This window comes from Labrys sp. WJW (assembly GCF_001676615.1).
In the GTDB taxonomy this organism is placed as follows: domain Bacteria; phylum Pseudomonadota; class Alphaproteobacteria; order Rhizobiales; family Labraceae; genus Labrys; species Labrys sedimenti.
Genome location: NZ_LYXZ01000014.1, coordinates 109341 through 164739, shown reverse-complemented (window position 1 = coordinate 164739; position 55399 = coordinate 109341). Strand labels below are relative to the sequence as shown.

The window sequence follows — 55399 nt, the reverse complement described above, 5'->3', positions numbered from 1 at the left end:
GATGCGGAAGGGCATCTGCAGCCGGCTCAGGCGCGAAAGATAGGCGGAATAGCCGGGGATCGTTCGGCGGCCCTGGTAGGTCTGGATGATCACTTCGTCGACGGTACCGCCGAGCGCTTCGAGCCCTTTGGGATCGCCATTGCTGCTCCAGTCCATCAGGCCGGTAATGCCGAGCCTGTATTCGGCCGGCAATTGGCGGCGCAGGCCCGCGAGGAAGGAAGCGTAGCTCTCCAGGTGGCGCGTACGGGCATCGAAATCGATCTGCAGGCCGATGACACGATTGCCCGCCGCTCGCCAGCGCCCGAGCTGGGCCAGGACCTGGGTATAGATCTCGGGCGGCCAGGCCAGGGTATCGACGCGTACCACCAGCCATAGCGGCGTATCGGGAAGACGCGGAACGGCACTTCGCCGGGACAGGAGACGAACCGGCTCCCGGGCACCGACCTCCGAGCCGAGCAAATAGAGTTCGCGCGCTCGCGCCAGGGCCGGCTGCGTCTTCACCCCCGCCCACAGCCAGAAGCTATGATAGCGGCCGATATCGACGGGAGCCTCCGCCGCGGCTACACGGCCAATGGCTGCCAGGAATACCACGAGGGCCCACGCCAAGCGCAGCATGTCTACCAGTAATATTCGAGAGACTGCGCCCAGTTCGATTGCGGATAATCGCGTTTCAATTTCTGGAACCAAGCCTTTCGCTGGGCGACGGGCACCACGCTGTCGTCGCAGCCATTCTTGCTCGTCGGCGCGAAGCACCAGATGGCACGATAGAGGGAATAAGCCTTCTGATTGGATGTCGCCCCCGCTGAGCCGGCAATGGAGCGATATGCTTCGAGCCGCGAGAATTTCCGGCCGGGAAACTGTATCCCCTTGCCGCCGAGCTCATCCTTGGCCGGCGGTGCGTCGAGGAAATCATGGTCGAGGCCGTTGAGGCGGATGAACTCGCCCAGGCACAGGCGCCCCCCGATGTTGCGCGGATTGGCAGCCAGCGTCGCAACGCTGCTCTTGAGGTCCGGGCAGGTGAAATCCGACGCCGTTTGCGGTTTGGCGAACACATCCGCGGAGGGCGGGGGGTCGCCTTCGGCATCATCGGCATCCGCTTGGACCTTGGCATCGGCGGGGACCAAAGCCAAATCCTCCGGAAAGGCCTTGTAGGCACCGCGGGTCAGGTCGCGATAGAGAAGCACGTACAGGGCGGTCGCACGCTCGGCCGGCGAGGTGGCGGTATCCTTTGCCTGGCGACGCAGCAATTCGGGGCCGGCGCTGTAGCGCAGCAAGGTTCGCCGGATGGTCTGGTTGCTGACTGGCGAGGCCGGCTCGAAGAGCCGTTCGGGCTTGCCCGCCCGCTCGTCATGCATGGCCAGGGCGAGCTCGATGACGACACGCTGGCTGGTTGGGCTCGCTCCGCCGACGAGATCGAGCCAAAAACCGCGGGCATTGCGGTCCTTCACGGCATCCAGTGCCGCACCGCGCAGCACCTGCCGGCTGAATTCGAGATTGGTGTAGCTATTCTGGCGTGCCCGGTCCGCAATCAGGTCCAACACGGCACGCGGCTGGCGGGCGACATGGAACTGATAGGAAGCCACGAGATAGTCGAACAGGTCCTTCTTGCCCGCGAAGAATTCGCGCTGCCCGTTCAGCTCATTCAGGGTCAGGGCCTTGCTGCAGCAGGCCTCGCCGCTGAGGGCGCCATCCTTGCGCATGCGGACCAAGTCCAGGATCGCCAGCAGCACGGGGGAACGCACCTGCTCCGCCCCCAGCAGGGGCAGCAGCTTGATGTCCAGTTCCTGGGCGAGATCGGCATCGGAAATGCCCCGCTCGCTCGCCTTCTGCCCCAAGAGCCGCTCATAGTCGGCGAGCAGCTTGGCATTGGCCCCGCTGATCCAATAGACGCGGCGCAGCAGTCCGCGCGCAGAAGCGGCATAGCGCCCGTTCGGATAGGCGGCCAGATAGTCCTGCAGGGCCTTTTCCGCTTCGGTTGCCTTGCCGGCATCCCGCTGCGGGACATCCTTGAGGTTGCCATATTCGTCAAAGGCACCGGCCTGCAGATGGTTCACCTCGACGCGGCCCAGGAGATAGCGCCCGCTCTCCCGCAGCCAAGGCTGGGCAGAGCCGCTCAAGGCTGAAAAATGCTGGGTGGCGGCGCTGAAGTCGCCGGCATAGAAGGCCGCTGCCCCCATGAGATAGGCGGCAAAGTCCTTGGCCAAAGGCGACTGCGCATGCTCGGCTGCGGCCACAACGGCCTGCTGGCCGGCATTGGCTCCGGTGCAATCCGGCCGCAGGCCCTGCCGGGCGGCGATGAGTTCGTCCTTTTCACCCGCCGTCACGCCCTGCTCTGCCTTGAGGGCCTCCACGAAATCGGCTGCACCGGCATCGTTGCTGCGGCAGCGCGAACCCTCGCCCGCGGCATAGAGCCCATTGCCGCCGATCGAAGCGGACGGGTACAGCGTGCTTCGGAAGGTCGCCCAATCACTTGGCGCCGCCAGTGCCTTGCTGGCGCCATCCCCATTCGGCCGGGTTGGTGCGAGCGGCGCATCGCCCTGCTCGCCCAGCAGGAGCAGCAGATTGGCCCGCGTATCGTTGCCGGGCTGCAGGACGGCGAGATTGCTGCAACCATTCGATTCGGTTCCCGCGATCGCCCAGCTCGGCTCGCAGCCCCCATCGGAACTGGCTCGAACCGCCCCCGAGCTCAAAACGGCGAAGATCAGAACGATCAACCAGATGCCTCGCCGAGCCATATGGCTGTACTCCTCTTCCCATGCCGCTTGCAGCACCAGTCAATCACAGCCTCCCGCTCGGGGGCAAGCAACCGGTACCGGACACCGGCAATTCCGGGCGTGGAGGCTACGCAAAACAAGAGGCGCCGCAGTTACCCACGGCACCTCAGCGGCCGTCTTCGGCGCCATGTATCGTCCCGCTATGCTTGTTGATCTCGCTGCGCTCGCGCGTCCTGGCATTGAACGGCAGGGCCTGACGAAATGCGAGGAGCAGGAAGGCCAGCAAGGCCACGATGTTCAACAGCCCCAGCAACATATCTCCCATGAAGCACGCCCTCCTGGCGACTTCTCGAGCATACCATAACCCGAAATGAAAACGGCGCCCCGGTTTCCCGGAGCGCCGTCTTCAATTCAATTCGAGCGTATGGCTCAGATCAGGCTGGCGAAATGCACCGCCGTGTCGGCCATGCGGTTCGAGAAGCCCCACTCATTGTCGTACCAGGTCAGGATGCGCACGAACTTCTCGTCGATGACCTTGGTCTGGTCGAGCGCGAAGATCGAGGAAGCCGGGTTGTGGTTGAAGTCGCGGCTCACCAGCGGTTCGTCGGTATAGGCCAGCACGCCCTTGAGCGGGCCGCGCTTGGAAGCCTTGATGATGGCCTCGTTGACCTTCTCGACGCTGGTCTTCTTCTTGGTGTTGATCTTGAGATCGACCACCGAGACGTTCGGCGTGGGCACGCGGACCGAGGTGCCGTCGAGACGGCCCTTGAGCTCGGGCATCACTAGGCCGACGGCCTTGGCAGCACCGGTCGAGGTCGGGATCATCGACAGCGCCGCGGCGCGGGCGCGGTAGAGATCCTTGTGCATCTGGTCCAGCGAAGGCTGGTCGTTGGTGTAGGAATGGATCGTGGTCATGAAACCGCGCTCGATGCCGAAGGCATCGTGCAGCACCTTGGCCACCGGCGTCAGGCAGTTGGTGGTGCAGGAGGCGTTGGAGATGACCAGGTGATCCCTAGTCAGGTCCTGGTGATTGACGCCATAGACCACGGTGAGGTCGGCGCCGTCGCAGGGCGCGGAGACGATCACGCGCTTGGCGCCGGCCTTGAGATGGGCGGCCGCCTTGTCGCGGGACGTGAAGATGCCGGTGCATTCCATCGCGATGTCGATGTTCAGCTCCTTGTGGGGAAGCTGGGCCGGATCCTTGATGGCCGTGACCTTGATCTTCTTGCCCTGCACGACGATGGAATCGCCCTCGACCTTCACCTCGGCGGGGAAGATGCCATGGATCGAATCGTAGCGAAGCAGATGGGCGTTGGTCTCCACCGGCCCGAGGTCGTTGATGGCGACGATCTCGATATCCTTGCGCTTGCCTTCGACGATGGCGCGCAGGATGTTGCGGCCGATGCGGCCGAAGCCGTTGATGGCGACACGAACTGTCATCCGATATTTCCTTTCTCTGCCTTCAGCTAGAGCATTTTCCGGAAAAGCCGATCGACTTCTCGATTAGGAAAACGCGTCAAAACAAAGAGTTAGAGCAGAACGCACTTGTGCGCGCCCCGCCCGTTTACAGCTCATGCTCAGCCGTTGTGGCGGCGCAGGGCGGTTTCGGCCACGGCTTCCGCCGTGATGCCGAAATGGTTGTACAGGTCCTTGATCGGCCCGGAAGCACCGAAGCCGGTCATGCCGACGAAGCCGCCATCGGGACCGATCACGGCATCCCAGCCGAAACGGACGGCCGCTTCCACCGCGACCTTCACCGGCGTGTCGCCGATGATCTTGGCCTTGACCTCTTCCGGCTGCGCCAGCAGCAATTCCAGCGAAGGCACCGAGACCACCCGGGTCGGCACGCCGCGCTGGTTGAGGATGGCGCGGGCGTTCATGGCGATCTCGACCTCGGAACCCGAAGCGAACAGCGTCACCGCGGCCTTGCCGCCGCCTGAGCCGGCCAGTTCATAAGCACCCTGGGCGCACAGATTGGCGGTGGTGGCTTCCCGCAGCAGCGGCAGGTTCTGGCGGGTCAGCGCCAGGATGGTCGGGCCATTGGTACGCTCGAGGGCGAGCTGCCAGCATTCGGCGGTCTCGATCGCATCGCAGGGGCGGAACACGCGCATGTTCGGAATCGCGCGGCACGCCGCCAGATGCTCGACCGGCTGGTGGGTCGGGCCATCCTCGCCGAGGCCGATCGAGTCATGGGTCATGACATAGACCGGGCAGGTGCCCATCAGCGCCGCCAGGCGGATGGCTGGGCGGGCATAGTCGGTGAAGACGAAGAAGGTGCCGCCGGCCGGCACGAAGCCGCCATGCAGATAGATGCCGTTCATCGCGGCGGCCATGCCGTGCTCGCGGATGCCCCAATGGATGTAGCGGCCCTTGAAGTCCTTCGGCGTGATCTCGACCAGGCCCTTGGCCTTGGTGTTGTTGGAGGGCGTCAGGTCGGCCGAGCCGAGCACCAGTTCCGGCATGACCTCGACGATGACGTTGAGGGCGGCTTCGGACGACTTACGGGTCGCCATCGCGGTGGGGTTGGCGGCAAGCGCCTTCTTGTGGGCAAGGATGGCCTTGCCGAGCTTGGCGGGGCGCACGTGATCCATGCGGCGAGTGAACTCGGCCTGCTTGCGCTCGGACAGGGTCGCGAAGCGTTCCTCCCAGCCCTTGCGGTCTGCGGCGCCACGCGAGCCGGCCTCGCGCCAGGCCTTGAGCACGTCGGCGGGCACCTCGAAAGGCGCACCGGTGATGCCGAGATTTTCCTTGGAGAGCTTGGCTTCTTCCGGCCCCAGCGGTTCGCCATGGGCCTTGGAGGTGCCGGCGCGGTGGGGCGAACCGAAGCCGATGGTGGTCTTGCAGGCGATCAGCGTCGGCTTGTTCGACTTCTGGGCGGCAGCGATGGCGGCAGCGATGGCATCCTGGTCATGGCCGTCGACATTCACGGCGCGCCAGCCGGCGGACTGGAAGCGCTTGATCTGGTCGACCGAGTCCGAAAGCGTCAGCGGGCCGTCGATGGAGATACCGTTGTGGTCCCACAAGACGATCATCTTGTTGAGCTTGTAGTGGCCGGCGAGCGCGATCGCCTCCTGGCTGACGCCTTCCATCAGATCGCCGTCGGAGGCAATCACATAGGTGTAGTGGTCGACCACCTTCTTGCCGAACTGGGCGGCCAGCATCTTCTCGGCGAAGGCGAAGCCGACGGCGGTGGAGATGCCCTGGCCGAGCGGGCCGGTGGTGGTCTCGACGCCGACGGTGTGGAAGTTTTCCGGATGGCCAGGGGTCTTGTGGCCGAGCTGGCGGAAATGCTTGAGCTCCTCGACCGTCATGCCGGGGACGCCGGTCAGATAGAGCAGCGAGTAGAGCAGCATCGAGCCGTGGCCAGCCGACAGGATGAAGCGATCGCGGTCGGCCCAATGGGGATTGGCGGCATCGAACTTCAGGAAACGCGTGAACAGGACGGTGGCGACATCGGCCATGCCCATGGGCATGCCGGGATGGCCGGACTTGGCGGCCTCAACCCCATCAATCGCCAAGCCACGGATGGCGTTGGCCAGGCGGTTCTGCATTTCGGTGAGTGCCATGGAGTGTTTCCTGATGAAATTCGCCGGAATTTGGCAAAAAGAGCGGTGGGTTCTTAGCACCTCATCCCCGACTGTCAATGATCCCAGGGCTTGTGCCCGAAATTCGCGCAACCAATAGTGGGGCGATCGAAAGCAGGAGGTATCATCAGGGGAAGGCCAGCGGCTTTCACTTGGCCATGGGGCGAAACCGCGATACTTTGATATTTAAGCAAAAACGCGGAGCGGCCCTGTCATGATTCGATGGAATGCCGCCATAGGGAAAGAGTGAGTAAGCCCTTGTCTGTGGATGCAGCCTTGCAACGATTGAATATGGCCCTGGCCCAGCTCGAGGAGGCCGCCGACCATCGCGCGGAACTCGACCGCACCATCGGCGGACATCGCATCGAAGTGCAGGCACTCTCGGAGGATCGCAACCGGCTGGCCCTGGAACTCGACGCAAGCTATGCACGGTTCGCTGCTATGGAAACCGCCAATCGCGACGTATCGCGACGCCTCGACCAGGCGATGGATTCCATCCGCTACGTGCTTGAGCCCCAGGACAGCTAGCATGGCGCATGTATCCGTCACCATCGCGGGCCGCGCCTATCGCATGGCGTGTGACGAGGGTCAGGAGGAACACCTCCTCGGCCTCGGTCGTCAGCTCGATGCCAAGATCGACGCCCTGCGTTCCTCTTTCGGCGAGATCGGCGACATGCGCCTTGCCGTGATGGCGGGCATCATGGTCGCAGACGAACTGTCGGAAATGCAGCGACGAGCGGCCTCCCTGCAGCATGATCTCGACGAATTGCGCCAGACCCGCGACAATGCGCTGCAGCGCGAGCAGCAGACCCAGATGCGGGTGACGCAGGCACTGACCGACGCCGCCAGCCGGGTCGAGAAGCTGATCGATTCCCTGTCGAAGACCGGCGTCTAGCGCTTCCCGTATTTTCCGGATCCGCAGGAGTCTGAATCGCAGGAGAATGCCTGCGATTCCGGCAGGTCCGCGCTCCCAGCAATATTTTCATCGACCTCTGGCGCTCGCACCGTCTCGCCCTTATTATCTCTTTGCGGTGCTGCCTGGTTCGTCAGGACAACTGTATCCCCGGGGCCATACGACTCCCAAGGGAGCTGTCACTGTTCTCGCTCGAGGGCTTGGACATTACGGCGCCCACCTACATCAGTAGGCGCCCGGGATCGAACCGTCCAACGGCCGAGGTGGCCCGCTCCCTCCTCTTTTCAAGCGTGTAATGGCCTCCACCGATCACAAGACCCAGTTGCGCCACAAGGCAATGGCGGCGCGCTCAGAGATCCGCGGTCATCAGCGCCAGGCCGCAACGGCGAGAGCCGCCCATCACGCCTTCAGTCGCCTGAAATACACCAGCGGCATCGTCGGCCTCTACCAGGCTTTTCGCGACGAGATCCATCCGGACGAGATCGCCGAACGCCTGCACCATACGGGCCGCAGGCTCGCCCTGCCGACCACACCTCGCTATGGCCACCCCCTCACCTTCCGGGCCTGGGCGCCAGGCGACCCCCTGGTGGTCGGTCGCCACAACATTCCCGAGCCTGCGCCCGAGGCAGAAGAAGTCCACCCCCAGGTGCTGCTGGTGCCCCCGGTCGCCTTCGACCGTCGCGGCTACCGCATCGGCTATGGCGCGGGCTTCTACGACCGCACCATTCCGCAATTGCGGGCGATTCACCCCGTCTTCACCCTCGGCTATGCCTTCGCCTGCCAGGAAGTCGCGTTCCTGCCGTCCGAGCACCATGACGTGCCGCTCGATGCCATCGCCACCGAAAACGAAATCATCACTGTGACGGGGCGTTAGCATGCGCATCCTTTTTCTCGGCGACATCGTCGGCCGCACCGGCCGCAATGCGGTGATCGAACGCCTGCCGGGCCTGCGCGAAGCCTGGAAGCTCGATGCGGTCATCATCAATGGCGAGAACGCCGCGGGCGGCTTCGGCCTGACCGAGGCGATCTTCGACGAAGTGGTCTCTGCGGGCGCCGACGTGGTGACACTCGGCAACCATTCCTTCGACCAGCGCGAAGCCCTCGTCTTCATCGAGCGGGCGCCGCGGCTGATCCGTCCGGCCAATTATCCCAAGGGTACGCCGGGGCGCGGCGCCACGCTGGTGGACCTAAAGAACGGCACCCGCCTGCTGGTCATCCAGGTGATGGGCCGGGTCTATATGGATGCGCTCGACGATCCCTTCGCAGCCCTCGAGCGCGAGCTCGCGGCCTGCCCCCTCGGTCTCGGCGCCGACGCCGTGGTGGTGGACGTGCACGCCGAAGCCACCAGCGAGAAGCAGGCGCTCGGGCATTTCGCCGACGGCCGCGCCAGCCTGGTAATCGGCACCCATACCCATGTGCCGACGGCGGATCATCAGATCCTCAGCCACGGCACGGCCTATATGTCGGATGCCGGCATGTGCGGCGACTATGACAGCGTGCTCGGCATGGACAAGGAAGAGCCGGTGCGCCGCTTCATCCAGAAGACGCCGGGCCTGCGCTTCGAGCCGGCGACCGGCGAGGCGACCCTGTCGGGCCTGGCGGTGGAAACCGACGACCGTACGGGCCTGGCTGTGAAGATCGCCCCGGTGAGAATCGGCGGGAAGCTGTCGCAGGCCGAGCCGGCGTTTTGGGACGTCTAGCACTCCGGGAACCACGAGTGTCTCGCCTGCCGTCTCGGGATTTGCCTCTCGGTATGGATTTTTCTCGCCGCCGCTTCTATAAGCCGCGCCACAATTCATTGAGCTCGCGCTTCGCTGAGCCCCAGATCGACACAAGGCAGGACACATGGCCGGTCATTCCCAGTTCGCCAACATCATGCACCGCAAGGGCAAGCAGGATGCCAAGCGTTCCAAGCTCTTCTCCAAGCTCGCCCGTGAAATCACGGTGGCGGCCAAGCTCGGCCTGCCCGATCCCAACATGAATGCGCGCCTGCGCGCAGCCATTCTCGCCGCCCGCGCCGAGAACATGCCCAAGGACAATATCGACCGCGCCATCAAGAAGGCCGCCGGCGCCGATGGCGAGAACTATGACGAGATCCGCTACGAAGGCTATGGCCCAGGCGGGGTCGCCCTAATCGTCGAGGCGCTCACCGACAATCGCAACCGTACCGCCTCCGACGTGCGCTCCTATTTCGCCAAGGCCGGCGGCAATCTGGCCGAGACGGGCGCGGTGTCCTTCATGTTCGACCGTGTCGGCGTGGTCGAGTATGACGCGGACAAGGGCTCGCCGGATGCCATGCTGGAAGCGGCGCTGGAGGCCGGCGCCGATGACTGCGCCTCCTCCGAGGATGGTCATGAATTCATCTGCGCCGCCGAGAACCTTGCCGAAGTCACCAAGGCTCTGGAGACCCAGCTCGGCGAAGCCCGCAAATCCAGCCTGGTCTGGCGCCCGCAGAACACGATCGCCGTCGACGACGAAACCGGCGAGAAGCTGATGCGTCTGGTCGACAATCTCGACGACCATGACGACGTTCAGCACGTCTATGCCAATTTCGAGCTGTCCGACGCGCTGATGGCGAAGCTGGCGGAGTAAATCGGAGCGCGGACATCTCAGCGACATGCTCGCATGTCGCGATGTCCGCTCTTGGAAGCCCGACCTTTTTTCGAAGAAAGAGCGGACAGGATGTCCGCGCTCCGATCATGTCACAGACCCCCATCCGCATCCTCGGCGTCGATCCAGGCCTGCGCCGCACCGGCTGGGGCGTGATCGAGGTGCTGGCCAACCGGCTCTCCTTCGTCGCCTGCGGCACGGTGTTTTCCGACGACAATGAGGAACTCGCCCACCGCCTGCTCGAGCTGCATACGGGCCTCACCGAGGTGGTGACTCGTTTCGAGCCGGACGAGGCGGCGGTGGAGAAGACCTTCGTCAACAAGGATGCCACGGCAACCCTCAAGCTCGGCCAAGCCCGCGGCATCGCCATGCTGGTGCCGGCCCAGGCCGGCCTCGCCGTCAACGAATATGCGCCGAACCTGGTGAAGAAGACCGTGGTGGGCTCCGGCCATGCCGACAAGAAGCAGATCCGCCTGATGATCAAGGTGCTACTGCCCAAGGCCGACCCGAAGTCGGATGACGCGGCCGACGCCCTCGCCGTCGCCATCACCCATGCCCATCACCGCACCAGCCACAATCTGGCAGCGATCCTGAAGCGGTCCTCCTGAGACGCTGGCTCTCGCAGATGCCCGTGCTCCCAGTAAATAGCGCTTGCCACCCGGGTTTACCGCCCCTAGAACAAACCGTGAATTTATCCGAGGATTCGCCATGACCCAGGCTCGCCGTGCCGCCGCCTTCTCCGAACTGCACCAGCGCTCCGAACTTTTCCTCATCCCCAACGCCTGGGATGCCGGGTCCGCCAAGCTTCTGGATTCGCTTGGCTTTTCTGCCATCGCCACCACCAGTGCCGGCCTTGCCTTCACGGTGGGGCGCAAGGATGGCCAGATGTCGCGCGAGGAAACTCTCGCCAATGCCAGGGCCATCGTGGAAGCCACCAGCCTGCCTGCGAGCGCCGATCTCGAAAATGGTTTCGGCGACGCTCCCGAGGACTGCCAACGCACCATTCTCGCCGGCATCGAGGTGGGGCTTGCCGGCGGCTCGATCGAGGACGCGACCGGCCGGCCCGACCAGCCGATCTATGAATTCGGCCATGCCGTCGACCGCGTACGCGCCGCGGCAGAGACGGCACGCGCCGGGGGTTTCGTGCTCACCGCCCGTGCCGAGAACTTCCTGCACGGCATCGCCGACCTCGACGATACCATCCGCCGCCTGCAGGCCTTCCAGGAAGCGGGAGCGGAGGTGCTCTATGCGCCGGCCCTGACCCGTCTCGACCAGATTTCCAGCGTACTGAGCTCGATCGACAGGCCGCTCAACGTCCTGTTCACCGTGGGCGGGCAGGATTTCACTGTCGCCGATCTCGCCAAGCTCGGCGTGCGCCGCGTCAGTGTCGGCGGCTCCTTCACCCGCGCAGCCTTCGGCGCCCTGAAGCGGGCTGCCCTCGAACTGCGCGACCAGGGCACCTTCGGCTTTGCCAAGGACGCCATGTCCTATGCAGAACTCAGCGCCCTGTTCGGCAAGGGCGCCTGAGACACGTGAAGCGGGCGCACGAATCAATCGAAACCGCTAGATATGGCCCGATGAGGGTCCCATGATCGGCAAATTGCGCGGCATCGTTGACAGCTATGGCGAGGATTGGGTGATCCTCGACGTGCAGGGCGTGGGCTACATCGTTTATTGTTCCAGCCGCACGCTCGGCACCCTGCCCTCTCCGGGCGAGGCGACCATGCTCGCCATCGAAACCCATGTGCGCGAGGACCAGATCCGCCTGTTCGGTTTCTCCAGCGACAACGAGCGTGACTGGTTCCGCCTGCTGCAGACCGTGCAGGGCATCGGCACCAAAGTGGCGCTCGCCATCCTGTCGACACTCAAGCCCGCCGATCTCGCCTCCGCCATCGCCCTGGGCGACAAGGGGGCGGTGGCACGCTCGCCCGGCGTCGGCCCGAAGGTCGCCCAGCGCATCGTCACCGAGCTCAAGGACAAGGTGCCGAGCTTCGGCCATGTTCCTGCCGACGTCATCAGCCTGCAGGCCGATATCGGCGAGCAGCGCGCCGCCGGTCCTGTCAGCGATGCGGTGTCGGCCCTGGTCAATCTCGGCTATGCCCAGACCCAGGCCTCGGCGGCCGTCGCCGCCGCTCTGCGGGACGCGGGTGAAGGCGCCGAGACGGCCAAGCTCATCCGCCTTGGCCTGAAGGAATTGTCGCGATGAAGCCCACGCGCAAGAGCGCCGGCGGCGAGGCGCCCAAATCCGCCCGCCTCCTGAGCGGCGATTCGCGTGACGAGGATGCGACCGATTCCAAGCTGCGCCCGCAGGACCTCGGCGAATTCGTCGGCCAGGCCAAGGCCCGCGAGAATCTGTCGATCTTCATCGAGGCCGCCCGCAAGCGCGGCGATGCCCTCGACCATGTGCTGTTCGTCGGGCCGCCGGGCCTCGGCAAGACCACCTTGGCCCAGATCGTCTCGCGCGAACTCGGCGTCAATTTCCGCGCAACTTCCGGGCCGGTAATTGCCAAGGCCGGCGATCTTGCCGCTTTGCTTACCAATCTGGAAGAGCGAGACGTCCTGTTCATCGACGAGATCCATCGCCTCAATCCGGCCGTGGAGGAAATCCTCTACCCAGCCATGGAGGATTTCCAGCTCGATCTCATCATCGGCGAGGGACCGGCGGCGCGATCGGTGCGTATCGATCTCGCCAAATTCACGCTGGTGGGCGCCACCACCAGGGCCGGCCTGCTAACCACGCCGCTGCGCGACCGCTTCGGAATTCCCATCCGCCTGCAGTTCTACACGGTGGAGGAGCTTGAGCTGATCGTGAAGCGCGGCGGCCGGGTGATGGGCACGCCGATCGCCGAGGACGGCGCCAACGAGATCGCCCGCCGGGCCCGCGGCACGCCGCGCATTGCCGGGCGCCTGCTGCGACGCGTGCGCGACTTCGCTTCGGTGCTCGGCGCCGAAACCATCACCAGAGCCATCGCCGACAAGGCCTTGAGTGCATTGGAAGTCGACCAGGCCGGGCTCGACGCCATGGATAATCGCTATCTCAACCTGGTGGCGTTGAGCTTCGGCGGCGGCCCGGTGGGTATCGAGACGATCGCCGCCGCACTGTCGGAGCCGCGCGATGCCATCGAGGACATCATCGAGCCCTATCTGATCCAGCAGGGCTTCCTGCAGCGCACCCCGCGCGGCCGGGTGATGACGCCGCACGCCTATCGCCATCTCGGCCTGGCAGTGCCAAGCTCGACACCGCCGCAGATGCCGCTGTTCGGCGACGAGGATTGACGCAGCTCTTGGAAAACAAGAGGCGGACGAGACGTCCGCGGTCCCAGCATGGACGTTGCCGTTGCAAACCTCGCAAGGTTCGTGTGACCAACGCCTCGGCTGGGACCGCGGACATCCTGTCCGCCTCAAAACACGCAGGATCAGGCGGGCCGGAAGGCCCGCCCTCGACTCAGGAATTGCCGCCGTTCAGCACGGTGACGGCGCGGCGGTTCTGCGACCAGCAGGAGATGTCGTTGCAGGTCGCCACCGGGCGCTCCTTGCCGTAGGAGATGGTGCGCATGCGGCCACCCGAAATGCCCTGCGCCATCAGATAGTCGCGCACCGACTGGGCGCGGCGCTGGCCGAGGGCGAAGTTGTAGTCACGCGTGCCGCGCTCGTCGGCATGGCCTTCGATGGTGACGGAGTAACGCGGATAGGCCTTCAGCCACTGGGCCTGCTTGTTCAGCGTCTGCTGCCCTTCGGGGGTGATGTCGGACTGGTCGACGAGGAACAGCACGCGATCGCCGACATTCACGACGAAGTCCTGCTGGCTGCCGGGCGATGCAGCACCGCCCGCGCCATAGCCACCACCACCGGCGCCGCCGGGACCACCGAGGCCGTCGCCAGCACCAGACTTACTCTTACAGGCCGCCAGTGCGAGCACACAGGTCAGTGCAGCGGCAAAGCGCAGTGCAGGGACCGCGCGCAGGGACGTCATCATTCCGGTTACTCCTCCGGTCGTCAGAATTGGTAAATCAGCCATAGCGAAAGCTGGTTAATCGAACGTTCTGGAAACACGGCCCGCGGCGATTTCTTGGCGGTCGCGCAGCCATCGCGCCCTACCGCAAGAGCCAAACTGCCACTATGGTTAACCAAGTGCTGATCAATTCCGGCACAATGGTGGCCCCGGCTGGGCTCAAGCGAGGCGCACCGTCATTCCCGGCGACTGTCGCATTCATGTCACACATCCTCGACATGTGAATTGCGACATAATACTTTTACTCTATGCATTTTATAGATTGACAAGGTTGATTGATTTAGTGGAGATTTGGTCAAGCTTCTCTCGACTGGAAACCGAACCCATGACGATCAAAACGCTTCGCCTGGCGCGACTGAGGGACACGCTCGGCGTCCTCCTGGTCCTCGGCCTCGTGCTCTGGCTGATTTTCGGCGCGCTCGCAGGGGCTCGCGCCGCCGAATTGCTGAATGTCTCCTACGACCCGACGCGCGAGCTCTACAAGGAGGTCAACGCCGCCTTCATCGCCGACTGGAAGGCCAAGGCCGGCGAAGACCTCACCATCAAGCAATCGCATGGCGGTTCGGGCAAGCAGGCGCGCTCGGTGATCGACGGCCTCGAGGCCGATGTGGTGACCCTCGCACTGTCCGGCGACATCGACGCCATCGCCACGGCAACCAAGAAGCTGCCCGACAATTGGCAGTCGCGCCTGCCGCACAATTCCTCGCCCTACACCTCGACCATCGTCTTCGTGGTGCGCAAGGGCAATCCCAAGGGCGTCAAGGACTGGGACGACCTGGTCAAGCCCGGCATCGCCGTGATCACGCCCAATCCCAAGACCAGCGGCGGCGCGCGCTGGAACTATCTGGCCGCCTGGAGCTATGCCTTCGACAAGAATGGCGGCGACGAGGCCAAGGCCCGCGACTTCGTGGCCGCCCTCTATCGCAACGTGCCCGTGCTCGACTCGGGCGCCCGCGGCTCCACCGTCACCTTCGCCCAGCGCGACACCGGTGACGTGCTGATCGCCTGGGAGAACGAAGCCTTCCTGACGCTGCAGGAGTTCGGCGCCGACAAATACGAGATCGTCTCGCCCTCCTCCTCCATCCTGGCTGAACCGCCGGTCGCCATCGTCGATGCCAATGTCGACGCCAAGGGCACCCGCAAGCAGGCCGAGGCCTATCTCAACTTCCTCTACACCCCGGCTGCCCAGAAGATCATCGCCCACAACTTCTATCGGCCGATCGATGAAAAGGCCGCCGATCCGGCTGATCTCGCCCGCTTTCCCAAGCTCAAGCTGGTGACGATCGATGACGCCCGCTTCGGGGGCTGGAAGACCGCCCAGCCCAAGCATTTCGGCGATGGCGGGGTCTTCGACCAGATCTACAAGCCGCAATGAGGCGACCGACCGAAAAAGCGAAACGGGCCTGCGGGCCCGTTTCTTTTTGGGAAAGCCCCGCAGAACGATCCCTGTCCTGCTCAGCCGTTCAGTCGGTGTTCTCAGCCAGCACAGTTCGCATATAACACATTATTATTGTGGATTTTATCACATTTAACACATTGACAATGTCGATTGATTTAGTGGATATATAAAGAAGTTGTAAATTCTCCTTTCCCACTTCCAGGTTGTGAAATGACCGGCATGACGAGCCTCACCCGCCTTCGCGACACCCTTACCGTGCTGCTGGCCCTCGGCTTCGTGCTGTGGATGACCTTCGGCGCACCTTCGCGCGCCCACGCTACCGAGCTCCTCAATGTCTCCTATGACGCCACGCGCGAGCTCTACAAGGAGATCAACAAGGCGTTCGCAGCGGATTGGAAGGCCAAGACAGGCGAGGACCTCACCATCAAACAGTCCCATGCCGGTTCCGGCAAGCAGGCGCGCGCCGTCATCGACGGGCTCGACGCCGACGTGGTGACGCTCGCGCTGTCCAACGACATCGACTCCATCGCCAAGGCGACCAAGAAGATCCCGGAGAACTGGCAGTCCCGCCTGCCGCGCAATTCCACGCCCTATGCCTCCACCATCGTCTTCGTGGTGCGCAAGGGCAATCCCAAGGGCATCAAGGACTGGGGCGACCTCGTGCGCCCCGACGTTGCCGTGATCACCGGCAACCCCAAGACCGGCGGCGGCACGCGCTGGAACTATCTGGCCGCCTGGGGCTACGCCTGGGACAAGACGGGCGGCGACGAGGACAAGACGCGCGACTTCGTGGCGGCCCTCTATCGCAATGTGCCGGTGCTCGACTCGGCCGCCCGCGGCGCCACCATCACCTTCGCGCAGCGCGAGGTCGGCGATGTGATGATCGCCTGGGAGAACGAAGCCTTCCTCACGCTGAAGGAATTCGGCGAGGACAAGCTCGAGGTCGTGGTGCCCTCGATCTCGATCCTGGCCGAGCCGCCCGTGAGCATCGTCGATGCCAATGTCGACGCCAAGGGCACCCGCAAGCAGGCCGAAGCCTATCTCAACTTCCTCTACACCCCGGCCGCCCAGAAGATCATCGCCCACAATGGCTATCGCGCGAGCGACGAGGCAGCCGCCGATCCAGTCGATCTCGCCCGTTTCGCCAAGTTGAAGCTGTTCACCATTTCCGAGCCGCAATTCGGCGGCTGGGCCAAGGTCCAGGCCAAGCATTTCGCCGATGGCGGCATCTTCGACCAGATCTACAAGCCGAAGGGGTAAAGGCACGTCATCCCGGACGCGATGCGGCACGCAGTGACGCTTCGCGGAGCCGGGACCGAGCTCCGAATAGAGCGCCTTTCTCGTTTTACGGTCCCGTGTCTGCGACGCAGCATCTCATGCTGCATCGCGCACGGGATGACATTCCACCCAGGAACCGCCCATGGCTCTTGCCGCCACCTTGCGAGCCCCCTTCGTCAAACCGACCGCCCTGCCGGGCTTCGGACTGACGCTCGGCTACACGATCTTCTATCTCAGCCTGATCGTGCTGATCCCCCTCGCCGCGCTGTTGCAGAAGGCGGCCGTGCTCGGCCCTTCCGGCATCCTGGCGATCGCGGCTGAGGGACAGGTTGCCGCGGCCCTGAGGGTCACCTTCGGCATTTCTCTCGTTGCCGCCCTGGTCAATGTCGTCTTCGGCGTCATCGTCGCCTGGGTGCTGGTGCGATATGACTTCCCAGGCAAGCGCCTGGTCGACGCCGCCGTGGACCTGCCTTTTGCCCTGCCGACAGCCGTGGCGGGCCTGGCCCTGTCGAGCCTTTATGCCACCAATGGCTGGATCGGCCAGTTCTTCGCCCTTGCCGGCATCAAGGTCGCCTTCACCACCAAGGGTATCTTCGTCGCCCTGGTCTTCATCGGCCTGCCCTTCGTGGTGCGTACGCTTCAGCCCGTGCTGGCCGAGATCGACAAGGAGATTGAGGAAGCCTCCGCAACGCTCGGCGCCACGCGCTTCCAGACTGTGACGCGCGTGCTGCTGCCCCCGCTCCTGCCCGCCGTGCTGACCGGCTTTGCCCTCGCTTTCGCCCGTGCGGTCGGCGAATACGGTTCGGTGATCTTCATCGCCGGCAACATTCCCTATGTTTCCGAGATCGTGCCGAGCCTGATCTTCCAGAAGCTCGAGCAGAACAAATATGCCGATGCCGCCGCCATCGCCATCATCATGCTGGCAATCTCCTTCGCCATGCTGCTGGCGATCAACCTGATCCAGGCCTGGAGCCGCAGGAGGATGGGCGATGCCTAATTCGACCTCCGAACTGGCGATCGAGCTCTATCGCGAACCGCCCGTCAGCCGCGAGCATGCGGTCACCACCGAGACATCCTGGGTTCGCCGCATCCTGATCGGCATCGCCCTGGTCTTCCTCGCCGCCTTCCTGGTGCTGCCGCTGATCGAGGTGTTCTACCAGGCCTTCCGGAGCGGGGCTGCCGCCTATTTCGAGTCCTTCGAGGATCCGGATACCCAGACCGCCGTCTGGATGACCCTGATCGTCGCCCTGATCGCGGTGCCGCTCAACATCGTCTTCGGCGTGATCGCGGCCTGGGCCGTGGCCAAGTTCGACTTCAAGGGCAAGAGCCTGCTCATCACCCTGATCGACCTGCCCTTCTCGGTCTCTCCCGTGGTGGCGGGCCTCGTCTTCGTGCTGCTATTTGGCGCCCAGGGCCTGCTCGGCCCCTGGCTCAGCGCCCATCGCATCCACATCATCTTCGCCCTGCCCGGTATCGTGCTCGCCACCATCTTCGTGACCTTCCCCTTCGTGGCCCGCGAGCTCATTCCGCTGATGCAGGCCCAGGGCAAGGCGGACGAGGAAGCGGCGCTGACGCTGGGCGCCTCGCCGCTCAAAATGTTCTGGACCGTGACCGTGCCCAACATCCGCTGGGGCCTGCTCTATGGCGTGCTCCTGTGCAATGCCAGGGCCATGGGCGAGTTCGGCGCAGTCTCGGTGGTGTCGGGCCACGTCATCGGCGGCACCAACACCATGCCGCTGCACATCCAGATCCTGTATGAAGGCGGAGGCTCGGCCGCGATCGCCGCCTTTGCCGTCGCCTCGCTGCTGGCGATGCTCGCATTGGTGACCCTGGTGGCCAAGACGCTGCTCGAATGGCGCTATGGCGACGAACTCGCCCACGGCGCCAAACATTGAGGCCGGGATGACCAAGATCACTCCCTCTCCTTTGTCATTGCCGGGTTTGGCTCGGCAATCCAGCCGCTGGCGCGGACGCCGTGCAAACTGGATGCCTCGCCCAAGCCCTGGCATGACGAAACCGCCACTGTTTCTCCCCGAACTAACCCCGCCTTGAGGATAGATCCATGGACATCCGCGTTACGGGCCTGACCAAGAGCTACGGCGTCTCGCCGGCCCTGCACGGCATTGATCTCAATATCAAGTCGGGCGAGCTCCTCGGCCTGCTCGGTCCTTCCGGATCGGGCAAGACCACGCTGCTGCGCATCATCGCCGGGCTGGAGCGCCCGACCACCGGCACCGTCTTTTTCGGCGCCGACGACACCGCCGGCCTGACGGTGCAGGAACGCCGGGTCGGCTTCGTGTTCCAGCACTACGCGCTGTTCCGCCACATGACGGTGGCCGACAATGTCGCCTACGGCTTGAGGGTGCGTCCGCGTGCCAAGCGGCCCGCCGAAGCGGAAATCGTCAGGCGCGTGGCCGAACTCCTCGATCTGGTGCAGCTCGGCGCCTTCGGCCAGCGTTACCCGTCCCAGCTTTCCGGCGGCCAGCGCCAGCGCGTCGCCCTCGCCCGCGCCCTCGCCGTCGAGCCCAAGGTGCTGTTGCTGGACGAGCCCTTCGGCGCCCTCGATGCCAAGGTCCGCAAGGATCTGCGCAGCTGGCTGCGCACCATCCATGACAAGACCGGCCACACCACCATCTTCGTCACCCATGACCAGGACGAGGCATTGGAACTGTCGGACCGCATCGCCGTGCTCGAGAAGGGCCGCATCGACCAGCTCGGCGTGCCCGACGAGATCTACGACCATCCGGCCACACCCTTCATCTTCGGCTTCATCGGCGAGTCCAGCCGCGTGCCGGTGGCAATCTCACAGGGACGCATCCTGCTCGACGGCACCGCCCTGCCCTTCAATGCCGACGGCCTGCCGGACGGGCCGGCCAGCCTGTTCGTACGCCCGCACGACGTCACGCCGGTCGACCCGGGCGCTTCGGCGCTCAACGGGCTGATCGTGGCGCAGCGCCGCGTCGGCGCCACCCGCCGCCTTGAGGTCGCCCTGGGTACGCAGGGCACGGTGGTGGAAGTCGACACGCCGAGCCTGCGCAGCAGCGAGAACAACAAGCCGGTCGGCCTCAAACTGCTCAACGCCGCCGTTTTCGCCGCCAATGGCGAGGCCCGCTATTTCCGCGGCGCCGCCACCGAGCCGGTGGTCGTCCGACCGAGTGCCTTCCAGCGCGTCTGATCCTGCCGATGCAGCGGAACCGCTGCCTCTCCAGGACCCTCGGCCCTACGGCGCGTGCATAGCAGGTCTGCACCGGCCCGCGTAGCCGTGGGGGAGGCTTCCGCCCCTCGCAAGGATGCGTTAACGCTGTGCGGCGTTTCAAGGCAGCGGTCCCGGCGCCGGTCCATGAGGCAACGCCGTCTTTCCTGGTCAGGTGGTCATCAACTTGCTTTCGCGCTTCCGCCCCGACAATTTCATGCTGATGCTCCTGGGCGTCGTGGCGTTGGCGAGCTTCCTGCCCATCTCAGGACGGCCGGCCGAGATATTCGCAGCCCTGGCCAATGGTGCGATTGCCCTGCTCTTTTTCCTGCACGGCGCCAGGCTTTCGCGCGACACGGTGATCGCGGGCCTGTCGCATTGGCGTTTGCACCTGATCATCCTGCTCGCGACCTATGCCCTCTTTCCGGTGCTGGCGCTCGTCCTCGATTATGGCCTGGTGTCGATGCTGACGCCGACGCTCGCCAGCGGCATTCTCTTTCTCGCCATCCTGCCCTCGACGGTGCAGTCCTCGATCGCCTTCACCTCGATAGCGGGCGGCAATGTCCCGGCCGCCGTGTGCGCAGCGTCGGGCTCCAACATTCTCGGCATCTTCATCACGCCGCTGCTGGCCGGCCTGCTCTTCGCCTCGCGCGGCGTGGGCTTTTCGGGCTCGGTGCTGATCACCATCGTCACCCAGCTCCTGCTGCCCTTCGTGCTCGGCCAGGTGCTGCAGCCCTGGATCGGCGGCTTCGTGCGCCGGCACCGCTTCGTGCTTGGATTCGTCGACCGCGGCTCGATCCTGATGGTGGTGTATCTGGCCTTTTCCGAGGCCGTCACGGGTGGGTTGTGGCGGCAATTCTCGGCCACGGCCCTGCTCACCATGGTGTTCGTCGATGCTGCCCTGCTCGCTTTGGTACTCCTGATCACCACCTATGGCAGCCGCCGCCTGGGCTTTTCCAAGGAGGACGAGATCACCATCGTGTTCTGCGGCTCCAAGAAGAGCCTGGCCACCGGCGTGCCGATGGCCACCGTGATCTTCGCCGGCCAGAATATCGGGGCGATCGTGCTGCCGCTGATGCTGTTCCACCAGATCCAGCTGATGACCTGCGCCATCCTGGCCCAGCGCTATGCGCGCCGCCTGAAGGCCCTCGCGGCGAGCAAGGAAGAAGACCCGACCGAGGATTGGCCCGAAATCGAGCCTGGCGCTCAGGAAGCGTCATCCCGGGCCAAATAAAAACCCCTCCCCGGCATTGAAACCGGAGAGGGGAACTTTCGCTTGCACGGGCCGGGTTGCCCGCGCCTCGGGAGCCTGCCTCTTGCGTCAGGCCTGTTTGGACAGGGAAGCGGACCAAGCCGGGTCGGAGGCAAAGCCCTGCGTCGGCACGCGCTGCTCGGGCGTGCCGAAGATCGAGGCCTGCCAGAGCTGCGGCCCCTGGCCGAGATCGCGGAACCACATCAGATAGAGGCCGTTCGGCGCCCAGGTCGGGCCTTCATTGTGGAAGCCCTCGGTGATCATGCGCTCGCCCGAACCGTCGGGATTCATGATGCCGATGCCGAACTGCCCCCCCTTCTGGCGGGTGAAGGCGATCAGGTCGGAGCGGGGCGACCAGACCGGCGTGGAGTAGCGGGCACCGCCCTCGCCGGAGGTGATGCGCTGCTGGTTTGAGCCGTCGGCACCCATGATGTAGATCTGCTGGGTGCCGCCGCGATCGGACTCGAACACGATACGGCCGCCATCCGGCGAATAGGAAGGCGAGGTATCGATCGCGCTGCCATTGGTGAGCTGCGTCGCCTGTTTCGTCTGCAGGTTCAGCAGCTGGATGGTCGAGGAACCGTTTTTCTCCAGGCTCATGATGACCTTGCGCCCGTCCGGCGAAAAGCGCGGCGAGAAGGTCATGCCGGGGAAGTTGCCGACAACCTGGCGCTGGCCGGTCTGGACATTGGTCAGGAAGACGCGCGGATCGGCATCAGCGAAGGAAAGATAGGTCAGTTCCTGCGTGGTCGGCGAGAAGCGGGGCGTCAACACCAGATCGGTGCCGCGGCTGAGATAGACGGTGTTGGCACCGTCCTGGTCCATCACAGCGAGGCGCTTCACCCGCTTGTCCTTGGACCCGGATTCGGAGATGAAGGCAATGCGCGTGTCGAAGGGACCGGGTTCGCCTGTTACCGCCTTGAACACGGCGTCGGCAGCGACATGGCCCAGTCTCCGCCAGCTGTTGGCCGGTGCGGAGAACTGCTGGCCGGCAATCTGCTTACCCTGCGCGACATCCCAGACCCGAACCTGGATGCCGAGGCCGCCGCCTGCGGGCACCACTTGGCCTGCGACGACCACCTGTGCGTTGAGCGTCTGCCAGCTACCGAAATTCGGCGTGGCATTGGGGCCGACCTGTTCGACGAAGGCCTTGGAATCGATCGGCTGGAACAGGCCGGAGCGGCTGAGATCGTTGCTGATGATGCCGGAAAGATCGCGCCCACTGCCGCTGATGCCCATGACGGCAACCGAGACGGGCTGGATACCGCCCTGACCTCGGCCCCTAAGTTCCAGGATGGGAGCAGCCGACTGCGCCCAGGCCGGCACGGTCGCGAGGCCTGCGAGCGCAGAAATCGCCCCAGCGCTGGCCTGCATAAATCCGCGTCGATTCAGATTCATTCGCATGTGTCTCTCGTCACGTTCGGCCATGTTGCCCGGAAGATCAGAAGCCGCCGGGTTCATGGGTGTAGTTGAATTCTTTCCATGCCGCGTAGGTCTGCGGATTGAACGGCAGGGGGTTATCGGCGGTGATACAGCGCTTGATCGCCCGGATCAGGGCATTGCCGGTCGCGGCATCACTCGAATTAACCAAGCTCGGGGCAGCAGCGAGGGTACCGTCGGAGTTCATCGACAGCTTGACCTTGGCAAAGGCCGAGCCTGCATTCACGCCGAAGTTCGGCGGCATGCAACGCGTTACCTGCTTCTCGACCATCCGCCCCATCGCAGCCTGTTCGCTCAGGCTGAGCCTGGGCGCATTGGCATCCTGTCTGCCGGTCGTCCCAGTCTGGTTGACATTGTCGCGGGTGTTGCCAGCCCGTCCGGAGGGCTTGCTCGGTGTCGTGGCGGGACCATTGCTTGCCACCTGCTGGCCTTCCTTGGCCTTGCGCTTGGCCAGGATGCCATCGATACCGTCGAGCTGCTTGGCATTCTTGGCCGCTGCCGCCTGCTTGGCCGCTTCGGCCTTCTTGTCGGCAATGGCTTTGTCGATGGCAGCCTGGCGCTCGGCGTCAGCCTTGGCCTTGGCGTCCGCCAGTTGCTTCTGCTTCTCGGCCTCGGCCTTCTTCGCAGCCTCGGCTTCGGCGAGCTTGCGCTGCTTGTCGGCTTCCGCCTTCTTGGCTGCCTCGGCCTCGGCAATCTTGCGCTGCTTGTCGGCTTCGGCCTTCTTCGCAGCCTCAGCCTCGGCAACCTTGCGCTGCTTGTCGGCTTCCGCCTTTTTGGCCGCCTCAGCCGCCTCGGCGAGCTTCTGCTGGCGCTCGGCCTCCGCCGCTTCCTTGGCCGCAGCCTCGGCCTTGGCGGCAAGCTCGGCACGAGCCTCGGCCTGCGCCTTGGCAGCGGCATCGGCGGCAGCCTTGGCTTGGGCCGCCTTCGCAACGGCGTCCGCCTTGGCCTGCGCGGCCTTCGCTGCGGCAGCGGCCTTGGCCTGCTCCTGCGCCTTGGCAGCCGCCTCGGCAGCGGCAGCAGCCTGCGCCAGCTTGGCGAGGGCCTGCGTGTCCGGTTTCGGATCGGGCTTGGGCGTCGGCGAGGGCGGCGGGGCGTCGTCGGAAGTGTCGGCGACTTCGGCATCCGGCACGTCACGCGAAGGCGGCGTCGGCGGAGCCTGCACCTGCTGCGGCGCTTCCTGCCCGCCGCCACCACTGGCCGACGGTGTCGGATCGCCCTTCATGATCTGGTCGTATTGTTCCGGCGTGACCATGTCCACCGGGACGGCCGGGGCCGAGTCGAGCGGCTTGGCGGCCGGAAACGCGAACAGCAACGCTCCCAGCAAAACTACATGCACCGCCGCCGAAACGGGAAGTCCATAATCACGCATCGTACTCAAACCGGCCTTTCAAACCCCAATCCCGACGTCATCGCCTGCTCGATATTCCGCGACGTCGCCAAGTTACCCCGTCTGCGTGCCGCCCGCCTGTCAGCGCGAGCATCAGCCGAAACGAGGGAAGTGCGAGCATTCCCGTTTCTAGCTCTGCGGCTGGGTCACCAGCGCTGCCTTCTTGAACCCGGCGCCGGTGATGTCGCTCATCACCTTGGCGATCTGATCCCAGCTCGCCTTGCCGTCGCCCTTGACGAAGATACGCTCTTCCGCACCAGCCCCGTTCTCCGTCATCGCCTTGAGGCGACCGAGCAGATCAGGCTCCGGCTTGTCGCTGTCGTTCAGATAGGACTGGCCGTCAGCCTTGATGGAGACGGTGATCGGGCGCTTGTCCACCGAGATGGCCTTCGCCTGGGTCTGCGGCAGATCGATATCGACGCCCTGGGTCAGCAGCGGTGCGGCGACCATGAAGATGATGAGCAGCACCAGCATGACGTCGATGAACGGCGTCATGTTGATATCGGCGATCGGCGCCTTGTGACGGCGCCGGCGGCGCGTCCCGCCGCCCGAGCCGCCGGATCCTGTCGCAACACTTCCACCCATGATGCTTTCCTTGAATGAAGGACCGGAACGAGGCGGCCGCTCAGGCGGCCAGGCGCTCGTCGATCTGGCGCGACAGGATGGCGGAGAATTCGTCGGCAAAGCCTTCCAGGCGAGCCTGCTGCTTGGCGACTTCCGCGTTGAACTTGTTGTAGGCGATCACCGCGGGAATGGCGGCGACCAGGCCCATCGCCGTAGCGAACAGCGCCTCGGAAATGCCGGGCGCCACCGCTGCCAGCGAGGTGTTCTTGGTGGCCGCGATCGACTGGAAGGCGGTCATGATGCCGACGACCGTGCCGAACAGGCCGATGAACGGGCTGGAGGAGCCGACAGTGGCGAGCACCAGGAGCTTGGATTCAAGACGCTCCACCTCGCGCTGAACGGTGACATCCATCACCTTCTCGATGCGGGCCTGCAGGCCGAGGAAGGAGCGGCCGGGCGATTCGAGCGAGCGCTTCCACTCGCGCATAGCCGAGACGAACAAGCCGGCCATGCCGTAGTTCTGACGCTGCGACAAGGAGCGATAGAGCTCTTCCAGGCTCTGGCCCGACCAGAACACCTGCTCGAAGCGGTTCATCGCGGCACGCGACCGGGAGAACAGGATGGCCTTGTCGATGATGATGGCCCAGCACCATACCGAGGCTGCCATCAGACCCAGCATGACGATCTGGACGACCAGACCGGCATTCATGATCAATCCGAGCAAGCTCACATCGGTTACCGGAGCCAGGGCCGTCTGGGCCATATCGGCGGTCGCTTCCATTCCTTCAATTCCTCGTCCTGAGGCCGGCGGGCCAAAGCCGATCCCGAGGATCGGCGTCTTCTCAGTCTATCCGGTCCACAGGGGATCGGCACATTCGTAGCTAGGCAGATCCGCGCAAGATCGGCATATTCGCAGCAATACTCGGCGAGCCCGATCTCGATCCTGAGCTTCAAACCAAGATCAAGCCTGCCTCAGGCGCCGCCCCGGCACACACCAAACACTACTCGGGAAATCCACGCGCCTGATTGTGCAGAGCAACAACTCCAGGCGTCACGGGCTCCTTTTGACGTTTGAATGTGACCGCAGTACGGCACCCCTTCCCAACCGCGATACGCGGCGGATTCCAGGCCTATTGATCATCGGTACCGTTAATGTCGGGTTACGGCCGGCCTCGATTCGCGAATTCTTATTTACGATGCACCGCAACATTGATGGCCGCGACTTCAACGTCGGGCGATTACTGATACCGACTGAAACGTTCTGCGATTTGAGGACAACGACCCAGATCGCCAAGAAGTGTCGAAACAAAATGTTGGAGCCAAAAAGCGTTCACGCTGCGAGGCACTATGCCTTGGACAGCACAATGCGCAGACTCTCCGGCAAGCGCTGCGGCCTGCCGTTACGGATACAGACCACCAGCACCTTGGCGGTGGTCAGGACTTCCTCGCCCCGCCGGATGATCTGTTCGAGATGCAGCGACGGCCCGCGTACCTCGCCGGCCTTGGTTTCCACCTCGATGATGTCGTCCATCAAGGCAGGACGCAGGAATCCGACCTCAATCGAACGTACGGCAAAAGCGATGCCCTCCTCGCGATGAAGGGCGAGCTGGTCGACCCCGAGCGCGCGGATGAACTCGGTCCGCCCGCGTTCGAAGAAGCGCAGATAATTGGCATGATAGACGATGCCGGAGAAATCGGTGTCTTCGTAATAGACCCGAAGAGGCAGCCTGTGGCAGATATCGTTAAGCACGCCACCGAAATTTGGCGGGGTTTGCGCCTTTTCTATCATGGGGAAAGCCGTTTGTTCAAAGTTTCGCCTGACTTGACCTGTGTGGTATCGACGTGACCGGAGCATGATGCGTTGTGATGAGAACACGCCTTGCTCGAATGCCGAGTTTCGACCCATCCTTGCGATTTACGGCGATTCCGCCAGATCGCAGAACGCTTTGGATTGATTGCAACCGAATGAGCCGCCCTATGCTCCGCCCCGCTTCCGCCGCGCTTTTGCTGGCCGTGACCCTGGCCCTGCCCTCGGGCCTGGTGCGCGCAGCGTCCTATGACGAGGGACTGATGCCGCCCGGCAGCGTCGGGCAGGACCAGTCCGCGCAGGATAATGGCTACACGCCCGACCAGCCCTATCCCCAGCCACCAGCCCAAGCCACCTACCCTGCCCAAACCGAGTATGACGGCAACGTCACCGGCTCGACCTATGAGCAGCCCACGGCGGCCACAGCCGCGGCGCCCAGCGCGTCACAAGGCGGCTATGTCGTGGCCCAGGAATCCACCATGGGCGATCTCCTCGTGCGCGTACAGCGGCTGGAGGGCGAGAACCGCCGGCTGCTTGGCACCGTCGAGGATCTGCAATCCCAGGTGCGCCGCCTCCAAGATGACATGAAGCGCCAGCAGGAGGATACCGAATATCGCCTGCAGGCTCTCGAAGGCGGCGGCAAGGCGTCCGCTCCGAAGCCGGCCCCCAACGCGCCCTCGCGCCAGAAGAGCGGGCAGAACGCTCCTCCCGCCACGCAGCCCAATTCCCTGGGCAGCCTTCCCGCCGGCGGCGGCAACGACGTCGCCATGCAGGACTCCACCGGCGACGTTCCCGATCAGGCTCCGCCGCCCTCGACGCCGCGCCCACGCAATTCCACCGTCTCCCCCGGCCTGCCGGGCATTGCCGTCGACACGTCGCGGCCGATGGCGAGCAATGAACCCAATGCCGGCGCCGAGCCGGCCCCCGCAGCCCCGGCAACCCCGGAAGCCGAATATGCAGCCGACTATCGCCTGATCGAGACCCAGCGCTACGATCAGGCCGAGGCTGCCTTTCGCAACTTCATCGCCAGCCACCCCAAGGACAAGCGCGTGCCCGACGCCGTGCATTGGATCGGCGAGAGCCTCTATCAGCGCAAGCAATATACCGACGCAGCCGAGCAGTTCCTGAAGGTCACCAAGAGCTACGCCAATTCCAGGCGCGCCCCGGCGAGCATGCTCAAGCTCGGCATCACATTGGCGGCCATGGGCGAGAAGGATGCGGCCTGCGCCGCGCTCCAGGCCGTCGGCAGCAAATATCCCAAGGCCGGCCCGACCATTCTCAGCGGTGCCGATCGCGAGATCAAGAAGAACGCCTGCAAGGTCGGGTGATCCCGGCCTTCGGCGCCCGGGACACCGCCATGGCGGATGCCGGTCATGCATCCGGGAGCCGCGCCTTGTCCGCACCCATTGCCCTGGGAGAGCTTCGCACCCTCCTTGCCGATTTCGGCAATCGCACGCATGTCATCCTCGCGGTCTCGGGGGGCGCCGATTCCACCGCCCTGATGTTGCTGGCCGCACGCTGGCGCGAGCAAAACCCGCAAACTTGCCTCACCGTCGCAAGCATCGATCACGCCCTGCGTCCCGAAAGCGCTGGGGAATGCCGTATCGTTGCCACGAAGGCCGCGGAACTCGGCCTGCCCTGCATCGTCAGGCGCTGGGAGGGCAGCAAGCCGGCCGCACGCCTGCAGGAAGCTGCCCGCAACGCCCGCTATGCCCTGCTGTCCGAAACCGCGGCCGAAATCGGAGCGGATGCGATCGCCACGGCCCATACGCTCGACGACCAGGCCGAAACCGTGTTGATGCGCCTGATGCACGGCTCTGCCGTCGACGGCCTGGCCGCGATGCGCCCCGTCGTGCCTCTGGCTGGTCTCAGCCTCATCCGCCCCCTGCTCGGCACGACCCGAGCCCGGCTGGTGGCGACCCTCCAGGCCGCCGGCATGGCCTGGCTCGAGGACCCGTCCAATCGCAATGCCCGATTTGAGCGCGTACGCCTGCGCGCCCTTCTCGCCCAACTTGCCCCGCTCGGCCTCGATCCGGAGCGCCTGGGCCTGCTCGCCCGCCGGGCCGCACGCAGCGGTGACGCGCTGGAAGCCATCGCAGCCGAGCGTTTCGAGGTACTCGTTCATCGGGAGCAAGACTGCCTGCGGCTCGACGGCCACGGCCTTGCGGCCTGTCCTGCCGATATCAGACTGCGCATCCTGGAGCGGGCCGTGCTCGATATGCGGGACAAGAACCGGGGGTCGGCCTATGGCCTGCGCCTCGAGCGCCTGGAGGCGCTGGCGGCGGCGCTCGACCAGGCTCTCGACGCGAGAGACGGTCAGGGTGGCCCCTGGCAGCGCAGCCTCGGCGGCACGCTGCTGCGGCTGGACAAGTCCGGCAATCTCCAGGTTACCCGCGAGCCCGAACGCCGGCGCGGCATCACGAAAACCAAGATGTAGAAATTGTCATTTTCCGCCAGCCTTGCCCTAGAAGCGGCAAAATAATGGCCTATTTCAAGAAATTAGTGGCGCATGCGCCACTCGAATCTTCACCGTGACAAGCCCTCGGCACTTCTATAAGGGAGCGCAGGGCTATCTATCCCACCGGCTTGCCTTGGCATTTGGCTCGCCTGTGCCTATTTTAGCCGCGATATGCTGTGGCGTCTCCTGCAGAAGGCAGGCCGTCCGCCGCGAAAGGCGAGAGATGAACGCGAACTTCCGAAATTTTGCGCTTTGGGTGATTGTCGTGCTGCTGCTGCTGGCACTCTTCACCCTGTTCCGGCAGACGGGCAGCCAGAGCGCCGCCGCCGACGGCTCGATCTCCTATTCGGAATTGGTGAAGTCCGCCAAGGAAGGTAAAATCAAGGATGTCACCATCCAGGGCAGCGAGCTCAAGGGCACCTACGTCAATGGTGGCACAGGCTTCACCACCCAGTTGCCCAATGATCCGAATCTGGCCAAGACGCTGAACGACCTCAACGTGCAGGTCAGCGCCGCCCCGCCCGCCGAAACACCGTGGCTCCTGCAGTTGCTGCTGCAGGCTCTGCCGATCCTGGCGCTGATCGGCGTGTGGATCTTCCTGTCCCGCCAGATGCAGGGCGCCGGCGGCAAGGCCATGGGCTTCGGCAAGTCCAAGGCCAAGCTGCTGACCGAGGCCCATGGCCGCGTCACCTTTGATGACGTCGCCGGCATCGACGAGGCCAAGGAGGACCTGCAGGAGATCGTCGAGTTCCTGCGCGATCCCCAGAAGTTCCAGCGCCTGGGCGGCCGCATTCCGCGCGGCGTGCTGCTGGTCGGCCCCCCTGGCACCGGCAAGACGCTGACGGCGCGTGCCGTCGCCGGCGAAGCCAATGTGCCCTTCTTCACCATTTCCGGTTCCGACTTCGTCGAGATGTTCGTGGGCGTCGGCGCCAGCCGCGTGCGCGACATGTTCGAGCAGGCCAAGAAGAATGCGCCCTGCATCATCTTCATCGACGAAATCGACGCGGTCGGCCGCCATCGCGGCGCGGGCCTCGGCGGCGGCAATGACGAGCGCGAGCAGACGCTGAACCAGTTGCTGGTCGAGATGGACGGCTTCGAGACCAATGAGGGCATCATCATCATCGCGGCGACCAACCGTCCCGACGTGCTCGATCCTGCCTTGCTGCGTCCCGGCCGCTTCGACCGTCAGATCGTGGTGTCGAACCCCGACCTCTCGGGCCGCGAGAAGATCCTGCGCGTGCATGTGCGCAAGGTTCCGCTCGCCCCCGACGTTGACCTCAAGATCATCGCCCGCGGCACGCCCGGCTTCTCCGGTGCGGACCTGATGAACCTGGTCAACGAAGCCGCCCTGCTCGCGGCGCGCCGCAACAAGCGCATGGTCACCCATCTCGAGTTCGAGGACGCCAAGGACAAGATCCTGATGGGTGCCGAGCGCAAGACCATGGCGATGTCGGAAGAGGAAAAGCGCCTCACCGCCTACCACGAGGCGGGCCATGCCATCGTCGGCCTCAACGTGCCCAAGGGCATCCCGGTGCACAAGGCCACGATCATCCCGCGCGGCCGCGCACTCGGGATGGTGAAGTTCCTGCCCGAGGGCGATCGCTACTCGATGAAATATATCGAGTTCACCTCCCAGCTCGCCGTCGCCATGGGTGGTCGCGTGGCCGAGGAGATGATCTTCGGCAAGGAGAACATCACCTCAGGCGCCGCTGGCGACATCGAGCAGGCCACGCGCATGGCAAAAGCCATGGTCACCCGCTACGGCTATTCGGACGAGCTCGGTACCGTGATGTATGGCGAGAACCAGGACGAGGTCTTCCTCGGCATGTCCATGGGCCGCACGCAGAGTGTGTCCGAGGCGACGTCCCAGAAGATCGACGCCGAAGTGCGCCGCCTGATCAACCAGGGCTGGGACGATGCCAAGCACATCCTCACCGAGAAGCGGGATGACCTCGAAGCCCTGGCCCAGGCGCTGCTCGAATATGAGACGCTGACCGGCGACGAGATCCGCGACCTCCTCAACGGCAAGCCGCCGTCACGCGATCCGCTGGAGGAGCCCCAGACGACGCGGGGCTCGGCCATCTCTGCCGGCAAGCCGCGCCGTCCGCCGCAGCCGGAAGGCGGCATGGAGCCTGCCCCCTCGGCCTGATGGGCCGTGACATCCAATCCGAAAAAGGCCGGTCTCTCGACCGGCCTTTTTCACGTCGCGGGTGGTTCCGCCAAGAAATGCTCCGTATCGCCCTGGCGGACGATCGCGATGGCGCCAACCGCAGAGGTCGCCAACCGGAACCATTTCGATAGTGTCACCGGCGAAACACCATCTTTTCTCACCTTGAATTGCCCCTGTTCAGCTCGCGAACGGTGAACTATGCAGCAATCGTCGCAGTGCCTCTGCAGGCGTAGCGGCGACCTCCTCCAGCCCAGCCGCCCCGGGCGGCAGACAGAGACAGTCCCATGCTGAAATATCTCGCCGGTGCCGCCGCGCTCGCACTCCTCGCTGCATCGCCTGCTGTAGCCCAGAGCTGCGCGCAGAACCTCAAGACCTCCGGCGTTCCCCTGCTCACCGGCCTGACTTACTCGACCTGGGCCGTCTTTCCCAAGGTCGCCCCCGCCAAGGCCCTCGACAATGTCGGGCGCGCCTTGTCTGCCGAAGGCATCGACGTCGTCAGCGTCGACAAGCGGGCCGGCGTGCTGATCGCCGACCAGGACAGCGCCAACAACGGCCGTCTCCAGACCATCCGCGTCACCGCCCGCAAGACCGGCAACGGCACCCGCATCGATCTGCAATTCCATGTGCAGGCCGGCCAGATCGCCACGCAGGACGCCCTGCGCTCCCACATCTGCCGCGTCGTAAACGCTGCGGGACGATAACAGCGCAGCTGGTGTGCCGATCTTCAGATCGGCGTCCGCGGAAACACCGCGTACATCGATAGGTGAAATGCCGGTCGGAAGACCGGCACACCGCTTGTCTCAGGCTGCATCCCTGAACTGCAGCTGCGCCAGCCGGGCATAGAGGCCACCGCGTGCCACCAGGGCCTCGTGCGTGCCCTCTTCGACGATGCGACCATCATCGAGCACGATGATGCGATCGGCGGCCTGTACCGTGGCCAGGCGATGGGCGATCACCAGCGTGGTACGCTCGGTCATCAGGCCATCGAGGGCCGCCTGGACCGCCTTCTCGCTTTCGGAATCGAGCGCCGAGGTCGCCTCGTCGAGCAGCAGCACGGGGGCATCCTTGAGGATGGCGCGGGCGATGGCGATGCGTTGGCGCTGGCCGCCTGACAGCGTCACGCCGCGCTCGCCGATCGGCGTGTCATAGCCCTGCGGCATGGCACGGATGAAGCCGTCGGCCGCAGCCAGGCGGGCCGCTTCCTCCACCTCGGCATCGCTGGCATCGGGACGGCCGAAACGGATATTGTCGCGGGCGGTCGCCGCGAAGACCACCGGGTCCTGCGCCACCACGGCGATGCGCTGGCGCACGCGCTTGGGGTCGGCCTGCGGCAGTGCCACCCCGTCCAGCCTCACGTGCCCGAACTGGGGATCGTAGTAGCGCAGCAGGAGCTGGAACAGCGTGCTCTTGCCCGCGCCGGACGGTCCGACGATGGCAACCGTCTCGCCCGCCTTCACGGCAAGATCGACATCATGCAGCACCGGCTTGTCCGGCTGAGTGGGATAGGCGAAGGTCACGCCCTCGAAGGCGACGGCGCCGCGCGCCGGCTCGGGGAGGGCAAGCGGCCGGGCGGGCGCCGAGATCGCCGGCCTTTCGCCGAGAAGCTCACCCAGGCGCTCTGCGGCGCCGGCCGCCTGCACGATTTCCGCCCAGACCTGGCCGAGTTCCGAAAGGGCGCCGGCGCCGAACACCGCATAAAGCACGAATTGCGACAAGGTGCCGGCCGTCATGGTGCCGGCGACCACGTCATGGGCGCCGAGCCAGAGCACGCCGACCACCGAGGCGAACACCAGGAACAGCGCGATCGCCGTCAGCACCGCGCGCGAGCGGGTCGAGGTCGCGGCAGCCTGGTAGGCATTTTCCACTTCACCCGAGAAACGCCCGATGGCGAGCCGTTCGGCCGTGAAGGCCTGCACCACGCGCATCGCGCCGATGACCTCGCTGGCATAGGCGGAGGCGTTGGCCAGTGTGTCCTGCGCCTTGCGCGAGCGCGTGCGCACGGACCGGCCAAAGGCGACCAGCGGCAGCACGATCAGCGGAATGGCGATCAGCACCAGCGCCGAAAGCTTGGGGCTGGTCCACACCATCATCACCACGGCCCCGGCAAACAGGAAGAGGTTGCGCAGCGCAACGGAAGCGGAGGAGCCGAAGGCGGCCTTGATCTGCGTGGTGTCCGCCGTGAGGCGCGAGAGCACTTCACCGGTCTTGACCGTGTCGAAGAACAGAGGCGAAAGCTGGGTGAGATGGGCAAAGACGGCAGTACGGATGTCTGCGACCACGCGCTCGCCGAGGGTCATCACCAGATAGTAACGGGCCGCACTGGCCAAGGCGAGAATAAGCACCACGCCTGTCATGGCCAGGAAGTAGGAATCGATGGCGGCGGCATGTCCCACCGAGAAGCCGAAATCGATCATGCGGCGCATGGCGACCGGCACCACCAGCGTTGCCGCCGCCGCCACCGTCAAAGCCAGGAAAGCCAGCAGGATGCGGCCGCGATAGGCCAGGGCATAAGGTGCCAGCGCCGTCAAAGGGCGCAAAGACCGGCTGTTCCTGGCGGTTTCCGCGGTATTCTCTCGGATTTTCGGGTCAGTTTCCGTGGCCACGTACTATTCTTCCTTTCGAGCGCGCGGGACAATGCCCCGCTGTGGGCGCGGCTGCAATCGCACCGGCCCAAACCGCTTCAGTTTGCCGCGCTCTCCATATTATCGCGCAGTGCAAAAAAGCGCTTGACTGCGACGGCGCAGAGGCGCAAGTCGCGATTGTTCCGGCCTTTGGATTTATTCCAAAGGAATCGTCCCTGGCCGGGCCCCACGAGATCAACGAGATCATGCCAAGCGACAGTAGCAGTCGAATGTTCGCGCCGTTGACGGCTTGTAAGGACTGACCGTTCGCGGGCTCCTCCTTCCGGCCGGCAACGGCCGAGAGGAAGGAAGAGCCATGGAAGACCTGGCTGAAAAGACGGTTGACGTCGCTGACCGCGACATTCTCGAGGTGTGCCTTGGCCTCGAGCACGTAGCCGACATCGTCGAGTTGCTCAACGAGCAGGAGATCGAGGAGCAGGCTCGCGTCCTCGTGCACCTGCCCGACGAGCGCGCGATCGAAGTGCTCGACCAGCCCGGCTTGGATGATCCCGCCGCACTGATCGAGGCCCTGCCCGCCGAACGGGCGCTCAAGCTGATGGCCGGCATGTCCTCGGACCGTGTGGCGGATGTCTTCCGCTACATGGACGATCCGCCGCGCACCGATCTGCTCAACCGGCTCGATCCCGAGACCCGCGCCTCGCTCGACAGGCTGCTGTCCTACCCCGAGGACACCGCCGGCGCGCTGATGACCACCGAGTTCGTCTCCGTGCCCTCGTCCTGGACGGTGGAGCAGACGCTCGACCACATCCGCCGGGTCGAGCGCACGCGCGAGACGATCTATTCGGTCTATGTCCTCGATCCCAAGACCCGCCAGCTCCTGAAGGCCGTGGCACTGCGCCGGCTGATCACAGCCGACCCCAAAGCCTCGGTGCTGACGGCCGCCCGTTTTGACAAGCCGATCACCGTCGCTCCCACGGCCGACCGCGAGGAAGTGGCAAGGCTGATCGCCAAATACGACCTTCTGGCCGTGCCAGTGGTCGACGATGCCATGCATGTCATCGGCATCTGCACTTTCGACGACATCATCGACGCCATCGTGGCCGAAGGCACCGAGGACGCCCAGAAGTTCGGCGGCATGGAAGCCCTCGACGACCCCTATGACCAGATCGGCTTCTGGTCGATGATCAAGAAGCGGGCCGGCTGGCTGTCGGTGCTGCTGCTCGGCGAGATGCTCACGGCGAGCGCCATGCAATTTTTCGAGGGCGAACTCGAGAAGGCGGTGGTGCTCACCCTGTTCATCCCGCTCATCATGTCTTCAGGCGGCAATTCCGGCTCGCAGGCGACCTCCCTGCTCATCCGCGCGCTGGCGCTGAGCGAGGTGAAACTGAAGGATTGGTGGCGTGTGGCCCTGCGCGAGCTGCCCACCGGCATCGTGCTCGGCGCCATCCTCGGGTTGATCGGCATCGTGCGCATCGTGGTCTGGCAGAAGGCCGGCTTCTACGATTACGGGCCGCATTGGGCGTTGCTGGCCCTGACCATCGGCTGCGCCCTCACGGCGATCGTCACTTTCGGCTCGCTGACCGGTTCCATGCTGCCTTTCCTTCTCAAGAAGGTCGGCTTCGACCCCGCCAGCGCCTCGGCCCCGCTGGTGGCGACCCTGGTCGATGTGACCGGTCTCGTCATCTACTTCACCGTTGCCCTGGTCATTCTGAGGGGAACGTTGCTGTAGCTCGCGCAGAAAGGCGGTTTCCGCATGTGAGAAATGCGGGGCCAGTGCTTGTATCCGGACCGAAATTGCGCTATCGAGCCGCCCACTCATTCGAATTTGACTTGTCCGACCGGGGTAGCGCTCCGGCACAGAGCAGGATTTGACCCCATGAAGGCCGACATTCATCCCGACTACCACAAGATCAAGGTTGTCTTCGTCGACGGCACCGAGTTCTACACCCATTCGACCTGGGGCAAGGAAGGCGACACCCTTCAGCTCGACATCGACCCCAAGACCCATCCGGCTTGGACCGGCGGTTCGCAGCAGCTCCTCGACCGCGCTGGCCGCGTGTCGAAGTTCAACCAGCGTTTCGCTGGCATCAGCTTCAAGCGCTAAGAACAAACATTCGGATATCGACGCAAGCGGGCCTTCGGGCCCGCTTTTGTTTTGGACATGTGCCTGCGACGGGACATCGGTACAAAAAGAAGCCGCGATAAGATATCGCGGCTTGTCCAAGTCGAAACAGGGAGGCGTCAAACAGAGTGAACAGGAGCCACTCGAACATCCAGCAAGCTGGAATGGCAGCGAGGCTATCGCAGAAGTCTTGATATTCGGTTAACGCCCGATTCTGATCAGGCAGCGGCCGCGCAGAGCCCGTCCTCCTTCGATACCGGCGTCAACCGGCACGAACCCAGCAGCGCAGCCGTCAGCGCAACGATGCCGGCCGCAAGCGAGATCCAGAAGCCGTCTGCGGCGCCAAAACGGTCGATGACCCAGCCTGAGGCGAAGGACCCGGTCGCCATGCCGATGCCGATGCCGGTCATCGCCCAGGTGATCCCCTCCGTGAGCTTGGCCGCCGGGACATGCCGCTCGATCAGGCCCATCGCGGTGATCAGCGTCGGCGAGATCGACACACCGGACAGGAAGAGCAACAGCGCCAGCATCCCCACATTGGAGACGAACAGCAGCGGCACGGTGGTGGCCGCGGCGACCGCAATGGCGATCACGAACTGACGCTCGAGCGCCATCCTCAGCTTCAACGCCCCGAATATCAGGCCGACGACGAGCGAGCCTGCGGCATAGCCGGCGAGCACGAAGCTGGCTGCACCGGCCTGCCCCAATTGCCTGGTGAAAGCGATCACGGTGACCTCGGCCGTTCCGAAGATGGTGCCGATGGCAACCAAGACGAAGGTCAGGATCTGCACCGACGGCAGGCGGATGGCCGAGGAACCGCCGCCTTCGGCGAGCCGGACGGGCGGCTCGGTGGATTTCTGCACCACGAACAGCGCCGTGCCGACGGCAAGAAACACAGTCGAGACCAGGGGACCGGCTTCCGGGAACCACGCCACGCTCAGGCCGACCGAAAGGATCGATCCAGCCATGTAGACGACCTCGTCGGCTACCGATTCGAAGGCGAAGGCCGTGTGCAGTTGGGGCGTGTCGCGATAAAGCTCCGACCAGCGAGCCCTGACCATGGCCGGCATGCTGGGCATGGTGGTGGCGAACAGCGCCGCGGCGAACAGGATCCAGGCCGGCCAGTGGAAATGTGCGGCCAGCAGCAGAATAGAAAAGGCGGCAACCGACAGGCTGGCGGCGGGAACGAGGACCCGGCTCTGGCCGTAGCGATCCACCAGCCGGGAGATCTGCGGGGACATGAAGGCATTGCCGAGGGCGAAAGTGGCCGATACGGCGCCGGCCAGCCAATATTCACCATGGGTCTGGGAGATCATGGCGACGATCCCCATGGTCACCATCGCGAGCGGCAGTCGCGCCAGGAAGCCGGCGGCCGCGAAGGCCTTTGCCCCCGGCGCTCGAAAGATCTGGCTGTAAGGATTGGACATCGGGCACTCCAAAGGGGAAGAGAATGCATTGACATACGCAACGTATGTATTCGACATAGTTGCATACGCATCGTATGTCAAATAACATACGTAGCGTATATGAGAGAGATGACATGATCCGTAGGCCGCGAGCCCAGATGATCGTCGAGACGCGTGCCAAGCTGGTCGCCGCAGGGCGCGCGGCCTTCGGCACTTTCGGTTATGCGCAGGCGTCGATGGACGATTTCACCGCAGCGGCCGGCCTGACGCGCGGCGCGCTCTATCATCATTTCGGCGACAAGAAGGGCCTGTTCGCGGCGGTGATCACGGAACTCGACGCCGAAATATCCAAGCGGCTCTCCGCGATTTCAGGCCAGGCCGAAGATCCCTGGCAGGGTTTCGTCGCCGAATGCTCGGCCTATATCGAAATGGCATTGGAGCCGGAGATCCAGCGCATCCTGTTTCGCGACGGTCCGGCCGTCCTCGGTGATCCATCGCAATGGCCGAGCCAGGATGGCTGCATCGCCTCGATGAGCGCGACATTGGCCGCGCTGAAGCGGAACAGTGTTCTCGACGATGTCGACCCGGAGGCTGCGGCCCGGCTCGTCAATGGCGCCACCTGGCATGCCTCGCAATGGATCGCCAATGCCGCCGATCCCAGGGCAGCGTCAAAGCAGGCGGTGAAGGCCTTTCATGCGTTATTGAACGGCCTTCTGCGTCATCCCGCTGAACGGCAGAGCTCTCCTGAAAGGTTCAAGTCTTGAAAAAAGCGCTTGCCGCCGAAAGCGAGGCTGCCTTGCTGGCCCTGGCTTCCTCCAGGCGCACGATCTCCTGTTTCAGGGCCGCGATGCGTTCCTCGAGTTCATGCAGCGACAGGGTCGAGAGGTCCTGCCCGATCTGATGTGCCACCGTTACCTTTCGCGGCTCGTCATCGAATACAGCCATGTCGCCTCCTCACTTCCCATCAGATCCGGCGCTGCTCGACGAGCTCGGCCGCGGTAGCCACTCTAAACCCATTCGCCTCGATTACGAAAAGCTCATCGGTGAGCGGATGTGAGCGCGACTTGGAATCTTCGCTCACCTTCGCGGCAAAATCGGCCCGCGCCGAGAAGTCGGGGGTCCAGGCCACCAGGAAGTCCCGATTGGGGATGCCGGCGATGGCGAGGTCACTGCCCAACGCCTGCAGCAGTTTTTGCCGGACCGAGGGCAGCAGCAGACGGGCAGCGTCATAGCCATCATTGGTCAAGATGGTGGCGTAGGCACCGCGGCCTTTCGCCGATTTCTCGGCCTCGACCACCAGCTTGCCGGAGACTGCCTCCAGCCCGGCCAGGGCTGCTTCATGGACGGCATCGGCATCGACGCCCCATGTCTTCAGATCATCCGTCGTGACGAGCGCATAGCGCTCACCCTGATCGAGCGCATAGGCAATCAGCACCTTAGCCGCCAGGTCTCGTGAGACCAGCTCCTTGGCCTGCTGGCGATATTCGATCGGCACAAGCTGCAGGCGCAGTTTGGCGCGCGCGTCCTGCCAGCGCCTGCGTTCCTCGTCATCGGCTGGCCTGGCGGTACGGATGCGATCGAAAAAAGCGAGGATCTGGCTCTCCCGATCCGCCCCCTGTACCGTCCCGAGTTCGCGCTGCAGATTGCCGAGATAGACCTGCATCGTATCTTCGCCGACCTTGACATGAATACTCTCGGGATCATCACCGGGCAGCGTGAATTTCAAGCCGGGCCGGCGCCGGCGCAGCAAGGCGACCACTTCTTCGCGAAACCTTTCGGCAGCGCCCGCCGCCGTGGGACCGGCGACAGCCAGTCCGAGCATTGCTTGCAGCACCCGGCGACGTCCGATGCCGCCCTGGCTCCGCCCTGCCATCACACCCTCGTGCATTTGCCCCCCATCGAGGCAATTACCATAGCCAGGGCACCTCCCTGTCGACAATCCCGGCGGGAAAGCGGCGGAACAGGCTTTCCTTTCGGGCCGACGACGACTATATGAAGTGTTGAATCCCGACAATCAGCTCGCGTCGGGCTTCGTTCCAGGAGGCTGGAGCGAGGCGGCAGCGAGCCCATGCTTTCCGAGGAGATGCAAATGTCGACCGCCCCGCTGATGCCGAAGGCCACTGCTGTCTGGCTGGTTGAGAACACCGCCCTCACCTTCGACCAGATCGCCGAGTTCTGCAAACTGCATCCGTTGGAGGTCAAGGGCATCGCCGACGGTGAAGTCGCGGCCGGTATCAAGGGCCAGGATCCCGTGATCTCCAACCAGCTCACCCGCGAGGAGATTGCCCGCGGCGAGCGCGATTCTCATCATCGTCTCCGGCTGGCAGAGCCGAAGGTCAAGATCGCCGTCGCCAAGGTCAAGAAGGGTCCGCGTTATACGCCGGTCTCGCGGCGCCAGGACCGTCCCAATGCCATTCTCTGGCTGGTCAAGAACCATCCCGAACTCAAGGACGCCCAGATCATGCGTCTGGTCGGCACCACCAAGACGACGATCGCGGCCATCCGCGACCGCACCCATTGGAACACGGCGCAGTTGACCCCGGCCGATCCGGTCATGCTGGGCCTGTGCACGCAGATCGACCTCGACTTCGAAGTCGCCCGAGCCTCCAAGGACCGGCCGCCCGAGGCCGAGAGCGCCACGCTGCTGCCCGCCGAGATCACCACGGGACCGGCGACCGACCGCAGCCAGAGGCAGGACGACCCCTTCGCCTCGCTCGGCAACAAGCCGCGCCAGACGGAAGACGAGGACGAGCTCGACGTCGCCAACGTGTTCGCCAAGCTCAAGGGCATCAAGCAGAAGGAAGACTGACGCCCTCGGCGACCCGTCCGCATCAATCATTCGAAATGGGCTTTTCCGCCGACGCGGAAGGGCCCTTTTTCTTGCGAAAGCCATCCGCCGGCCGTGCCGCGATCCCGGGCGCTGCACCTTAAACCCAGGCTCTCCTGCGCGGGATCCCGGCCACGCAAAAGGGCGCGATCGATGATCACGCCCTCTCATCCGACAGAATTGCGGGTGTCTGTCCTTATGGAAGCGCGCGCCCGAACTCGTCACGCACACCCTCGTAACGGACATAGCCGACAGGCAGCACGTCGTTGTCGCCATAAAGGTCGCGCTGGTATCCCGCCATAGCCGCGGCCTGCCGCTGTTCTCCAAGCTGCGCCAAGCCGCCGGAGATCGCCTCGACGAAGGAGGCAACGGCACCGACCACAGCGGCGGCGATCGAATAATGCAGGCGCACCTGCGTCCCGTGCAGGGCGGGGGCATAGCTCCAGTGCCGGCCCCATTCATCTTCGTGGAATTCGACGCTCGACATACTCGTACCCTCAACAAAAAGTAAATGCGCCCTCGCGATATGTTTCCTATTTTCAATGCTTTATGGTAGATTATCAACGGAGATGACCTTTCTTCACCGTCAATAAAAACTTGATGATCATAGGGTGGGCATGAGCAAATCGGGAGCCGGTCTGGGGGCACTGTGGACCTTTGCCGTCGCCGCTCGCCATCTGAGCTTCGCCAAGGCCGCGATCGAGCTCGACGTGACCCCCGCTGCGGTCAGCAGCCAGATCCGCGCTTTCGAAGACCGCCTCGGCACCCGGCTGTTCTTTCGCACCAGCCGCAGCATGAAGCTCACCCATGCCGGGGAAGAGCTGCTCGAATCGACCAGCGGCGCGCTGCGCACCATCGACGAGGCCCTGCGCCGCGCCGCCAACACCACCCAGCGCATGAGTTTCACCGTTTCTTCCGGTTCATCCTTCGCCGCCAAATGGCTGGTGCCGCGCCTACCGCGTTTCCGCCAGCAATTTCCGGACATCGACATGCGCATCGACATTTCCGATACGCTCGCCGATTTCAGCCGCCAGGAAATCGACGTCGCCATCCGCTTCGGCCGCGGCGCCTATGCCGGCCTGCGCTCAGATCGCCTCTTCGTCGAGGACGTCTTTCCGATCTGCAGCCCGCAGCTTCTGCACGGACCCGTCCCCCTGAGGGAACCCGACGACCTGCAATATTTCACCCTGATCCATCTCGACTGGCACAGCCAGGATTCGATGTGGCCGGACTGGCGCATGTGGCTGATGGCCGCCAAGGCGGACAAGCCCGATCCCACGCGCGGCCTGCATTTCAGCCAGTCGATCATGACCCTGCAGGCGGCCGTGGACGGCCAGGGCGTGGCGCTCGGCAATACCAGCCTGGTGGGCGACGACCTGGCCGCAGGCCGGCTGGTACGCCCCTTCGACCTGTCCTTGAAGATCGCGCCGGAATTCGCCTATCACCTCGTGGCGCCGAGGGCCAAGGCGGACAAGCCGATGATCAAGGCGTTCCGGGACTGGATGCTCGCCGACATCGCCAGCGGCAAGGCAGTTTGACCGCTCGGATCGCCTACATCCCTGTCGAAACCACGCCGACGCTATGCCCCGGCGGCCCCAAGCGTCAGGCGATGATGTCCGGCGTCAGCAGGTCCTCGAGCAAGGACATGCGATCCTTGAGATGGAGCTTGCGCTTCTTCAGGCGCTGAAGCTGCAGACGATCGGGAGTTCCCACCTGTTCCAGAGCGGCAATCGCGGCATCGAGATCGCGGTGTTCCTGGCGAAGCTGTCCCAGCTCCGCAACCATCGCGGCTTCCTCCTCCTCGGTGAGCGGATTTGACAAGCCCATACCCTTCCATTCCGAATGGCAGCTTCGGTATTTCGACCATTCTGCCGCTCCATGCCCATCCGGGCACGGTGCCAAACTATGCCGAGCCGATTCCTCGCCCGCAAGCGCTGCGGCAAGATATCGCCATCTATTTACACCCGTTTGGCGAAGCTTGCCGGACAACTTTCAAAAGCCCTTCCTAGGCCTTTGATCTCGCATTCTTTTTGGCCCCTCCACACAGCATTACCGTGCGGTAAGCTATTGTTCCGACTAAATTTATTGTTGCTTTGCACAATCGATTCAACGCCGGAATCCGCGATTTTCCTTCGACATGTGCGCCTTTTCGTGAGAACGTTAAATGTCGGAACTGTGACACAAGGAGCCGTTAATGCCTGTGCAGTCGCATTTGGTTGAACTGGAGCGCAAACATCACGCTCTTGAAACGGAACTCACCATCGCACTGGCTCATCCCTCCTCGGATGACCTCAAAATCGCAGAGCTGAAGCGTAAGAAACTCCTTCTCAAAGACGAAATCGCAAGATTGAAGAGCGCCGAGAGGCTGCACTGAACCAGTTACCGCTGGTGTATGTTGACCGCCGGACCGGAGCATAATCCGGTACCGGCGGTTTCATTTTGTGGCCGGATCTCAATTGATCCACGTGCCAATTGATACGGACAACTTCCCCAGACAGGCCCAGGATCGGCTGCGATCGAAGCAATGACCCATGGAGGGGTTTGCTATGGCCAGCACGATACGGCGTTGGGGGACTAGCCTCGTTTCTTCCTTCCTGCTGGCTTGCGCCATCCTGCCCGCTCCCGGTGCCGTTGCCGACCGGGCCCAGGCCGCGCCGGCCGCCGCCATCCAGGCACAGGCGCCCAGTCTCGACGAATTCAAGGCCGTGTTGTCGGGCTATGGCCAATACATCTATTCCGAGCGCTACGGCGACGTCTGGAAACCTTCGGTGGTGCCGGCCGGCTGGCATCCCTATCCAGCCTGCCGCTGGGTCTATGACCGTACTTACGGCTGGACCTATGACGATCCCACCGTGTGGGGCAGGATCATCCATCACTATGGCCGCTGGGCCTCGGACGGCAGCAATGGCTGGGTCTGGATACCCGGCACGCAATGGAGCCCAGCCTGGGTGATCTGGCGCGGCGGTGGCGACTGGACCGGCTGGGCACCGACACCGCCCGCGACCGACCAGCAGGAGATCAGCCTCGCCAATTTCAACGTCGACCGGCAATGGACCTTCATCGAGACGGCCAAGCTCGGCAATCGCTGCGACAGCGGGCCGTCTGCTGCGCCGGCCGGCACCTTCGCCAGCACTACGCCGGTGACCCGCATCAAGATCGTGCGCGGCATCGCCGTGTTCGTGCTGCCGCAACCTGCCAGCATGATCGACTACGACACCGGCCCGGTGGCGCCCTGGTCGAACGAATTCCTGGGCGAGTGGCTGCTCTGGCTGAACACCGCCGCCTCCGCCGCCTCGCTCAGCGTCGGCGACAGCCTTGCCGCCTGCGCCCCTCCCCCGCCCCCAGCGGCACCCGCGGCCACGCCCGTCGCTTTGCCCGCCCCCGCGACGCCGCGCATGAAATCCTGGAGCCCGCCGCCGCCCCGCTCCACCCGACGGCGGGAATTGCGGCCAGTCGCGACGCCGGAAATCCCACCTACCCGACGTCGGGTCTATGGCGAGCCCGGGCCCTATTATGGCGACGAGCCGCCGATCTACAGCCCGCCGCGTCGTCGCCGCCCACCTGTCTGGGTCGAGGGGCCGGTTGTTCAGAGGCCACCGCGTTATCTTAGGCCTGGTCCGGTAGCCACCCCGGCAGACAATCCAACCACGCCGAATTCGGGCCAACGCTATCGCCGGCGGCCACGGCCCACCCCCGACAGCGCCCCGTCATCCGGGTGGTGATCCGATGATCCCAGCAGGCAGGGCGTTGAAATAGTGCCTCGCAGCGCTATGGTTCAGGCAGTTCCCGTCCTGGATTCGATCATGCCCATCACCGCTTCCCTGCCCCGCCGCCATTGGTTCGAGATGACGACGGAAGATTTCCGCACCGGCGATACCGCCAGCTGGATCGCCGTGCTGCCGATCGCCGCCGTCGAACAGCATGGGCCCCATCTGCCTGTCGGCGTCGACAGTATGATCATGCAGGGCTATCTCGAGCGCGCCATCCCGCTGATCCCCGCCGATATCCCGGCGACCTTCCTGCCGATCCAGACCATCGGCAAGTCCAACGAGCATCTGGAATTCCCCGGCACGCTCAGCCTGTCGGCCGAAACCGTGATCCGGGCCTGGACCGAGATCGGCGAGAGCGTGCATCGTGCCGGCATCAAGAAGCTCCTGATCGTCAATTCCCATGGCGGCAACATGTCGGCGATGGACATCGTCGCCCGCGATCTGCGCGTGCGCCACGGCATGCTGGTGGCCTTCACCTCCTGGCACATGTTCGGCTATCCCAAGGGCGCCTATTCCGACGACGAGACGCGGCTCGGCATCCATGCCGGCGAGATCGAGACGGCGCTGATGCTCGCCTTCCGCCCCGACCTCGTGCGCATGGACAAGGCGAGGGATTTCCGGCCCGTCACCTATGAGATGGAAGAGACCTTCAAATATCTGCGTACCGGCCGTCCCGGCGGCTTCGGCTGGATGGCCCAGGACATTCGCCCCGAGGGCGCTGCGGGCGACGCCAGCAAGGCGACGCCCGAAAATGGCCAGCTCTCGGCAGAGTTTGGCGCACAGGCTTTGGTCGACCTGCTCAGGGATATCCGCGACTTCGACCTTTCGCGGCTGAGGAACGGGCCGCTGAAAGATTGAGCGCGGTGGCGCCAAGCGCCGGATGAGGGGTTGATGAAACCTCTCTTTATTGGCGGCTCCCCGGAAGGTGATCAGGAAGGGTCGCAAGACCCTTCATCCCCTTGCCGGGACCTTCTCCCACAAGGGGAGAAGGGAGCTCTATTCTCAAGCCGCGACCTTCTCGGCCTCTTCCAGCAATTGCAAGTCGCCGCGGCCGAAGGAGACGGTGACGTCCTCGCCCATTTGCGGCGGCGGGGCGCCCGGATTGTTGAAGGTGTCGAGCGAGACCACATTCTGGTCGAAGCGCACGCGGATACGCACGATCGATCCGAGGAAGCTGACGAGCTCGATCCGCCCCGTGAGACTGTTGCGGCTCTCGCCGCCTGCACCCAGCACCACGGCTTCCGGGCGCAGGGCCAGCGTGCGCGTCTCGCCGTTGCTGGCGCCCTGCAGGCCGCGGCTGGTCACGACCTCCTGCCCATCGACAGAGAAGCGACCGGCAGCGGCATCGACGACCTTGCCGGTGAGGAAATTGAGCGTGCCGACGAAAGAGGAGACGAAGCGGGTCTTGGGGAAATTGTAGATCTCGAAGGGGGTGCCGACCTGCTCCATCTGCCCGGCGCTCATCACCACGATGCGGTCGGACATCGACAGCGCCTCTTCCTGGTCGTGGGTGACGAACAGCGTGGTGATGCCGAGTTCCTGTTGCAGCACCCGGATCTCGTCGCGCAGGGACACGCGGATCTTGGCGTCGAGGGCCGAGAGCGGCTCGTCCAGCAGCAGGATCTTCGGACGAACCGCGATCGCTCGCGCCAGGGCCACGCGCTGCTGCTGGCCGCCGGAGAGCTGGAAGGGATAGCGGTCGGCGATCTGCGGCAGCTTGATCATCTCCAGCATCTGCTTGACGCGGGCGTCGATCTCCGACTGCGACTTCTTGGCGATCTTCAGGCCGAAGCCGATATTCTCGGCCACCGTCATGTTGGGAAACAGGGCATAGGCCTGGAACACCATGCCGACATTGCGCTGGTTTGGCGCCAAGCCCGAAATCTCCTTGCCGTCCATGCGAATCGAGCCGGCCGACGGCGTCTCGAAGCCTGCAACCATGCGCAGGACCGTGGTCTTGCCGCAACCGGAGGGGCCGAGCAGGGTAATGAATTCACCCTTCTGGACCGACAGATCGAAGCGCTTCACCACCTGGTTGGCGCCGAAGCTCTTCTGCAGCCCGGTGATCTCGAGAAAGGACATGCTGGCCTCCCAGTGCCGGTTCAACGTGCCGCCCGTGCGCCGCGAGAGCGGCCGACGAGTTGCAGCAGGCCCATGCAGGCCCAGGTGATGACGAAAGCGACGATGGCGAGCGCCGACGGCTCATAGGCCCGGTTCGCGCCGATCAATTGCAGATAGGTACCGAAGACCGGCCGGTTGAGCAGGCTGGCAAAGGTGAATTCGCCGATGACGATGGCAAAAGCGATGAAGGAGCCGCTGAGCACGCCCGAGCGAATGTTCGGCAGGATGACCTGCCAGAGGATGGTGAAGCTGCTGGCTCCCAGGCTCTGGGCCGCCTCGGTCAGGGTCTTGACATCGATGGCGCGCAAGCCCGCATCGACGGAACGATACATATAGGGCAGCGCCAGCACGACATAGCCGAAGGTCAGCAGGAGGTCCGTGGTCCACTCGCTGTCCGTCAGCGGCAGCCAGGACGAGGAGTTGAACATGCGGATATAGCCGAAGACGATGATGATCGCCGGAATCACCAGCGGCAGCAGCGTGACGAACTCGACCGGCGAGCGCCAGCTCGGCAGGCGCAGGCGCACCAGATAGGCTGCCGGCACCACCAGCACGATGCTCAGTACGATGGTGGCGAGCGCCAGCAGGATCGAGCGGATGAAGGCGTTCTGGAACTCCGCCTGGGCGAACACCACGCGATAGGCTTCGAAACTGTACTGCCCGCGCAGCATGCGTAGCGAGAACTCGAAGGTGGAGAGCAGCGGGATGATGAAATAACTGATCGCCAGGAGGATGATCAGCCAGGACAGTACGGAGGATTTCTTCATCGCACCCACCGCTCGCTATAGCTGCGCAGCCAGATATAGGCGCCGCTGGAAATGCTGGTGATCACCACCATGCCGAAGGCGATGGCGTAGCCCAGATTGGGATTGCTGAGCACGTCGCCGCGGATCTGGGCGAAGAGCTGGATTGGGATGATCGGCAGGCTGGATCCGGTCAGCGCATAGGCGGTCGCCACCGCGCCGAAGGCATTGGCGAACAAGAGCAGCGTCGCGCCCAAGATGCTCGGCAGCAGGATCGGCAGGGCGATATGCCGCCAATAGTGGAAATTACTGCCGCCCAGCACGGCATTGGCCTCGCGCCATTCACGTTTCAGCCCATCCAGAGCCGGCGCGATTACCAGCACCATCAGGGGAATCTGGAAATAGAGATAGACCAGGGTCAGGCCGGTGAAGCTGAGGATGTTGAAGCCGGTCGAGTAGAGGTTGAAGCCGAGCCAGTCCCGCAACAGGACGGTGACGAGGCCGACCCGGCCCAGCGTCGCCAGGAAGGCGAAGGCCAGCGGCACGCCGGCGAAGTTCGAGGCGACGCCCGAAAATGTCATCACGGCCCCACGCATCCATTCCGGCAGGCCGCCGAGAATGACCGCATAGGCCACGAAGAAACCGATGAAGGCACCGCCGAGAGCCGAAGCGAAGCTGATCTTGATACTGAGCCAGAAGGAGGAAACGATCGCCGGATTGGTGAAGAGCTCGGCGATGTTGCCGAAGGTGAAATGCCCTTCCCGGTCGAAGAAGGCCCCGACCAGCAGCAAGGCCGTCGGAACCACCAGGAAGAGCAAGGCGAAGAGCACGAAGGGCGCCATGCCCAGCACGGCCAGCCCTCCACTGGCTCTGGCCGAGCCTGGAGCTGCAGCTGGGGCAGTGTTTGCGGTGGTATTCATCGCGGCGACCACAATAGCATGCGTCCCGCCCGGAGAAACCGGGCAGGACGCGCAGGAGATGACAAACGATCTTACTTGACGGCGGCGCCGACCACGCTGTCCCAATCCTTGGTGATCTCGGCCTTGGCGGCGCTCTGCTCATCAAGCGTCGGGAACACGGCCTTGGCATAGGCTTCGGCCGGCGGGAGCTTGGCCAGCAGGTCGGCCGGGATCTTCTTGTTGGCGACGAGGTCGTTGAAGCGGATCGGGTGGCAATAGCCCTTCAGATAACCGATCTGGCCCTCGTCGGAGTAGAGATATTCCATCCACAGCTTGGCGGCGTTGGGATGGGGCGCATAGGCGCTGATGGCCTGGACATAGACGCCGGCAACCACGCCGCTGGCGGGAATCACCACGTCGACGTCAGGATTGCCCTTGAGCGTGTCGCGATCGGTGAGGGCGTTGTAGTCCCAGCGCAGCACGATGGGGGTCGCACCCTGGGCAAGCGAGGCGGCCTTGCCGATGGTGGGCACGAAATTGCCCTTCTTGTTCAGCTCGGCGAAGAATTTCAGCCCCTCGGCCGCAGCCTTGCCGGCATCGCCCTTGGCGGCCGACAGGCCGGCGGCATAGACGCCCTGGATCGCCTGGTTGGCCGTGCGGGGATCGCCGGCCAGCGCCACGGCATTGGCGTAGTCGGAGCTCAGCAGGTCGGACCAGTCCTTCGGCGAGGTCTTGACGATGTCCTTGTTCACTTCGAAGGCCAGCACGCCGTAATAGTCGCCATACCAATAGCCGTCGGCATCCTTGGCATTGTCGGGAATGGAAGCCCAGGTCGCCACCTTGTAGGGTTGGATCAGGCCGTCCTTCTTGGAGGTCGGACCGAAGGAAAGGCCGACGTCGATCACGTCGGGAGCCTGCGGGCCGGTATTGCCCTTGTTGGCCTTGATGGCCTCGACTTCGTCGCCCGAACCGGCATCCGGATTGAGCTCGTTGACCTTGAGGCCATACTTGGCCTTGAAGCCCTCGATGATGGCGCCATAACCACACCAATCATGCGGCAACGCGATCGTGGTGAGCTGGCCTTCCTTCTTGGCGGCGTCGATCAGCTCCTGGCTCTGGGCAAACGCGCTGCCCATCGAAGCCGCCAAGGCCAGCACGGATACCGATGCGATACCCAGCCACGTTTTCCTGCTCATTGTCCAACTCCTTGATGGTGCCGCAAGGCCCATTTTCTCCGTAAGGGTTTTTACAGCGGCGCTGGTATCAATGACGGTTGACACTTTTGTGTCAATAGCGGCCGTCATATATGACAGCCCGTAAATTCACTGTTTGCAGCTATTTTTACGGGTTTACGACGCCCGCCCGATCCGTTAGGAAGTGAAAAAGCCCGGCCATCGGATGAGCCGGGCTTTTGCGTGTCCGGGTTTTGGAATTCCGCACGAAAGCATTTCGCGATTTTGGTGGATCCACCGAGAATCGCAAAACGCGTCGAAGCGAACGAACGGGGCAAGACGGCGTTTCCACCTGAACGCGTTTTGCTCTCGGGAATTTCGGGGCCGAGGGCCAGAGAGAGAAGGGAGATCACCATGGCCAATGTCGTCGTGGTCGGGTCGCAATGGGGCGACGAAGGCAAGGGTAAGATCGTCGACTGGCTGTCGGAACAGGCCGACGTCGTCGTACGTTTCCAGGGCGGCCACAATGCCGGCCACACTCTCGTCATCGGCGACAATGTCTACAAGCTGTCGCTGCTGCCCTCGGGTATCGTGCGCGGCAAGCTCTCGGTGATCGGCAATGGTGTGGTGCTCGACCCGCGCGCCTTCATCGCCGAGGTGAAGAAGCTGAAGGAACAGGGCGTGTCCGTGACGCCCGAAGCCCTGCGCATCGCCGAAAACACCCCGCTCATCCTCTCCCTGCATCAGGACCTCGACCGCCTGCGCGAGTCGGCGACCGACGGCACCAAGATCGGCACGACCGGGCGCGGCATCGGCCCTGCCTATGAAGACAAGGTGGGCCGGCGCGCCATCCGCCTGATGGACCTGGCCGATCTCGGCGCCCTGCGCCCGAAGATCGCTCGCCTGCTCAACCACCACAATGCGCTGCGCCGCGGCACCGGCCAGAGCGAAATCGATCCGGAAGCGCTCTATCAGGAACTGGCGGACGTCGCGCCGCAGGTGCTGCCCTTCATGGACGATGTCGGCGCTTTGCTCGACAAGGAGCGCAAGGCCGGCAGCCGTATCCTGTTCGAGGGCGCCCAAGGCGCCTTGCTCGACATCGATCACGGCACCTATCCCTATGTGACCTCCTCCAACACGGTCGCGGGGCAGGCTGCCGTCGGCTCCGGCCTCGGGCCGGGCGCGCTCGATTACGTGCTGGGCATCACCAAGGCCTACACCACGCGCGTGGGCGAAGGGCCCTTCCCGACCGAACTCACCGACGAGACCGGCCGCCTGATCGGCGAGCGCGGCCGCGAATTCGGCACGGTCACCGGCCGAGCCCGCCGCTGCGGCTGGTTCGATGCCGCTTTGGTGCGCCAGACCATCCGCACCTCCGGCATCACCGGCATCGCCCTCACCAAGCTCGACATCCTCGATGGCTTCGAGACCATCAAGGTGTGCGTACGCTACGAGCTGGACGGTCGCGAAATCGACTATCTGCCGGCCAGCCAGGCAGCCCAGGCCCGCGTGAAACCCATCTATGAAGAGATCGAAGGCTGGCAGGAAACCACGGCCAAGGCCCGCTCCTGGGCGGACCTGCCGGCGCAGGCGATCAAATATGTCCGCCGCATCGAGGAACTGATCGGAGCGCCGGTGGCCGTGCTCTCCACCAGCCCCGACCGTGACGACACGATCCTTGTGCAAAATCCCTTTCAAGTCTAAGAGCAGACCTAATCCCGTCAGATTCGGGCATTAGTGCGTGATCTGCTGCGATGGCACTGCGCGGGTTGCGATCCGCGCGGCGCTTGCATTGTCCGGCGGCGATCTTGTTCTCCGGGGCAGGATCAGGCGTGGTTTCTGCCATGTCTTGGCGGCCGGACTTGTCTGCAGCGGATCATGGGCCCCGTGAAGAGATCGAGCCAGAACGCGTGTCGACGGACTATTTTCCTCCCATTCAGCGAGCCGTGCAGGGTCTTTCCCCCAATACGCAGGAAACCCGCCAGGCGCTCTATGAGAAAGCCCGCTCCGCCCTTCTCCGCCAGCTCAATGCTGCCGATCCCGCGCTGACCGAAGGACAGATCGCCAGGGAACGCAACCTGCTCGAAGAGGCGATCCGACGCGTCGAGCACCATTATGACGAGGCCGAGTTCACGCCTGAACCGGTGGTCTCCGAGCGTCCGGCCGCCCCCCTTTCCCAATCCGACGGCGAGCCGGCCGATGACGACGTCTCGGACCGGGAGGCACCGCCCTCCGTCCCGTCGCGGCCGGACGGCTTGCCGGCTTTTGCCGAGCGCAAGGCCGAGAAACGGCGGCCTCAGGCGCCCCGCCGCAGCAGGTCCAACGGCAATCTCAGGCGGTATGCCATCATGGCCGCGACGGCAGCCGTCATCATCGGCGGGGGCGCTGCTACCGCGCTCTATTTGCGCGGAAGCGACGACAGCCCGGTGCTGGTGCCTCAGCAGGCGACCGCACCGCAGACGGCGCCCAAGCCGGCGGCCGAGCCCGGCAAGCTGAACGACCGGCTCGGCGGCGAACCGGCCGCGCCCCCGGCCGACATTGCCACCGGTAATCCTCCGCCCCCGACACCCGCGCCCGCCGCCCCGCAGCCTGCCGAGCCGACACCGGCCCCGCAGGTGCCCTCTGCGCCCGCGCCGCTACTGCCCTCGACCCAATCCGAGGCGCCGGAGGGGCAGCGCGCGCGCCTGATGGAAGAAGATCCGAGCGCCCCGATGAAGGGCCGCCTCTTCGAGGGCACCGTTAACTGGCGCACGGAATCGCAGGCCAGCGGTACCAACGGCCCGCTCGACACCGTCGTCGTCGGCGAGATCAACGTCCCCGACCGGAAGATGAAGGTGCTGCTCACCCTCAGGCACAATTCCGATCGCTCCCTGCCGGCGAACTACCTGCTGAACATCCAGATGAGCGTGCCGGCCGACTATCCGAGCGGCGCCGTCGGCGACGTCAAGAGCGTCAATGTCAAGTCCGACCCGCAGGTCCCCGGCTTGCAGCTTGACGGTGCCTTGATGAAGGTCACGACGGGCGTGTTCCTAATGGGCCTGCTCGACCCGCCCGACGAGAAGGGCCGCAACGCCAAGATGTTGCAGGCCAACCAGTGGTTTGACCTGGTGTTCACCTTCGCCAATGGCCGCAACGCCGTGTTCACCTTCGAGAAGGGACCGACGGGCGAGAAGGTCTTCAACGACGCCATGGCCGCCTGGAACGCCGACGCCGCCGCGGCACAATAGGTCGCTGGCGCCCTTTCAGGACGCCTTCACGGCCGTGACACGCAATTCGTGTTCGCGGCCATCACGAGCCTTCCAGCTGATCGACTGCCCCGGCGACAGGCCGAGCAAGGCCGTGCCGATCGGCGTGAGGATCGAGACCTTGCCCTCGGCGATGTCGGCCTCGCCCGGATAGACCAGCTTCACTTCGCGCACGATGCCGCCTTCGGTCTCGAAGGTGACGATGGAGCCGATCTGCACCACATTGTTCCCGACCTGTAGTGCGGGGACGATCTCCGCCCGGTCGAGTTCGCCGAGCAACGCCTCGGCCACTTCCGGGAACCGATCGAGGGCGGAGGTCGCGAGCTGGGTCAGGCGCTCGAAGTCGACATCGTTCACAATGATGCTGGGCTTGGCCTGATTCTTCAGGGGCTGATTCATGATTGGATACCTCAAAGTTGGGCGCGACGCGGCACGCCCGCCTGCCCGCGGCTATCGCTGGGCATGGCGACAAGAAGGGATGCCGCCGACCCTCGCGCTTGGCGCGAGCCTGCCGGCTGAAGCATTGCGATTTGAAAAGATTGAGAATGCGCCGATGACAAGCCGCGCCCAATGAGGAGCGGCACGCCCCGCAGCTCGGGGCGCAAACGGCCGAGCCCGGGGCTACGCTTCCGCGATCGGGAAGAGACGAAGGGTGATTTTGACCACGGTGCTCATGGCTCCACCATGTTGGTCGACGCCGATCCTGTCAAGCCGGCTCGGACGACGCCCGTCCATCGGCTTGGAATGCCGGGGCCGGAGGTGTTTTCTGGTGCGGTAGCTGGGTTACCTGGCCCAGAAAATGCGCCGAGGCAAAAAAGTCGGGCCGAAAAGCGAATTTCTCGAACCGCATTCTGCCCAAGGAAAAGCCGCCCGAAGGCGGCTTCCCATTCGGCTATCGAAGCGAAATCAAGCCGGTGCGTGCGCCGCCTCGAGACGGGCAACGCCGGAGCGCACAGCCGCCTGTACCTTTTCGAAGGCTCTCACCTCGATCTGGCGCACCCGCTCGCGCGAGACGCCGAACTCGTCGGAGAGCTCCTCGAGCGTGATCGGATCATCGGCAAGGCGGCGTGCCTCGAAGATGCGGCGCTCACGATCGTTCAGCACGTTCAGGGCCTGGCGCAGCGCGGTGGAGCGGTTCTCGCTTTGCTCCGTCTCGGCCAGCCGGGTCTCCTGGTTGGCGACATCATCCACCAGCCAGTCCTGCCACTCGCCGTCGCCTTCCTCGCGTACGGGAGCATTCAGCGAAGCGTCGCCGCCGAGACGGCGGTTCATCTCCACCACTTCATGCTCCTGCACGCCCAGCGACTTGGCGATCGACTTGACCTGGTCGGGACGCAGATCCCCTTCATCCAGCGCCGAAATCTGGCTCTTGGCCTTGCGCAGGTTGAAGAAGAGCTTTTTCTGGTTGGCGGTAGTGCCCATCTTCACCAGCGACCACGAGCGCAGGATATATTCCTGGATCGAGGCCCGGATCCACCACATCGCATAGGTGGCGAGCCGAAAACCTTTCTCCGGCTCGAAGCGCTTGACTGCCTGCATCAGGCCGATATTGCCTTCCGAGACCACTTCGCCCAGCGGCAAGCCATAGCCACGATAACCCATGGCGATCTTGGCCACGAGCCGCAGATGCGAGGTCACCAGTTGATGAGCGGCTTCACGATCGCCATGCTCGCGCCAACGCTTGGCAAGCATGTACTCCTGCTCCGGCTGGAGCATCGGGAAGCGACGAATTTCTTCAAGATAACGCGACAGGCCACTCTCGGTGGCCAAGACGGGAAGCGCGGCAGAAGCCATATGTTCCTCTCCTCTGAACCCCCATCGAGGGCGGTTCAAATCGCCATCCCTCCTTCAGAGCAGACGGCGCCTACGTGATATGGGGACGACACCGGCCTTTGTGAAGACCCTCGCGGACCTTCCAAAGCGCGATATCTAGCGGCCCCGCATGTGCCACCCCGGCAAATCTATTGACCTGCTTCCACCGAGGATCTCGCCAGCCATGGGACACTCGTCACCCAGGCTGCCGAGGCACGGACCAATCCCGATCACCCAAACTATCATGCGCCCGATTGCGGCGATTTCGCGTTGCAATCTTTTGCGGACGGCCATGCATTAATGTGACAGCTCGGTAACATTGTCAAATTAAGGGATGTTAATCGATTTCCGGCGAAGGGAACCGCCGCCCATGCCGCCGCGTTTACCGTAACACTTTGTTTACCTTGCACCAGCGGCCAGCCGGCCTAACTCTTCCAGGAATGCCTTCCGCATCGCAGCCCGCGATGGGAAACCGGCGCGGCCCTTCACTGTTGACCAGACAGGAGACACCAGTATGGACGGCGACAAGCGCACCGCTCAGGCCAAGGCCGATCTTTCCGAGAGCCTCGGCAAGGACCTCGACGCGTTGAGGGCCGAAGTTGCCCGCCTGACCGAACAGCTCAGCGCCTATGTCGATGCGGAGAAGAGCTCCTGGTCGAAATTCCTGTCCAAGGAAGCCAAGCATGCCAGGCAGGTCCTCGACGACAAGGTGAACGAGGCAGGCGCCAAGGCCAGTGAACTTCGCGGCGCCGCCCAGGAACAGGCATCCGATTTGCAGAAGGCGACACTCGACTACATTACCCGCAAGCCGCTGCAATCGGTGGCATTGGCCGCCGGCATCGGCTTGATCCTCGGCCTGTGGAGCAAGGGGCGTTCGTGACCCGTCTCCTTGCCCTGGGCGCCCTCGCCAAGGAGGAATTGAGCGCCGTCCTGCGTCAGTACGGCACCGTCATCCTCTGGCGCCTCGTGGCCGGCTGCTGCCTTGTCGCGATGGCGATCGTCGGGCTGATCAGCCTGCACCGCTTCCTGGCTGAGACCTATGGCCCCTATTGGGCCGACGCGGCCCTCGGCGGCGGATTTGCCGTGCTTGCCGTGCTGGCCCTGGTGGTGGCCCAGGCCGCCGAGAAGAAAGCCAAGCGCCGCCGGCTCCTGGCTGCAACCCTGGTGACGGCTGCCGGCGTGGTCGAGGAGAGCCTGCCCGACAAGAAGACGGTCAGCGGCGCCCTGGCGCTCGCGGCCCTGGCCGGCGGCTTCTGGCTCGGCCGCAAACGTTGAATAGCTCTTAACCGCTGCGCAGGGCCTCGGCCAAGGCGGCGAGATCGGCAGGCAACGGGCTTTCGAACACGAGATGCCTGCCATCGACCGGATGCTCGAAACCGAGCAGCCGGGCATGCAGCGCCTGCCGCCCAAGGCCGGCGAGCACAGCGCGTGGAACCTCCGGCAGCAGGGCAGCCTTGGTCTTGAAGCCGCTGCCATAGACCGCATCGCCGAGCAGCGGATGGCCGAGATGGGCCATATGGACGCGGATCTGGTGTGTCCTGCCGGTCTCCAGCCGGCATTCCACCAGGCTGACCAGCGGCTGGCCACCATGGTTGCCCGAGGCCTGACTGCCCAGGGCTTCCACCAGCGAATAATGGGTAATGGCTTCCCGCCCGCGCCCGAGCGCCACCACGGCCATCTTCTCGCGATTGCGGGTCGAGCGGTCGATACCGGTCTCGATGGTGCCGTGCGGGCGCGTGGCGCCCCAGACGAAGGCGAGATAGGCCCGCTCCAGCGGTCCCGTGCGGCCGTGATCGGCAAACTGGGCCGCCAGGCCCTGATGGGCCCTGTCGTTCTTGGCAACCACCAGCAGGCCCGACGTGTCCTTGTCGAGGCGATGCACGATGCCGGGCCGTCTCACACCGCCCACGCCTGACAGC

The 55399-nt window shown here is 64.3% G+C and carries 56 protein-coding genes and 1 other RNA gene (2 of these 57 only partly in view); 32 read left to right on the top strand and 25 right to left on the bottom strand.

What is annotated here, in order from left to right; all coding sequences use genetic code 11:
* From BA190_RS09900 to tkt, 5 genes are all read right to left on the bottom strand, one after another.
* Positions 1–615: the 5' portion of a DUF3142 domain-containing protein gene (locus BA190_RS09900; protein WP_068285700.1), read on the bottom strand. The gene continues 102 nt to the left of window position 1, outside the view; only the first 615 of its 717 coding nucleotides appear in the window; the start codon lies at positions 613–615; the stop codon falls past the left edge of the window.
* A gap of 2 nt (positions 616–617) precedes the next feature.
* Positions 618–2735: a tol-pal system YbgF family protein gene (locus BA190_RS09895; RefSeq protein ID WP_068285699.1), complete on the bottom strand. Its 2118-nt coding sequence runs from the start codon at positions 2733–2735 to the stop codon at positions 618–620.
* 145 nt (positions 2736–2880) lie between these two features.
* Complete coding sequence (locus BA190_RS35855) at positions 2881–3039, bottom strand: hypothetical protein (RefSeq protein WP_156771451.1); 159 nt, start codon at positions 3037–3039, stop codon at positions 2881–2883.
* Positions 3040–3143: 104 nt separating this feature from the next.
* A complete protein-coding gene (gene gap / locus BA190_RS09890) occupies positions 3144–4154 on the bottom strand; it encodes a type I glyceraldehyde-3-phosphate dehydrogenase (protein WP_068285697.1) in 1011 nt (336 codons plus the stop codon).
* 137 nt (positions 4155–4291) lie between these two features.
* On the bottom strand, positions 4292–6280 hold the full coding sequence (tkt, locus tag BA190_RS09885) for a transketolase (protein WP_068285695.1): 1989 nt from the start codon (positions 6278–6280) through the stop codon (positions 4292–4294).
* A 294-nt stretch (positions 6281–6574) separates the two neighbouring features.
* Here tkt and BA190_RS09880 point away from each other — a divergent pair, with 294 nt between their 5' ends.
* The 10 genes from BA190_RS09880 to ruvB all read left to right on the top strand — a co-directional run bounded on the left by BA190_RS09880 (position 6575) and on the right by ruvB (position 13097).
* A complete protein-coding gene (locus BA190_RS09880; RefSeq protein WP_371260309.1) occupies positions 6575–6826 on the top strand; it encodes a DUF4164 family protein in 252 nt (83 codons plus the stop codon).
* A gap of 1 nt (position 6827) precedes the next feature.
* Positions 6828–7193: a cell division protein ZapA gene (locus tag BA190_RS09875; RefSeq protein WP_068285691.1), complete on the top strand. Its 366-nt coding sequence runs from the start codon at positions 6828–6830 to the stop codon at positions 7191–7193.
* 133 nt (positions 7194–7326) lie between these two features.
* Positions 7327–7484, top strand: a non-coding RNA gene (gene ssrS / locus BA190_RS09870) — 6S RNA.
* Between the two features lie 22 nt (positions 7485–7506).
* Positions 7507–8085, top strand: a complete 579-nt coding sequence (locus BA190_RS09865) for a 5-formyltetrahydrofolate cyclo-ligase (RefSeq protein WP_068285689.1) — start codon at positions 7507–7509, stop codon at positions 8083–8085.
* Between the two features lies 1 nt (position 8086).
* Positions 8087–8911 (top strand): TIGR00282 family metallophosphoesterase, encoded by an 825-nt coding sequence (locus tag BA190_RS09860; RefSeq protein WP_068285687.1) that lies wholly within the window; start codon positions 8087–8089, stop codon positions 8909–8911.
* Between the two features lie 145 nt (positions 8912–9056).
* Positions 9057–9803: a YebC/PmpR family DNA-binding transcriptional regulator gene (locus tag BA190_RS09855; protein WP_068285685.1), complete on the top strand. Its 747-nt coding sequence runs from the start codon at positions 9057–9059 to the stop codon at positions 9801–9803.
* A gap of 107 nt (positions 9804–9910) precedes the next feature.
* Complete coding sequence (ruvC, locus tag BA190_RS09850; RefSeq protein WP_068285683.1) at positions 9911–10429, top strand: crossover junction endodeoxyribonuclease RuvC; 519 nt, start codon at positions 9911–9913, stop codon at positions 10427–10429.
* A gap of 100 nt (positions 10430–10529) precedes the next feature.
* Positions 10530–11348 (top strand): oxaloacetate decarboxylase, encoded by an 819-nt coding sequence (locus BA190_RS09845; RefSeq protein WP_068285681.1) that lies wholly within the window; start codon positions 10530–10532, stop codon positions 11346–11348.
* A gap of 61 nt (positions 11349–11409) precedes the next feature.
* A complete protein-coding gene (gene ruvA / locus BA190_RS09840; RefSeq protein ID WP_068285680.1) occupies positions 11410–12027 on the top strand; it encodes a Holliday junction branch migration protein RuvA in 618 nt (205 codons plus the stop codon).
* Positions 12024–13097: a Holliday junction branch migration DNA helicase RuvB gene (ruvB, locus tag BA190_RS09835; RefSeq protein WP_068285677.1), complete on the top strand. Its 1074-nt coding sequence runs from the start codon at positions 12024–12026 to the stop codon at positions 13095–13097. The genes ruvA and ruvB overlap by 4 nt, the downstream gene beginning before the upstream one ends.
* Positions 13098–13266: 169 nt before the next feature.
* Here ruvB and pal read toward each other — a convergent pair whose 3' ends face one another.
* On the bottom strand, positions 13267–13797 hold the full coding sequence (gene pal / locus BA190_RS09830; protein ID WP_068285675.1) for a peptidoglycan-associated lipoprotein Pal: 531 nt from the start codon (positions 13795–13797) through the stop codon (positions 13267–13269).
* A gap of 361 nt (positions 13798–14158) precedes the next feature.
* Between pal and BA190_RS09825 the strand changes: the two genes are divergently transcribed.
* From BA190_RS09825 to BA190_RS09800, 6 genes are all read left to right on the top strand, one after another.
* On the top strand, positions 14159–15208 hold the full coding sequence (locus tag BA190_RS09825) for a sulfate ABC transporter substrate-binding protein (protein ID WP_156771450.1): 1050 nt from the start codon (positions 14159–14161) through the stop codon (positions 15206–15208).
* 243 nt (positions 15209–15451) lie between these two features.
* Positions 15452–16492 carry a sulfate ABC transporter substrate-binding protein gene (locus BA190_RS09820; protein ID WP_068285673.1) on the top strand — a complete coding sequence of 347 codons (1041 nt, stop codon included), beginning with the start codon at positions 15452–15454 and terminating at the stop codon, positions 16490–16492.
* A gap of 160 nt (positions 16493–16652) precedes the next feature.
* Entirely contained in the window at positions 16653–17507 is an 855-nt protein-coding gene (cysT, locus tag BA190_RS09815; protein WP_068285671.1) for a sulfate ABC transporter permease subunit CysT, read from the top strand.
* A complete protein-coding gene (cysW, locus tag BA190_RS09810) occupies positions 17500–18405 on the top strand; it encodes a sulfate ABC transporter permease subunit CysW (RefSeq protein ID WP_068285669.1) in 906 nt (301 codons plus the stop codon). The genes cysT and cysW overlap by 8 nt, the downstream gene beginning before the upstream one ends.
* Before the next feature lie 167 nt (positions 18406–18572).
* A complete protein-coding gene (locus BA190_RS09805; protein ID WP_068285668.1) occupies positions 18573–19685 on the top strand; it encodes a sulfate/molybdate ABC transporter ATP-binding protein in 1113 nt (370 codons plus the stop codon).
* 235 nt (positions 19686–19920) lie between these two features.
* Positions 19921–20937 carry a bile acid:sodium symporter family protein gene (locus tag BA190_RS09800; protein ID WP_082979628.1) on the top strand — a complete coding sequence of 339 codons (1017 nt, stop codon included), beginning with the start codon at positions 19921–19923 and terminating at the stop codon, positions 20935–20937.
* A gap of 87 nt (positions 20938–21024) precedes the next feature.
* Here the strand turns inward: BA190_RS09800 and tolB are convergent, their stop codons facing one another.
* From tolB to ybgC, 5 genes are all read right to left on the bottom strand, one after another.
* The gene (tolB, locus tag BA190_RS09795; protein ID WP_245314653.1) at positions 21025–22329 is read right to left on the bottom strand and encodes a Tol-Pal system beta propeller repeat protein TolB; all 1305 of its coding nucleotides are present in this window, start codon (positions 22327–22329) and stop codon (positions 21025–21027) included.
* Between the two features lie 67 nt (positions 22330–22396).
* Positions 22397–23764 carry a cell envelope integrity protein TolA gene (tolA, locus tag BA190_RS09790; protein WP_068285663.1) on the bottom strand — a complete coding sequence of 456 codons (1368 nt, stop codon included), beginning with the start codon at positions 23762–23764 and terminating at the stop codon, positions 22397–22399.
* A gap of 147 nt (positions 23765–23911) precedes the next feature.
* A complete protein-coding gene (locus BA190_RS09785) occupies positions 23912–24367 on the bottom strand; it encodes an ExbD/TolR family protein (RefSeq protein WP_068285661.1) in 456 nt (151 codons plus the stop codon).
* 40 nt (positions 24368–24407) lie between these two features.
* On the bottom strand, positions 24408–25127 hold the full coding sequence (gene tolQ / locus BA190_RS09780) for a protein TolQ (protein WP_068285660.1): 720 nt from the start codon (positions 25125–25127) through the stop codon (positions 24408–24410).
* Positions 25128–25691: 564 nt separating this feature from the next.
* Positions 25692–26135: a tol-pal system-associated acyl-CoA thioesterase gene (gene ybgC, locus BA190_RS09775; protein ID WP_068285658.1), complete on the bottom strand. Its 444-nt coding sequence runs from the start codon at positions 26133–26135 to the stop codon at positions 25692–25694.
* Positions 26136–26323: 188 nt separating this feature from the next.
* Between ybgC and ybgF the strand changes: the two genes are divergently transcribed.
* The 4 genes from ybgF (at position 26324) to BA190_RS09755 (ending at position 31482) form a co-directional block, all read left to right on the top strand.
* Positions 26324–27481 carry a tol-pal system protein YbgF gene (ybgF, locus tag BA190_RS09770; protein ID WP_068285656.1) on the top strand — a complete coding sequence of 386 codons (1158 nt, stop codon included), beginning with the start codon at positions 26324–26326 and terminating at the stop codon, positions 27479–27481.
* A 65-nt stretch (positions 27482–27546) separates the two neighbouring features.
* Positions 27547–28590, top strand: coding sequence for a tRNA lysidine(34) synthetase TilS (tilS, locus tag BA190_RS09765; protein ID WP_162275079.1), 1044 nt, complete (start codon positions 27547–27549; stop codon positions 28588–28590).
* A 244-nt stretch (positions 28591–28834) separates the two neighbouring features.
* A complete protein-coding gene (gene ftsH / locus BA190_RS09760) occupies positions 28835–30760 on the top strand; it encodes an ATP-dependent zinc metalloprotease FtsH (protein ID WP_068285654.1) in 1926 nt (641 codons plus the stop codon).
* Between the two features lie 305 nt (positions 30761–31065).
* Positions 31066–31482 (top strand): hypothetical protein, encoded by a 417-nt coding sequence (locus tag BA190_RS09755; protein WP_082979612.1) that lies wholly within the window; start codon positions 31066–31068, stop codon positions 31480–31482.
* 99 nt (positions 31483–31581) lie between these two features.
* Here the strand turns inward: BA190_RS09755 and BA190_RS09750 are convergent, their stop codons facing one another.
* Entirely contained in the window at positions 31582–33360 is a 1779-nt protein-coding gene (locus tag BA190_RS09750; protein WP_068285920.1) for an ABC transporter transmembrane domain-containing protein, read from the bottom strand.
* Between the two features lie 358 nt (positions 33361–33718).
* On the opposite strand from BA190_RS09750, the gene mgtE reads away from it, so the two are divergent.
* Together mgtE and rpmE are read left to right on the top strand one after the other, a co-directional pair.
* Positions 33719–35092, top strand: a complete 1374-nt coding sequence (gene mgtE / locus BA190_RS09745; RefSeq protein ID WP_068285652.1) for a magnesium transporter — start codon at positions 33719–33721, stop codon at positions 35090–35092.
* Positions 35093–35239: 147 nt separating this feature from the next.
* Positions 35240–35467: a 50S ribosomal protein L31 gene (gene rpmE / locus BA190_RS09740; protein WP_068285651.1), complete on the top strand. Its 228-nt coding sequence runs from the start codon at positions 35240–35242 to the stop codon at positions 35465–35467.
* A 236-nt stretch (positions 35468–35703) separates the two neighbouring features.
* Here rpmE and BA190_RS09735 read toward each other — a convergent pair whose 3' ends face one another.
* Positions 35704–36912, bottom strand: coding sequence for an MFS transporter (locus tag BA190_RS09735; RefSeq protein WP_068285649.1), 1209 nt, complete (start codon positions 36910–36912; stop codon positions 35704–35706).
* A 116-nt stretch (positions 36913–37028) separates the two neighbouring features.
* Between BA190_RS09735 and BA190_RS09730 the strand changes: the two genes are divergently transcribed.
* Positions 37029–37655 carry a TetR/AcrR family transcriptional regulator gene (locus BA190_RS09730; RefSeq protein WP_068285918.1) on the top strand — a complete coding sequence of 209 codons (627 nt, stop codon included), beginning with the start codon at positions 37029–37031 and terminating at the stop codon, positions 37653–37655.
* Here the strand turns inward: BA190_RS09730 and BA190_RS09725 are convergent.
* Positions 37645–37836 (bottom strand): DUF1192 domain-containing protein, encoded by a 192-nt coding sequence (locus tag BA190_RS09725; protein ID WP_068285647.1) that lies wholly within the window; start codon positions 37834–37836, stop codon positions 37645–37647. The genes BA190_RS09730 and BA190_RS09725 overlap by 11 nt on opposite strands.
* Before the next feature lie 19 nt (positions 37837–37855).
* The gene (locus tag BA190_RS09720; protein WP_068285645.1) at positions 37856–38764 is read right to left on the bottom strand and encodes a DUF1444 family protein; all 909 of its coding nucleotides are present in this window, start codon (positions 38762–38764) and stop codon (positions 37856–37858) included.
* A 216-nt stretch (positions 38765–38980) separates the two neighbouring features.
* On the opposite strand from BA190_RS09720, the gene BA190_RS09715 reads away from it, so the two are divergent.
* Positions 38981–39700: a DUF1013 domain-containing protein gene (locus tag BA190_RS09715; RefSeq protein WP_068285643.1), complete on the top strand. Its 720-nt coding sequence runs from the start codon at positions 38981–38983 to the stop codon at positions 39698–39700.
* A 214-nt stretch (positions 39701–39914) separates the two neighbouring features.
* Here BA190_RS09715 and BA190_RS09710 read toward each other — a convergent pair whose 3' ends face one another.
* Positions 39915–40205, bottom strand: a complete 291-nt coding sequence (locus BA190_RS09710; RefSeq protein ID WP_068285641.1) for a hypothetical protein — start codon at positions 40203–40205, stop codon at positions 39915–39917.
* A 130-nt stretch (positions 40206–40335) separates the two neighbouring features.
* Between BA190_RS09710 and gcvA the strand changes: the two genes are divergently transcribed.
* Complete coding sequence (gcvA, locus tag BA190_RS09705; RefSeq protein WP_068285639.1) at positions 40336–41256, top strand: transcriptional regulator GcvA; 921 nt, start codon at positions 40336–40338, stop codon at positions 41254–41256.
* 64 nt (positions 41257–41320) lie between these two features.
* Here gcvA and BA190_RS09700 read toward each other — a convergent pair whose 3' ends face one another.
* Positions 41321–41545 carry a YdcH family protein gene (locus BA190_RS09700; RefSeq protein WP_068285637.1) on the bottom strand — a complete coding sequence of 75 codons (225 nt, stop codon included), beginning with the start codon at positions 41543–41545 and terminating at the stop codon, positions 41321–41323.
* A gap of 367 nt (positions 41546–41912) precedes the next feature.
* Between BA190_RS09700 and BA190_RS09695 the strand changes: the two genes are divergently transcribed.
* The 3 genes from BA190_RS09695 to BA190_RS09685 all read left to right on the top strand — a co-directional run bounded on the left by BA190_RS09695 (position 41913) and on the right by BA190_RS09685 (position 44346).
* A complete protein-coding gene (locus BA190_RS09695; protein ID WP_068285636.1) occupies positions 41913–42092 on the top strand; it encodes a YdcH family protein in 180 nt (59 codons plus the stop codon).
* Positions 42093–42264: 172 nt separating this feature from the next.
* Entirely contained in the window at positions 42265–43440 is a 1176-nt protein-coding gene (locus BA190_RS09690; RefSeq protein ID WP_068285634.1) for a DUF6600 domain-containing protein, read from the top strand.
* A gap of 81 nt (positions 43441–43521) precedes the next feature.
* Positions 43522–44346, top strand: a complete 825-nt coding sequence (locus tag BA190_RS09685) for a creatininase family protein (protein WP_068285916.1) — start codon at positions 43522–43524, stop codon at positions 44344–44346.
* A 144-nt stretch (positions 44347–44490) separates the two neighbouring features.
* Here BA190_RS09685 and BA190_RS09680 read toward each other — a convergent pair whose 3' ends face one another.
* The 5 genes from BA190_RS09680 to BA190_RS35850 all read right to left on the bottom strand — a co-directional run bounded on the left by BA190_RS09680 (position 44491) and on the right by BA190_RS35850 (position 48839).
* Positions 44491–45570, bottom strand: coding sequence for an ABC transporter ATP-binding protein (locus BA190_RS09680; RefSeq protein WP_068285632.1), 1080 nt, complete (start codon positions 45568–45570; stop codon positions 44491–44493).
* Between the two features lie 20 nt (positions 45571–45590).
* Positions 45591–46376, bottom strand: coding sequence for an ABC transporter permease (locus tag BA190_RS09675; protein WP_068285630.1), 786 nt, complete (start codon positions 46374–46376; stop codon positions 45591–45593).
* Entirely contained in the window at positions 46373–47272 is a 900-nt protein-coding gene (locus tag BA190_RS09670; RefSeq protein WP_068285628.1) for an ABC transporter permease subunit, read from the bottom strand. Before BA190_RS09670 ends, BA190_RS09675 begins: the two co-directional genes overlap by 4 nt.
* Before the next feature lie 71 nt (positions 47273–47343).
* Positions 47344–48387 (bottom strand): ABC transporter substrate-binding protein, encoded by a 1044-nt coding sequence (locus tag BA190_RS09665; protein ID WP_245314658.1) that lies wholly within the window; start codon positions 48385–48387, stop codon positions 47344–47346.
* 164 nt (positions 48388–48551) lie between these two features.
* Complete coding sequence (locus BA190_RS35850) at positions 48552–48839, bottom strand: hypothetical protein (RefSeq protein WP_156771447.1); 288 nt, start codon at positions 48837–48839, stop codon at positions 48552–48554.
* Here BA190_RS35850 and BA190_RS09660 point away from each other — a divergent pair.
* Both BA190_RS09660 and BA190_RS09655 read left to right on the top strand, forming a co-directional pair.
* Positions 48838–50127 (top strand): adenylosuccinate synthase, encoded by a 1290-nt coding sequence (locus BA190_RS09660; protein ID WP_068285624.1) that lies wholly within the window; start codon positions 48838–48840, stop codon positions 50125–50127. The genes BA190_RS35850 and BA190_RS09660 overlap by 2 nt on opposite strands.
* Positions 50128–50333: 206 nt before the next feature.
* On the top strand, positions 50334–51650 hold the full coding sequence (locus BA190_RS09655) for a hypothetical protein (protein WP_068285622.1): 1317 nt from the start codon (positions 50334–50336) through the stop codon (positions 51648–51650).
* A 15-nt stretch (positions 51651–51665) separates the two neighbouring features.
* On the opposite strand, the gene rnk is transcribed toward BA190_RS09655, so the two are convergent.
* Both rnk and rpoH read right to left on the bottom strand, forming a co-directional pair.
* Entirely contained in the window at positions 51666–52067 is a 402-nt protein-coding gene (gene rnk, locus BA190_RS09650) for a nucleoside diphosphate kinase regulator (protein ID WP_068285620.1), read from the bottom strand.
* Positions 52068–52574: 507 nt separating this feature from the next.
* Complete coding sequence (gene rpoH / locus BA190_RS09645) at positions 52575–53462, bottom strand: RNA polymerase sigma factor RpoH (protein ID WP_068285618.1); 888 nt, start codon at positions 53460–53462, stop codon at positions 52575–52577.
* A gap of 532 nt (positions 53463–53994) precedes the next feature.
* Here rpoH and BA190_RS09640 point away from each other — a divergent pair.
* Together BA190_RS09640 and BA190_RS09635 are read left to right on the top strand one after the other, a co-directional pair.
* A complete protein-coding gene (locus BA190_RS09640) occupies positions 53995–54360 on the top strand; it encodes a YqjD family protein (protein WP_068285616.1) in 366 nt (121 codons plus the stop codon).
* Positions 54357–54755 carry a hypothetical protein gene (locus BA190_RS09635; protein WP_068285615.1) on the top strand — a complete coding sequence of 133 codons (399 nt, stop codon included), beginning with the start codon at positions 54357–54359 and terminating at the stop codon, positions 54753–54755. The genes BA190_RS09640 and BA190_RS09635 overlap by 4 nt, the downstream gene beginning before the upstream one ends.
* A gap of 7 nt (positions 54756–54762) precedes the next feature.
* On the opposite strand, the gene BA190_RS09630 is transcribed toward BA190_RS09635, so the two are convergent.
* Positions 54763–55399 carry the 3' portion of an RluA family pseudouridine synthase gene (locus BA190_RS09630; RefSeq protein WP_068285613.1) on the bottom strand. It continues 410 nt past the right edge of the window, so only the last 637 of its 1047 coding nucleotides appear in the window; the start codon falls outside the window, past its right edge; the stop codon is at positions 54763–54765.

Coding starts and splice junctions, on each gene's coding strand:
- BA190_RS09680 (WP_068285632.1), bottom strand. CDS start 45,570: ATGTCCTTTCTCGAGATCACCGGGCTGCAGAAGAGCTTCGGCGCCAAC.
- BA190_RS09785 (WP_068285661.1), bottom strand. CDS start 24,367: ATGGGTGGAAGTGTTGCGACAGGATCCGGCGGCTCGGGCGGCGGGACG.
- rpmE (WP_068285651.1), top strand. CDS start 35,240: ATGAAGGCCGACATTCATCCCGACTACCACAAGATCAAGGTTGTCTTC.
- BA190_RS09875 (WP_068285691.1), top strand. CDS start 6,828: ATGGCGCATGTATCCGTCACCATCGCGGGCCGCGCCTATCGCATGGCG.
- BA190_RS09860 (WP_068285687.1), top strand. CDS start 8,087: ATGCGCATCCTTTTTCTCGGCGACATCGTCGGCCGCACCGGCCGCAAT.
- ruvC (WP_068285683.1), top strand. CDS start 9,911: ATGTCACAGACCCCCATCCGCATCCTCGGCGTCGATCCAGGCCTGCGC.
- BA190_RS09805 (WP_068285668.1), top strand. CDS start 18,573: ATGGACATCCGCGTTACGGGCCTGACCAAGAGCTACGGCGTCTCGCCG.
- BA190_RS09670 (WP_068285628.1), bottom strand. CDS start 47,272: ATGAATACCACCGCAAACACTGCCCCAGCTGCAGCTCCAGGCTCGGCC.
- cysW (WP_068285669.1), top strand. CDS start 17,500: ATGCCTAATTCGACCTCCGAACTGGCGATCGAGCTCTATCGCGAACCG.
- BA190_RS09820 (WP_068285673.1), top strand. CDS start 15,452: ATGACGAGCCTCACCCGCCTTCGCGACACCCTTACCGTGCTGCTGGCC.
- BA190_RS09690 (WP_068285634.1), top strand. CDS start 42,265: ATGGCCAGCACGATACGGCGTTGGGGGACTAGCCTCGTTTCTTCCTTC.
- BA190_RS09715 (WP_068285643.1), top strand. CDS start 38,981: ATGTCGACCGCCCCGCTGATGCCGAAGGCCACTGCTGTCTGGCTGGTT.
- BA190_RS09660 (WP_068285624.1), top strand. CDS start 48,838: ATGGCCAATGTCGTCGTGGTCGGGTCGCAATGGGGCGACGAAGGCAAG.
- tolA (WP_068285663.1), bottom strand. CDS start 23,764: ATGCGTGATTATGGACTTCCCGTTTCGGCGGCGGTGCATGTAGTTTTG.
- BA190_RS09800 (WP_082979628.1), top strand. CDS start 19,921: ATGCTGATGCTCCTGGGCGTCGTGGCGTTGGCGAGCTTCCTGCCCATC.
- BA190_RS35855 (WP_156771451.1), bottom strand. CDS start 3,039: ATGGGAGATATGTTGCTGGGGCTGTTGAACATCGTGGCCTTGCTGGCC.
- mgtE (WP_068285652.1), top strand. CDS start 33,719: ATGGAAGACCTGGCTGAAAAGACGGTTGACGTCGCTGACCGCGACATT.
- ybgF (WP_068285656.1), top strand. CDS start 26,324: ATGCTCCGCCCCGCTTCCGCCGCGCTTTTGCTGGCCGTGACCCTGGCC.
- BA190_RS09755 (WP_082979612.1), top strand. CDS start 31,066: ATGCTGAAATATCTCGCCGGTGCCGCCGCGCTCGCACTCCTCGCTGCA.
- rnk (WP_068285620.1), bottom strand. CDS start 52,067: ATGAATCAGCCCCTGAAGAATCAGGCCAAGCCCAGCATCATTGTGAAC.
- BA190_RS09735 (WP_068285649.1), bottom strand. CDS start 36,912: ATGTCCAATCCTTACAGCCAGATCTTTCGAGCGCCGGGGGCAAAGGCC.
- BA190_RS09700 (WP_068285637.1), bottom strand. CDS start 41,545: ATGGGCTTGTCAAATCCGCTCACCGAGGAGGAGGAAGCCGCGATGGTT.
- cysT (WP_068285671.1), top strand. CDS start 16,653: ATGGCTCTTGCCGCCACCTTGCGAGCCCCCTTCGTCAAACCGACCGCC.
- pal (WP_068285675.1), bottom strand. CDS start 13,797: ATGATGACGTCCCTGCGCGCGGTCCCTGCACTGCGCTTTGCCGCTGCA.
- ruvB (WP_068285677.1), top strand. CDS start 12,024: ATGAAGCCCACGCGCAAGAGCGCCGGCGGCGAGGCGCCCAAATCCGCC.
- BA190_RS09675 (WP_068285630.1), bottom strand. CDS start 46,376: ATGAAGAAATCCTCCGTACTGTCCTGGCTGATCATCCTCCTGGCGATC.
- gcvA (WP_068285639.1), top strand. CDS start 40,336: ATGAGCAAATCGGGAGCCGGTCTGGGGGCACTGTGGACCTTTGCCGTC.
- BA190_RS09720 (WP_068285645.1), bottom strand. CDS start 38,764: ATGGCAGGGCGGAGCCAGGGCGGCATCGGACGTCGCCGGGTGCTGCAA.
- tkt (WP_068285695.1), bottom strand. CDS start 6,280: ATGGCACTCACCGAAATGCAGAACCGCCTGGCCAACGCCATCCGTGGC.
- tolQ (WP_068285660.1), bottom strand. CDS start 25,127: ATGGAAGCGACCGCCGATATGGCCCAGACGGCCCTGGCTCCGGTAACC.
- gap (WP_068285697.1), bottom strand. CDS start 4,154: ATGACAGTTCGTGTCGCCATCAACGGCTTCGGCCGCATCGGCCGCAAC.
- BA190_RS09825 (WP_156771450.1), top strand. CDS start 14,159: ATGACGATCAAAACGCTTCGCCTGGCGCGACTGAGGGACACGCTCGGC.
- BA190_RS09665 (WP_245314658.1), bottom strand. CDS start 48,387: ATGGGCAGCGCGTTTGCCCAGAGCCAGGAGCTGATCGACGCCGCCAAG.
- BA190_RS09695 (WP_068285636.1), top strand. CDS start 41,913: ATGCCTGTGCAGTCGCATTTGGTTGAACTGGAGCGCAAACATCACGCT.
- BA190_RS09895 (WP_068285699.1), bottom strand. CDS start 2,735: ATGGCTCGGCGAGGCATCTGGTTGATCGTTCTGATCTTCGCCGTTTTG.
- BA190_RS09710 (WP_068285641.1), bottom strand. CDS start 40,205: ATGTCGAGCGTCGAATTCCACGAAGATGAATGGGGCCGGCACTGGAGC.
- ybgC (WP_068285658.1), bottom strand. CDS start 26,135: ATGATAGAAAAGGCGCAAACCCCGCCAAATTTCGGTGGCGTGCTTAAC.
- ftsH (WP_068285654.1), top strand. CDS start 28,835: ATGAACGCGAACTTCCGAAATTTTGCGCTTTGGGTGATTGTCGTGCTG.
- ruvA (WP_068285680.1), top strand. CDS start 11,410: ATGATCGGCAAATTGCGCGGCATCGTTGACAGCTATGGCGAGGATTGG.
- BA190_RS09845 (WP_068285681.1), top strand. CDS start 10,530: ATGACCCAGGCTCGCCGTGCCGCCGCCTTCTCCGAACTGCACCAGCGC.
- BA190_RS35850 (WP_156771447.1), bottom strand. CDS start 48,839: ATGGTGATCTCCCTTCTCTCTCTGGCCCTCGGCCCCGAAATTCCCGAG.
- BA190_RS09855 (WP_068285685.1), top strand. CDS start 9,057: ATGGCCGGTCATTCCCAGTTCGCCAACATCATGCACCGCAAGGGCAAG.
- rpoH (WP_068285618.1), bottom strand. CDS start 53,462: ATGGCTTCTGCCGCGCTTCCCGTCTTGGCCACCGAGAGTGGCCTGTCG.
- BA190_RS09640 (WP_068285616.1), top strand. CDS start 53,995: ATGGACGGCGACAAGCGCACCGCTCAGGCCAAGGCCGATCTTTCCGAG.
- BA190_RS09865 (WP_068285689.1), top strand. CDS start 7,507: ATGGCCTCCACCGATCACAAGACCCAGTTGCGCCACAAGGCAATGGCG.
- BA190_RS09685 (WP_068285916.1), top strand. CDS start 43,522: ATGCCCATCACCGCTTCCCTGCCCCGCCGCCATTGGTTCGAGATGACG.
- tolB (WP_245314653.1), bottom strand. CDS start 22,329: ATGCAGGCCAGCGCTGGGGCGATTTCTGCGCTCGCAGGCCTCGCGACC.
- BA190_RS09725 (WP_068285647.1), bottom strand. CDS start 37,836: ATGGCTGTATTCGATGACGAGCCGCGAAAGGTAACGGTGGCACATCAG.